Annotated in this window: 44 protein-coding genes and 1 pseudogene (1 of these 45 only partly in view); 24 read left to right on the top strand and 21 right to left on the bottom strand. The window is 58.3% G+C overall.

All coding sequences use genetic code 11. From position 1 onward, the window contains the following. Positions 1-269 precede the first annotated feature (269 nt). From KO536_RS05145 to KO536_RS05120, 6 genes are all read left to right on the top strand, one after another. On the top strand, positions 270-767 hold the full coding sequence (locus KO536_RS05145) for an adhesin (protein ID WP_219261318.1): 498 nt from the start codon (positions 270-272) through the stop codon (positions 765-767). A 112-nt stretch (positions 768-879) separates the two neighbouring features. Beyond that, a complete protein-coding gene (locus tag KO536_RS05140) occupies positions 880-3,405 on the top strand; it encodes a TcfC E-set like domain-containing protein (protein WP_219261317.1) in 2,526 nt (841 codons plus the stop codon). A gap of 262 nt (positions 3,406-3,667) precedes the next feature. Beyond that, on the top strand, positions 3,668-4,411 hold the full coding sequence (locus KO536_RS05135; RefSeq protein ID WP_219261464.1) for a molecular chaperone: 744 nt from the start codon (positions 3,668-3,670) through the stop codon (positions 4,409-4,411). Continuing rightward, complete coding sequence (locus KO536_RS05130; RefSeq protein WP_219261316.1) at positions 4,408-4,905, top strand: CS1 type fimbrial major subunit; 498 nt, start codon at positions 4,408-4,410, stop codon at positions 4,903-4,905. The genes KO536_RS05135 and KO536_RS05130 overlap by 4 nt, the downstream gene beginning before the upstream one ends. A gap of 494 nt (positions 4,906-5,399) precedes the next feature. Further along, entirely contained in the window at positions 5,400-6,572 is a 1,173-nt protein-coding gene (locus KO536_RS05125) for an acyl-CoA dehydrogenase family protein (RefSeq protein WP_219261315.1), read from the top strand. Further along, the gene (locus tag KO536_RS05120) at positions 6,569-7,753 is read left to right on the top strand and encodes an acyl-CoA dehydrogenase family protein (RefSeq protein ID WP_219261314.1); all 1,185 of its coding nucleotides are present in this window, start codon (positions 6,569-6,571) and stop codon (positions 7,751-7,753) included. Before KO536_RS05125 ends, KO536_RS05120 begins: the two co-directional genes overlap by 4 nt. Before the next feature lie 121 nt (positions 7,754-7,874). On the opposite strand, the gene KO536_RS05115 is transcribed toward KO536_RS05120, so the two are convergent. The 4 genes and pseudogenes from KO536_RS05115 to KO536_RS05100 form a co-directional block, all read right to left on the bottom strand. Beyond that, on the bottom strand, positions 7,875-9,488 hold the full coding sequence (locus KO536_RS05115) for a DUF1302 domain-containing protein (protein WP_219261313.1): 1,614 nt from the start codon (positions 9,486-9,488) through the stop codon (positions 7,875-7,877). Between the two features lie 97 nt (positions 9,489-9,585). Beyond that, the gene (locus KO536_RS05110; RefSeq protein WP_219261312.1) at positions 9,586-10,968 is read right to left on the bottom strand and encodes a DUF1329 domain-containing protein; all 1,383 of its coding nucleotides are present in this window, start codon (positions 10,966-10,968) and stop codon (positions 9,586-9,588) included. A gap of 113 nt (positions 10,969-11,081) precedes the next feature. After that, positions 11,082-11,303, bottom strand: a pseudogene (locus KO536_RS05105) (hypothetical protein); the annotation flags it as partial. Between the two features lie 306 nt (positions 11,304-11,609). Next, positions 11,610-12,080, bottom strand: coding sequence for a hypothetical protein (locus KO536_RS05100; RefSeq protein ID WP_133078259.1), 471 nt, complete (start codon positions 12,078-12,080; stop codon positions 11,610-11,612). A gap of 440 nt (positions 12,081-12,520) precedes the next feature. Between KO536_RS05100 and KO536_RS05095 the strand changes: the two genes are divergently transcribed. Beyond that, positions 12,521-12,751 carry a hypothetical protein gene (locus KO536_RS05095; RefSeq protein ID WP_133078258.1) on the top strand — a complete coding sequence of 77 codons (231 nt, stop codon included), beginning with the start codon at positions 12,521-12,523 and terminating at the stop codon, positions 12,749-12,751. A gap of 22 nt (positions 12,752-12,773) precedes the next feature. On the opposite strand, the gene KO536_RS05090 is transcribed toward KO536_RS05095, so the two are convergent. The 4 genes from KO536_RS05090 to KO536_RS05075 all read right to left on the bottom strand — a co-directional run bounded on the left by KO536_RS05090 (position 12,774) and on the right by KO536_RS05075 (position 15,918). Beyond that, entirely contained in the window at positions 12,774-12,992 is a 219-nt protein-coding gene (locus KO536_RS05090) for a hypothetical protein (protein ID WP_133078257.1), read from the bottom strand. Between the two features lie 131 nt (positions 12,993-13,123). Continuing rightward, the gene (locus KO536_RS05085) at positions 13,124-14,458 is read right to left on the bottom strand and encodes a phospholipase effector Tle1 domain-containing protein (RefSeq protein WP_219261311.1); all 1,335 of its coding nucleotides are present in this window, start codon (positions 14,456-14,458) and stop codon (positions 13,124-13,126) included. A gap of 195 nt (positions 14,459-14,653) precedes the next feature. Further along, on the bottom strand, positions 14,654-15,058 hold the full coding sequence (locus KO536_RS05080) for a TraR/DksA family transcriptional regulator (protein WP_016780464.1): 405 nt from the start codon (positions 15,056-15,058) through the stop codon (positions 14,654-14,656). A gap of 329 nt (positions 15,059-15,387) precedes the next feature. Beyond that, positions 15,388-15,918, bottom strand: a complete 531-nt coding sequence (locus KO536_RS05075; protein WP_219261310.1) for a nuclear transport factor 2 family protein — start codon at positions 15,916-15,918, stop codon at positions 15,388-15,390. A gap of 410 nt (positions 15,919-16,328) precedes the next feature. Between KO536_RS05075 and KO536_RS05070 the strand changes: the two genes are divergently transcribed. The 3 genes from KO536_RS05070 to KO536_RS05060 all read left to right on the top strand — a co-directional run bounded on the left by KO536_RS05070 (position 16,329) and on the right by KO536_RS05060 (position 18,688). After that, on the top strand, positions 16,329-16,580 hold the full coding sequence (locus KO536_RS05070) for a hypothetical protein (protein ID WP_133078254.1): 252 nt from the start codon (positions 16,329-16,331) through the stop codon (positions 16,578-16,580). A gap of 172 nt (positions 16,581-16,752) precedes the next feature. Next, complete coding sequence (locus KO536_RS05065) at positions 16,753-17,469, top strand: HPP family protein (protein ID WP_133078253.1); 717 nt, start codon at positions 16,753-16,755, stop codon at positions 17,467-17,469. Between the two features lie 142 nt (positions 17,470-17,611). Beyond that, positions 17,612-18,688: a GGDEF domain-containing protein gene (locus tag KO536_RS05060; protein WP_133078252.1), complete on the top strand. Its 1,077-nt coding sequence runs from the start codon at positions 17,612-17,614 to the stop codon at positions 18,686-18,688. A gap of 124 nt (positions 18,689-18,812) precedes the next feature. Here KO536_RS05060 and KO536_RS05055 read toward each other — a convergent pair whose 3' ends face one another. From KO536_RS05055 to tpx, 5 genes are all read right to left on the bottom strand, one after another. Continuing rightward, the gene (locus KO536_RS05055; protein ID WP_219261309.1) at positions 18,813-20,255 is read right to left on the bottom strand and encodes an efflux transporter outer membrane subunit; all 1,443 of its coding nucleotides are present in this window, start codon (positions 20,253-20,255) and stop codon (positions 18,813-18,815) included. Then, positions 20,252-23,359 carry an efflux RND transporter permease subunit gene (locus KO536_RS05050; RefSeq protein ID WP_219261308.1) on the bottom strand — a complete coding sequence of 1,036 codons (3,108 nt, stop codon included), beginning with the start codon at positions 23,357-23,359 and terminating at the stop codon, positions 20,252-20,254. The genes KO536_RS05055 and KO536_RS05050 overlap by 4 nt, the downstream gene beginning before the upstream one ends. Beyond that, entirely contained in the window at positions 23,356-26,457 is a 3,102-nt protein-coding gene (locus KO536_RS05045) for an MdtB/MuxB family multidrug efflux RND transporter permease subunit (protein WP_133078249.1), read from the bottom strand. The genes KO536_RS05050 and KO536_RS05045 overlap by 4 nt, the downstream gene beginning before the upstream one ends. Further along, complete coding sequence (locus KO536_RS05040) at positions 26,454-27,779, bottom strand: MdtA/MuxA family multidrug efflux RND transporter periplasmic adaptor subunit (protein ID WP_257622804.1); 1,326 nt, start codon at positions 27,777-27,779, stop codon at positions 26,454-26,456. Before KO536_RS05040 ends, KO536_RS05045 begins: the two co-directional genes overlap by 4 nt. Positions 27,780-27,962: 183 nt before the next feature. Then, positions 27,963-28,463, bottom strand: a complete 501-nt coding sequence (gene tpx / locus KO536_RS05035) for a thiol peroxidase (protein WP_095028281.1) — start codon at positions 28,461-28,463, stop codon at positions 27,963-27,965. Positions 28,464-28,716: 253 nt separating this feature from the next. Here tpx and KO536_RS05030 point away from each other — a divergent pair, with 253 nt between their 5' ends. Beyond that, positions 28,717-29,508, top strand: a complete 792-nt coding sequence (locus tag KO536_RS05030; protein WP_133078247.1) for a hypothetical protein — start codon at positions 28,717-28,719, stop codon at positions 29,506-29,508. Positions 29,509-29,677: 169 nt separating this feature from the next. On the opposite strand, the gene KO536_RS05025 is transcribed toward KO536_RS05030, so the two are convergent. Beyond that, positions 29,678-30,346, bottom strand: a complete 669-nt coding sequence (locus KO536_RS05025) for a DUF3313 domain-containing protein (RefSeq protein WP_219261306.1) — start codon at positions 30,344-30,346, stop codon at positions 29,678-29,680. A gap of 337 nt (positions 30,347-30,683) precedes the next feature. Here KO536_RS05025 and ccoN point away from each other — a divergent pair, with 337 nt between their 5' ends. The 3 genes from ccoN (at position 30,684) to tal (ending at position 33,479) form a co-directional block, all read left to right on the top strand. After that, positions 30,684-32,111, top strand: coding sequence for a cytochrome-c oxidase, cbb3-type subunit I (gene ccoN, locus KO536_RS05020; protein WP_219261305.1), 1,428 nt, complete (start codon positions 30,684-30,686; stop codon positions 32,109-32,111). Between the two features lie 58 nt (positions 32,112-32,169). After that, positions 32,170-32,400 carry a hypothetical protein gene (locus KO536_RS05015; protein WP_133078244.1) on the top strand — a complete coding sequence of 77 codons (231 nt, stop codon included), beginning with the start codon at positions 32,170-32,172 and terminating at the stop codon, positions 32,398-32,400. A gap of 155 nt (positions 32,401-32,555) precedes the next feature. Next, positions 32,556-33,479 carry a transaldolase gene (gene tal / locus KO536_RS05010; RefSeq protein ID WP_133078243.1) on the top strand — a complete coding sequence of 308 codons (924 nt, stop codon included), beginning with the start codon at positions 32,556-32,558 and terminating at the stop codon, positions 33,477-33,479. 106 nt (positions 33,480-33,585) lie between these two features. Here the strand turns inward: tal and rfaD are convergent, their stop codons facing one another. From rfaD to KO536_RS04985, 5 genes are all read right to left on the bottom strand, one after another. Beyond that, the gene (rfaD, locus tag KO536_RS05005) at positions 33,586-34,575 is read right to left on the bottom strand and encodes an ADP-glyceromanno-heptose 6-epimerase (protein ID WP_219261304.1); all 990 of its coding nucleotides are present in this window, start codon (positions 34,573-34,575) and stop codon (positions 33,586-33,588) included. 148 nt (positions 34,576-34,723) lie between these two features. Next, entirely contained in the window at positions 34,724-37,162 is a 2,439-nt protein-coding gene (locus tag KO536_RS05000; RefSeq protein WP_219261303.1) for a TonB-dependent receptor, read from the bottom strand. A gap of 116 nt (positions 37,163-37,278) precedes the next feature. Next, on the bottom strand, positions 37,279-38,262 hold the full coding sequence (locus KO536_RS04995; protein WP_219261302.1) for a FecR domain-containing protein: 984 nt from the start codon (positions 38,260-38,262) through the stop codon (positions 37,279-37,281). Beyond that, a complete protein-coding gene (locus tag KO536_RS04990) occupies positions 38,259-38,783 on the bottom strand; it encodes a sigma-70 family RNA polymerase sigma factor (RefSeq protein WP_326398195.1) in 525 nt (174 codons plus the stop codon). The genes KO536_RS04995 and KO536_RS04990 overlap by 4 nt, the downstream gene beginning before the upstream one ends. A gap of 149 nt (positions 38,784-38,932) precedes the next feature. After that, positions 38,933-40,210 (bottom strand): serine/threonine transporter, encoded by a 1,278-nt coding sequence (locus KO536_RS04985; RefSeq protein ID WP_133078239.1) that lies wholly within the window; start codon positions 40,208-40,210, stop codon positions 38,933-38,935. Between the two features lie 228 nt (positions 40,211-40,438). Here KO536_RS04985 and KO536_RS04980 point away from each other — a divergent pair, with 228 nt between their 5' ends. From KO536_RS04980 to KO536_RS04950, 7 genes are all read left to right on the top strand, one after another. Next, complete coding sequence (locus KO536_RS04980) at positions 40,439-40,969, top strand: DUF4946 domain-containing protein (RefSeq protein WP_133078238.1); 531 nt, start codon at positions 40,439-40,441, stop codon at positions 40,967-40,969. Between the two features lie 104 nt (positions 40,970-41,073). Next, positions 41,074-41,520 (top strand): DUF411 domain-containing protein, encoded by a 447-nt coding sequence (locus KO536_RS04975; protein WP_037032823.1) that lies wholly within the window; start codon positions 41,074-41,076, stop codon positions 41,518-41,520. A gap of 529 nt (positions 41,521-42,049) precedes the next feature. After that, positions 42,050-43,621, top strand: a complete 1,572-nt coding sequence (gene glgA / locus KO536_RS04970) for a glycogen synthase GlgA (RefSeq protein WP_133078237.1) — start codon at positions 42,050-42,052, stop codon at positions 43,619-43,621. Between the two features lie 59 nt (positions 43,622-43,680). After that, on the top strand, positions 43,681-45,762 hold the full coding sequence (gene malQ / locus KO536_RS04965; protein ID WP_219261301.1) for a 4-alpha-glucanotransferase: 2,082 nt from the start codon (positions 43,681-43,683) through the stop codon (positions 45,760-45,762). 27 nt (positions 45,763-45,789) lie between these two features. Next, a complete protein-coding gene (locus KO536_RS04960; RefSeq protein ID WP_133078235.1) occupies positions 45,790-46,017 on the top strand; it encodes a DUF2934 domain-containing protein in 228 nt (75 codons plus the stop codon). Positions 46,018-46,162: 145 nt separating this feature from the next. Continuing rightward, positions 46,163-48,316, top strand: a complete 2,154-nt coding sequence (gene glgX, locus KO536_RS04955) for a glycogen debranching protein GlgX (RefSeq protein ID WP_219261300.1) — start codon at positions 46,163-46,165, stop codon at positions 48,314-48,316. A gap of 94 nt (positions 48,317-48,410) precedes the next feature. Continuing rightward, positions 48,411-49,214 carry an endonuclease/exonuclease/phosphatase family protein gene (locus tag KO536_RS04950; RefSeq protein WP_133078233.1) on the top strand — a complete coding sequence of 268 codons (804 nt, stop codon included), beginning with the start codon at positions 48,411-48,413 and terminating at the stop codon, positions 49,212-49,214. A 121-nt stretch (positions 49,215-49,335) separates the two neighbouring features. On the opposite strand, the gene glgB is transcribed toward KO536_RS04950, so the two are convergent. After that, complete coding sequence (gene glgB / locus KO536_RS04945) at positions 49,336-51,561, bottom strand: 1,4-alpha-glucan branching protein GlgB (RefSeq protein ID WP_219261299.1); 2,226 nt, start codon at positions 51,559-51,561, stop codon at positions 49,336-49,338. A 526-nt stretch (positions 51,562-52,087) separates the two neighbouring features. Here glgB and ccoG point away from each other — a divergent pair. Together ccoG and mapR are read left to right on the top strand one after the other, a co-directional pair. Further along, positions 52,088-53,509 (top strand): cytochrome c oxidase accessory protein CcoG, encoded by a 1,422-nt coding sequence (gene ccoG, locus KO536_RS04940; protein WP_219261298.1) that lies wholly within the window; start codon positions 52,088-52,090, stop codon positions 53,507-53,509. Between the two features lie 148 nt (positions 53,510-53,657). Further along, the gene (gene mapR, locus KO536_RS04935; protein WP_133078230.1) at positions 53,658-55,067 is read left to right on the top strand and encodes a GntR family transcriptional regulator MpaR; all 1,410 of its coding nucleotides are present in this window, start codon (positions 53,658-53,660) and stop codon (positions 55,065-55,067) included. Positions 55,068-55,180: 113 nt separating this feature from the next. On the opposite strand, the gene KO536_RS04930 is transcribed toward mapR, so the two are convergent. Continuing rightward, positions 55,181-55,591 carry a hypothetical protein gene (locus tag KO536_RS04930; protein ID WP_133078229.1) on the bottom strand — a complete coding sequence of 137 codons (411 nt, stop codon included), beginning with the start codon at positions 55,589-55,591 and terminating at the stop codon, positions 55,181-55,183. Positions 55,592-55,779: 188 nt separating this feature from the next. Between KO536_RS04930 and KO536_RS04925 the strand changes: the two genes are divergently transcribed. Then, positions 55,780-57,671: the 5' portion of an efflux RND transporter permease subunit gene (locus tag KO536_RS04925; protein ID WP_219261297.1), read on the top strand. It continues 1,330 nt past the right edge of the window; 1,892 of the gene's 3,222 nt are visible here — the first part of the coding sequence; the start codon lies at positions 55,780-55,782; the stop codon falls past the right edge of the window.

Genomic DNA, 57,671 nt, shown 5'->3' with positions numbered 1-57,671 from the left:
AATATTTTTTTAAAAAGCCCCCGAAGGACTCCCCCTTCAGCCAGCGCAGGAAAAAGACTACAAAAGCATAAGGCTATGACTACTTAAACGCTTACCACCATTCGACTAGTCTACGCACCGTGATGGCTCTTCAGTTATGAACGTTCAATAACGCCCGATGTTCCCCTGATGCTCTGGCGCAAAACCCGTCACTCACTTACTGATGAGCACATTTAAAATCTCAGTTCATCCCTGAGACGCTTTGTCCCTTAAAACACAGGTATATATTCATGTTTAAAAGTAAATTGGCTTTGGTTGCCGGCGTTCTTGCAATTGGCGTATCCACTGTCGGCATGGCAGCAACCTTCACCGGCAGCACTGCCATTCAACTCACAGCGACAATTCCACCGGCTGAATTCCAGATTGGGCCTGACGACATCACTTTCGGCGGTTCTGCACCAGTAGCCATGAGTTACGACGTTGCCAACGGCAGCCTGAGCGATATTGTCCGCCGATATCAGTTCAAGACCAGTGCAAGCTCAATCAAGGCCTATATCGATGGTGGCCCTGCCTTCCTCTCCAACGGTAACCCCGCGCAAAAAATCCCGCTTTCGACCAAGTTCAACAATATCGAGTTGACCGGTGCTTCTCTGGAAGTCGTCCCTGTTGCTACCGCTGTTGCTGGGGGTTCCGCAAACCTGGTGATTTCCGCGGGCACCTTTCCTGCCGGAGCCACTGGTGATTACACCTCCTCATACACCGTGATGTTCGAAAACATCGCTCCATGATCATGACTCCCCCGTTGGGCTGACCAACAAGCAATATCTGCACTTGGTCAAGTTAGAAAGTTGACCAAGTGCAGTTATAAAGCTCCTGATTTGTTACCTGAGTATTGCGTACATGTTTCCAATGACGCGCATTGCGGCATCACTTGCCTTGTTATTATCTGCTGCTTCATTGGCAGCCGCTGAAGGCAATGGTGCTACACCTAGAAGTTTGCTGGTACAGGCCAAAGGTTTACCCGCCGATTTCGAAGAACACCTGTTCGACGTCCCGCTGGCTGTTCAAGTCGAACGCGACTCGCTGTTGGTGGGTGAAGCCATGGTCGTACTGACACGCGATGATCGTATGACCCTTCTAGAGTTTACCGACCTGAATGGCAGCAAAGTATCACCCAGTGAAAGTGACCTCTGGGCAGAGTACCTCAAACAAGGCGTGCAACTGGGTGCTTGTACCACTAAATGCCCCGAGCAATTAATAGCCGTTCATTACAACCTTGAAAACTCGCTGCTTTCATTGCTGACCGGTAAAGCCGAATCAGCTTATCTGCAAAGCCAGTACCACGAACTGCCCGTCGATGGCAGCACTGGATTAATCGTACGCAATCAACTGAACCTGACAACAGGCCAGCAAGAACAACTTGGCGGTCGCTATGGCCTTGAGGCCAGCAGCAGCCTCGGCAACTGGACCCAGACCCTGAACATGCAGTTCTCGACGGTTGCCGACCCGGATCAAACCCAGATCAAGCATGCCGTCCATGACGCCTATACCCAGCGTGAACTGGAAGGTCAATTCTTGCGTCTGGGCTATTTCACCCCCAGTTCACTTGGCCTGACCCGACAGATCCGCACTTTCGGCGCCAGCCCTGACACCACCTTTGGCGTGATGTATGGCAGCTCCGACAGCCTGACCATAAATCAGCCCAAACCCAGCGTATATCCCATCTATGTGACCGCTAACCGTGAAGCAACGGTAGAGATCTACCGCAATGGTTTGTTGATCAATACTCAAATGGTGCCTGCCGGCTTGCAAAGCCTGGATACCCGCCCCTTGCCCGGCGGCATCTATGAAGTTGAAGTACGCCTGGTCGAAGATGGTCAGGTCAGCAGCACAACCTCGGAGCTGGTCTATAAACCGGCCAACTGGCGCAACCTCGATGACCCATGGCGCTACAACCTGTTTGCCGGGCGCGAGAGCAAACTGTTGAGCAACTACGACACGCAAGACAACGGCGACATGACCGCCGGGGCTTCGCTCAATTACCTGCTGCACCCGCGGGTGGTGCTCGGGCTGTCCGGGCGGCAGATCAAAAACGATCTGCAATGGGGCACCTCCATTGACTGGACTCTGGCCGACAACGCCAGCCTGTATGCCAACGTGTTCCAGACCCAAAACTACGGCACCGGGGTTGATCTCAACGGCCAGTACAACTATGGCCAGGGCAACATTGCGCTCAACCATACCCGCAGCTGGCTCGACACTCGCGATACCTACGAAACCCTCCCGGACGGCACGCGCCTGCGTAAAAAGCCTTCGTATGTGGGTCAGACAAGCAGCTCGTCGGTATCCGTCAACCACCGTGTCGACGCAAAGAGCAACCTCAATGCACGTCTCACTCATAGCGATGGCTATACCAAGGGCTACGGGCTTGATCTGGGATGGTCACAATCAACGCACCTGTTTGGCAGCGACGGAAACTGGCGTTTGTCGGTATTCGACCGCCCCGGCAGCCTCGGTACCGGCAATCAGCGCAATCGCGGGATTGACCTGAGTGTCTCCCTGGCACTAGGTGGGCCGGGTGAGCAGTGGTCAGCCAGCCTGGGTTCACGCACAAGCCGCGATGGCGCACGTGACAACAATGCATCGCTCACATACCGAAAAGATCTCAAGGACCATACCCTGCAAAGTGTGAGCGCCACGGCAACTACGGATACCTATGGGGTCGGGCTCAGTGGTCGGGCCTCCTTCCAGACCAACGTCTTGACGGGCGATTCATTCCTGCAACGCTCCTCGTATAACGGCAAGCTGAGCGGCGGGCTGAACCTGGACAGCACCGTGGCCTTGAGCGGCTCGAAAATGGTGATGACCAACCAGCCCAATGGACAAGGCGCCGGGATGATTGTTGATGTGGAATCCGATATTGCCGATATCGCCCTGCGCGCTGATGACTTGAGCGGCGGCAGTACGATACTTCGCCCCGGGCGCAACTTTATCCCCATCACGGCTTATAAAAGCAGCTCCGTCAGTTTCGACTTTCAGGGAACCGACGTACCCGCTGCCTCCATTCAACCGCAACGCACCCGCTATCACCTTAATAAAGGCGGCGTGGACTACCGCACGATCAAAGTGGTGAACACCGTCACCGTACTCGGGCGCCTGATTGATCCGCAGGGCAACCCGCTCAAGGGCCATCACATCATCAATCACGCCAGCCGTGGCGTGACTGAAGTGGATGGATTCTTTTCGATGGAAATGAACGCCTCCACCCCGACGCTTGAAGTACGCAAGGGCGAAGCATTGCTCTGCCAGTTCCGCATCGACATGAACAAAACCAGCGTGCAAAACAATGTGATGGAAATCGGCGATTTGCGTTGCACGGCCGATACCCTGGCGGGGTCGGTGAATACCGACAAAGTGTCTGGTTGATACCTGCACCGTTAACGACAAATAGCCGTTGAAGCTATATTTAAACTTACAGAGCTGCATCACTGCTCACATGGTAAAGGGCATTGAGTGGGTCACACCGAAACTATATGAGCCGTCGAAATAAAGCGTCGGACCAGGACATCAAAAAAGCATATTAATAAATGCTAAACCAGGACGGTGTTTATAAACAAAGCGGAACCGTTAATGGGTATTCGACAATTTAATGCTGCCCGTCAGCAACTATAAAGCGCAGGAAATCAACATGAAATTTGCAGCTGTAATACTCGGCTTATGGGCCATTTCCTTTGGTGCCATTGCAGGCCCGAATATCAATGTCGGAACCGTATTCGACTACATGGACGGCGACAAAAGCACCTACTTGAAACGTGTCTATAACGGTGGCGACAGCACCGCCTTTGTACGTATTTCGATACTCGAAATACTTTACAAGCCTGATGGCAGCACCGCAGAAGTGCCCCTCACTACTCAAGGCAGCGACGCCATGCGCGACGGCCTGATCGCCAGCCCGGCCCGCCTGATCATTCCCGCCAAAGGAACCCAGGGCACCCGCCTGCTTTCCAAGGGCTCCCGGGACAAAGAGCGCTACTTCCGCTTACGTTTTGTGCCTGTTGTTCCTGAAAAGGAAGATGAGTTCGCCATCACTCAAGAGGACTCCGACGAGTACAAAAAAACCTTGTCAGCCGGGGTCAATGTGATGGCCGGTTACGGCACCATATTTATCGTTCGCCCGAAAAACCCGCGTTTTGATACCAAAATAGAAGACACCCCACAGCAATACTCACTGCGTAACAACGGCAACACGGTCGTGGTGGTAGAGGAGTTCAAAGACTGCTCCGTCAAGAACCCGCAGGACTGCAAACCCATCACCACGAATCATATCCTGGCAGGTCGCACCTTGAAGGTTACCAAAGAGGCAGGTCGCCATTATCGCTTTAAACTGGTTGAGGGCCGCGCAGTAAAGACTATTGAGGTCAAAGGGCAATGAGCCCCCTCGGTAAGCAATCCCTGCGCGGTGCACTGGCATTAATGCTGCTGGCTGCTCATTCAGTGGCATTCGCCGCCCGGGAAGAACATGTCTTTGAGGTCTCTGTCACTATCCCGACCGCGGAGTTTTACGTACTGCCCATCGACCCAGGTTTTCTTGAGCGTGAGCAGCGTATGGGGTGGAACAGGGTGAACAACGCACTTGATCCAATCAACGCGTTGTTCGATGTGCACAGTAGCAGCGGAGCCATAACCGCCCGGCTGGGTTACGAACCAAAGCTTTCCAATGACAGGTTCGACATTGCGCTTCAGGTCAAATTCAACAATCAGCTATTGAGCTTGAGCAGCACCGAAGTGGTTAATGAATTGCAGGCAAGGGACGGTTTACGGGTGCCATTGCGCATCGAAGCACCCGAGCCCGCAGACGGTTTCAAGCCGGGCGACTATTTTGGCAATGTGCTGATTATTTTTGATTCGCAGCTTCCATCAGGCTGATAACAACCCAGCAGGAATGCCACTGGACGTACCTGGCTACGCATTGGGCGCGTTTCGGAATTCAGCAGTGCGCGCCCGCCACTCTTAGGCTTTTTAGCGCATCGTCTGTTTACCGTGCTGAATTTAAGCTTTTGGCAGAATTCAAACCAGACCCGGAAAGTTCTGCACGCAACCTGTTCATAAATAAAACACCGCCAGTATCGCCAATAACAACGACTCTTCAGTCTCCCGCTAGCCACTGGGAGTCACGACAAAGCAACTGTTCAAGTCCACGTTTTATGTCGAACAAAAACCCTAGACCCTGCATTTTGAACTCCAGAAAAGGCACGTCGAAGAAATGATGACCGAACGCGGCAAGTACTCGGGCAACATCACCGTCATCCGGGATTCGGAAATCTGACGCAGGGCCCTGAACGGACTAGTCCGACTCGGGGATTGCACCCGCGCGGCGCGCTCGCAAGCTTGAGTCGTATTTCTACGATGAGAGCCTCCCCATGGAGCTTGCCCTGACTGACGAGCAGCGAATGATTCAAGCGTCTGCCGAGCGTTTTTTGACCCAGGTTGCCAGCTCCAGCGCCGTACGCACGGCAATGAGCAGTGAACGTGGGTATGACCCCCAAACATGGGCGCAAATAGCCAAGGAGCTGTACTGGCCTGCACTGGCGATCCCTGAAGCCTATGGCGGACTCGGACTGGGCTTCGCCGAGATTTGCCTGTTGCAGGAGCAATTGGGACGCTGCCTGCTGCCTACGCCTTTTTTCGCTACGTGCTGCCTGGCCACCCCTGCCCTGTTGCTCAGCCGCAATGAGTCACTCAAGGAACGCTGGTTGCCATTGATCGCCGCTGGAGACGTACGCGCCAGCCTCGCCTATACCAGCGCACCCCGCTGGGACGATAGTGGCGTGCAGGTGTATGCACAAAGCCATGCAGGCGGGTATCGCCTCAATGGCGAGTATCGCTATGTCATCGACGGCGCCGACTGTGACCTGTTGATCATTGCCGCTCGCACTCCGGGTAGCATCGGCGAAGCCGGTATCCGCTTGTTCGCTTTACCTGCTGACACACCCGGCATTCTTTGCCAGCCGCAGGCGACACTGGATCAAACCCGTCGCCTGGCCACCCTCACCCTGAACGACGTTGCCGTCTGTGACGAGCATTTGCTCAGCGAGCCGGGACAAGGCTGGCCAATGCTGCGCGATGTGCTGCATATCGCTTGCATTGGCCTGGCTGGCGAACAGACCGGCGGTGCCCAGCAGTCACTGGACATCACCTTGAAATACATAAACGAGCGCGAACAGTTTGGTCGTCGTATCGCCAGTTTCCAGGCCATCAAGCACCGTTGCGCCGATCTGATGCTGACCATCGAGTGCTCACGGTCCGCCAGTTATTACGCGGCCTGCATTGCCGATCAATGCCTGAACATTGATGGCGATCCCGGCACCCGACAACAACTGGGAGAGGCCGCCGCCACTGCCAAGATTTTCGCCAGCGAAGGTTTTTTCCAGTGCGCTGCCGAGTCCATCCAGCTGCATGGTGGTGTGGGATTCACCTGGGAATACGACCCGCACTTGTATTTCAAGCGAGCGCGGGCCAGTGAGCAAATGCTCGGCACTCCGGCATTTCATCGCGAGCAGTTGGCCAGACAGATTTTCGGAGAGTGCACATGAATATCGGCTTTAGCGCAGCAGATGAGCAGTTCCGGCAACGAGTGGCCCAGTGGATGCAAGCGCACCTCACTGGCGAATTTGCCGTTCTGCGCTTTCGTGGTGGCCCAGGGGATGAAGACTTTTCCCCCGCGTTGCGTAAACGCTGGGAGCAGGTACTGGCTCAGGGGCAATGGGTCGGTGCCGGTTGGGCCACCGAGTATGGGGGCCGTGGACTGAGTATCAACCAGCAGGTTATTTTTTTTGAAGAGTACGCCCGGGCGGGCGGTCCGGGGCGCATGGGTCATATCGGCGAGGGCCTGGTCGGACCGACCATTGCAGCCTTCGGCACCCCCGAGCAGCAACAGCGTTTTTTGCCGCCGATTCTGTCTGGGCAGGATTTTTGGTGCCAGGGCTACTCCGAGCCCGGCGCAGGTTCCGACCTGGCCAATATCAAGACCCGCGCCAGTTTCGATGAAAGCAGCGGCCAATGGGTGATCATCGGGCAAAAGGTCTGGACGTCCCTGGCCCATGAGTCGGATTGGTGCTTTGTGCTTGCACGCACCGAACCAGGCAGTGTCGGTCATCGCGGCCTGTCTTTTTTGCTGGTCGCCATGGATCAGCCAGGAATACGGGTTCAGCCGATCCAGCAATTGACCGGCACCTGCGAATTCAACGAAGTGTTTTTTGATCAGGCCAGGACGTCGGCGCACAACATGATCGGCCAGCCTGGCGATGGCTGGAAAATTGCCATGGCGCTGCTGGGATTTGAGCGAGGGGTTTCGACCCTGGGTCAGCAGATGCAGTTTCAGAATGAACTGGACGAAGTCGTGCGTATCGCCAGGGCCAATGGCGCGGCCCAGGACCCCGTCATACGTCAACGCATTGCCCAGGCCTGGGCCGGCTTGCGCGTGTTGCGCTACAACTCGCTGCGCATGTTGTCCGGAGCTCAGGATGGCAGCCTTCGACCTGAAGCAACAATCTACAAGCTGGCGTGGTCCACCTGGCATGTGGAACTTGGAAAACTGGCGATGGACGTGCTGGGGCCTGAAGCCGAGCTGCTGGCAGGGGCGCCTTACGAACTGACCCGCCTGCAGGCCCTGTTCCTGTTTACCAGGGCCGACACCCTCTACGGTGGCAGTAGTGAAATCCAGCGCAACATCATTGCCGAACGAGCGTTGGGCATGCCACGCGAAGCGCGTTAGAACCTGTGGGAGCGGGCTTGCTCGCGATGCTATCGACGCGGTTTCCCTGCTGAACCGCGGCGTCTGAATCGCGAGCAAGCCCGCTCCCACGGTGTTGCGCAGCTGTCCTTACCTCAACCTGTCAGAACGTGTACTTGCCGTTAAACGACAGGTAGTCCCTGTCAGCCATTGTCCGCCCCTGGGCAATATCGGCCGAACTCAAGTAAGCCACGTAGGTAAGCCCCAGCTGGAAGTTACCCAGGTATTTAAAGTCTCCCCCCACTGTCAGACGCTTCTCGGCACGCCCCAATCCGGAGTAGGCACTGCCGTCGATGTTCTGGGTCCAGGTGGCTTTGGTCGTCAAATCCCAGCCGTTAAACACGTTGGGGTGATCGAAATACGCGCCGATGCCAAGCAGGCTTGAACCACGGGTCTGACCGTCGTACACGAACGTGTTGAAGGTGCCATCAGTGCCCGCTCCACCACCGCTGATCGTCAGGTCATCCACACCCTGAATCCTCTGGTGTACCACCTCGGTCATCAACGTGGTCTGTTGCGCCATGAACGTCGGCCCAATCATGTACACCGCGTTCAGGTTGCCCTGCCACACCTGGCCACGGGCCGGAGCACCATTGCTCAAGTACACCGCGGCACCATCGCGGTAGCTCAGGTCACCGGCAAACTGCACCGAATCACCGACTTTTGTGGTGAAACTCATGCCCGTGAGCTTGATGTTGTCAAAGTAACCCAACTGGTAACTCGGACCATTGCCGTTGCCACCCACTTTGCCCAGCGAGGAGTAGTGAGTCTGCCCGGTGAAGTCGAAAAACAGCGCCGGAACCCGATCGTGATAACGGTAGTGGAACAAGCCGATTTCGGTGTTTTGCGTCAACCGGTAGCGGGTGCCCAGGCCCCACTCGCCACTGTTGCCCGGCTTGACTGAGCCGCCATAACCGACAGCAGCTGCATCCGGCAAATTATTGATGACTCCCGGGGCCAACCGAAAGAACTCGGCGCCCGGGCCAAAGGTGTCGCTGCCGAAATAGTCACCCACGGGATTGAGCTGGGTTTCTTCCCACTTGTATTGATAGAAACCGAGCAAGGCCAGATCTTCGTTCACCGACCACGAACCCGAGACTTGCCCTACCGGCAAGTAGGCATCCTTGGCTTCGGTGCCCGGTACGTTGAATTTGGTCGAATCCACTGGCGCCTGGCCCTGGCTGATGTTGGGCCAGAACAGGCTTTCACCCCAGGCCACCAGGTGCCGCCCGGCCTTGAGGGATAAATACTGGTCGTCATTGACCGTGAAGTCGCCGTACACGTAGGCGTCCAGCAGCCGCGCTTTGCTGCCACTGAGTTTGCGCGTGTCCTGGCTGAAGTCGTTGTAGCGTCCGGTCTTGTTGACCGTATCCGGTGAATCGTTGTCATTGCGTTGATGGTAGACCTCGTCATAAAAGTGACTGCCGCGTACCACGGCGCCGAGGTTGTCGTGTTTGAGCATCAGCTCGCCAAACACACTGACCCGATTATTGATCAGTGAACCGCGCTTGAAGTTGCGCGTGGCGTCGTCGTAGTTGATGTTATTGAGGTATTCGTGATCAGGCTTTTCGGTACGCATCGAAGCCGTGTAGTTCACGGTCAGCGATGAGTCGAGCGTGGTGTTTTCGCCCAGTTCGATGGTTGGCGCAGCCAGCGCCAGGCCGCTTAACCCCGACAACAAACCGGTCCCCACAAAACGCGTGTATTGCTTGAACATGCCTTGCTCCTTGTTATTGTTTTTTTGCCCCGCCCAGCCGCCTGCGCACAGGCAAGGCCCGTGGCAGACAGCTGGATGGAGTCAGGGCGTTACAGGTTTACTTGCCGGCCCGGCGTGCTGCTTCAGGGCCGAAATCCCCCGGCGCAAGTCCGCCTTTGTTCAGCACATAGCCGTTACGTTGTTCGTTGATCAGGTTGAACGCCAGGTAGCTGCGCGAGTTCAAGTCGTGATACAGGCCAACACCCGCCTGCCAGGTCTGTGTCTCCGGGGCGTAGAAGTAGTTGACCATCGAGGTGCGCCACAGCTCGCCACGGTTGTCGTAGTTGTCGCCCATGATCGGGAACCAGCTGTCTTCGTCGATGTACATCGTGCGCTTGCCATACAGATGGCGGTTGCCGGGCTTGAGCACGCCTTCGAGCACCCATACGCGGTGCAGCTCATAGCGCATGTTGTCGGGGTTGATATGGCCCGGAGTCAGCAGGTTGGCGTACTTGAGGTTGCTGTCATGCAAACGTGCCGTGTTGTACGGGATATACAGCTCTTTCTTGCCGACGATATTCCAGTTGTAGCGCTGGGCAGAGCCATTGAAGATTCGAACTTCGTCGACCGTGATGGAACCACCGGAGCCCGGGAATGCCATGTCGAAACCGTAACCCGGGGATTGACGAACGCGACGCGTGCCGGGGTCATAGCGCCAGCTCTGGCGCGGCTCGGTCTTGTCGTTCCAGTACTCGGTACCGGTGTTGATTTCACCCTTGTCGCGCTGTGGCAGCAGAGTCTCGTTGAGATAGAACGCTGAGTTGCCGGTGGTATCACCTATTTTTCCTGGCTCAAGGCCCGGCGCCATGTTGCGCGAATGCACACGGCCCCAGTTGATGTTGCCGTCCTTGAGCACATAGGCGTTGTCTGACGTGTATTCCTCGGTCCATGCCCGCACAGTAAACAACGAGGCGTTTTTCAGCAGCTCGATACCGTTTTGCGGGATGGGGAATGCCACACCGCCGGTGCGAGCAACCACGCCCTCACCGTCATCGACCAGCTTGGCGACCGAAGCATTTTCCAGGGTGGCCTTGCACACGGTGTCAGAGAAACGGAAGTCGCGGTGCGAAGGATAAACCGGCATGCGAAAGGTCTGCGGATAGAGCTTGAACAGGGCTTTCTGACCCTCGGACAGATGGGCGTCGTACTGACTCAGGTTTTGCGCGGTGATCACAAACAGCGGTTTTTCGTCAGGGTACGGATCGACGGGATGCTTGCCCGTGCCCTCGAACTTCATTCCGGGTACCGCACCCAGCCATTGACCGCCAAACGCCGGAATGGTGCCTTCGGCATTGCCCGCCCGCTGTGCGCCGACGCAGGTCAGATCCTTGCCCAGCCGGGCGATCTGATCCGCCGGTGCCTGGGCCAGTGCCAGCCCGCTATAACCGTGTAAAACCAGTGCGACTGACAGCCAGCCGCCCATCTGGGTGATGCGTCCCATGGAGTTCTCCTTTTTTATTAGTCATGCAAATGCTCGTGTGGGAGCGGTCTCCACCAACGGTTTTCCCGGGTTGAACCACGCGGCCAGCACCGGAAGCAGGAAGATCGCGCCCACACGTTGACCAGCAGGCGATTGGCGCCGGTGAAGATACGGCTGAAGTCCAGGAAGTTGAGCATGTAGGCATGACGCACCGGGATCTGCTTGTTGAATCCGGGGTCCAGACGTACGGGGGTGGCGCTGTAGCCCAAGGCCAGGGTTACAAGCAGAAAAAAGCCAAGCAGGACGTTGCGCCGGGCCATCAATTGCTCGGCGCAGTTGTTTACAAAGCGCTGCATGCCCATGCTCGCGGTCCCTCGCACACTCGTTTAGGTGATCGCGATAATCAAACGGCCCCGCCCCTTGAACATCGTCCATAGGGGTTAGGCTGTTTGAGGGACGGACTGCGCAAAAGCTTATAGCCAGCGCCTTGAATCTGTAGCCGCTGAGGAGCGCAGCGAGGCTGCGATCGGCTGCGCACAGCGGCCGTAAACCTGAGTATTCGTTATTGCGCGTAGCCTGAGCTCACGGTGGCAGCGTCGCAGTGGCGCACCATCCCCATCGCAGCCTCGCTACGTTCCTCAGCGACTACAGGGTATCTCTTGTCACTCTTTACTGGCCTTGAACGTCAACTCGCCCTTGGGCCATTTGGCGGCTTTGGCGGTGACGGCCTTCAGGGTTTTGCTCAGGCCTTCCTTGAGCTGCTCCTGGGCGGCGAAGATCAGCATCACGGTCTGACCTTCCTTGAATACGATACCTTCGCCCAGAGGTGAGCTGACATAAGCGTAATCACCGATACCGTAGATGGTCATCTTGATGTCGCGGAATTTGATTTCGAACTTGCCACCTTCACGGCTGGGCAGGACTGCAGCGCGAAAATGATCGCCAACCTTGAGCCCCAGGCCTGGCTTGTCATCGACTACCAACGCTGCTTCTGTATCGATTTCAGCGATGTAAATACCTTCTGCGTTCTGCTCGGTGATGTACACAAAGCGGGACTGGAACAGTTTGACCAACCGCGCCCGCAAATCGCCAAGAACAAATAACGCATGCATCTCCAGATTGCTGACTGCCAACGAAAAACCCTCGAAAACGTGAAGTGGAGCTACCAGAACAAATGACAGGCAGCAGAAAAAAGGCCTCAGCCCACTTATATAAAAACCGGATACAACAAAATCTCCGGACTGCTGGAGTCGGGAGTGGCATGTAACAAAGACCGACGATTACCGCAGGTTAATGGGCATCAACCCGGGCCTGCATCAGCAAAAACAGGCTAAAAAATACAACCGGAGTGCCATTCTACCGACTCATGCCCGAGATTGGGTATACACATCCACTTCTCAATCGGGCAAACCGTGATTTTTACTTCGTTTACTGGCCGTGAAATAGCGCTTTCGTCGCCCGGACACGTTAACTGCGCCGCTGGGTGTCAACTACTGCCATACTTGCGCAAAAATCGACCTGGCCCATGCCGCCGGGTTGTCTGGGCTCCATTACCTCGAAGGGAAAGTGACACGTGACGGAATTTGATATTGGCGAATTTTTTATCCGCGGCGAGTCCAAAGAAGTCGACGGTGAGTTTCAGGCAGTGATTGTCATGCGGGCCAAGCCACCGCTAAAAACGGTGACTTACCATCAGGTCGAGAAAGACCGCTGGTTCAAGACCGCCGAGCAGGCAGAAATTGCAGCCAAGAGCTCGGCACTTGAATTAAAACAGGCGGTGGACGCAGGCGCCCTCAACGCCTAGCCCCCAACCCGGAAGACCCGAATCAAGCGCGCTGAGCCCGACCGTGCGCTGCCCATTGGGTGGCGCTCAACTGCGCCATCCAGGCAGAGCGACACTCCTCCGCTTCCAGGCGGCTCGAGAACGCCGTACCCCGCTGCTCACCATTGACCAGCACAACCCAGCAAGCCTTCTGCCCCGTGGCCCGCAACCCTTCGGGTACACCGCTGCCAATCATCACGGCGACATCAACCCGGTTAGACATGATGGTTACTCCACCTATTTAGTTAGTCACCTAACGATGTCAGCCATCTTAAAGAGTAACCCTCGCTGGAAAAAGCCATGCCCTGCATAGCTCCATTGCACCAGCTGTAACAATATCCGTGTTCCTCACGCTCAGACCGGTGCCTTCTGGTCGAACACAGAGCGCCCACCCTCTTGCGGTATGTTGAAGAATCCCTTGTCCAGCACCCCGAGCCCCTCACCCACATTGGCATTCCAGTTGGCCGAATGATGCACGTAGCGCTGGCGCAGTAAACGCTCCTGGGCATTAGTCAGCTTGATCGCATTTTTCGGCACCTGACCCTCCAGCCTTGTAGCAATGGGGATCAGTTCGTCAGGCAAGGCGTCCTGTGCGTCGCTCAGGGCAGCAAAGGGCACCCCGTGCTCACACGCCAGCCTGTGCATCATGCGTAAGTACAGGCGTGAAAGCTGGCCGTACAGGCGGCGTTGCATAAAGACAGCGGCCTGGACCCTCTTCATCGGGTCCTGACGACTGCCGGCCTTGCGTTCTTCAGTGCGCACCTGCAAAAAATCGTCCGGCGCCAGCGGATCAATCAAGTCCTTCTCCTGCCAGTCCAGCCATTGCGCTTGAGTCAGCTTCCAGGCCCGGGTCAGCCTGACGGGTGTGGACGGGCTGACCAGATTGCTTTGCCAGCGCGTCAACTGCACCTGCTCTTGCATCTCGACCGGATAACCACCCCCCAGATCGGCATGGGCACCCGGCAGAAAAATATCCAGCGGCCATTGCGGCGCAATGCGGGTCAGGGAAAAATTGCGCCGGTATTCATCCCGGGCGCACAACTGCACCACTTGTTGCGCACAGTCAGGCCCCAGATACAGATTGAGCCCCGGGTTGATCTCATCCCCCACATCACCCAGGTCCTCCAACCCGCCCATCGCCGCGACGGTATCGAACAAACCAATAAACTCAATGGAGCATGTGAAGTCGGGCGCCAGGGCAAACTGTTTTTTAAAAGGGAGGGTGCGCACTTGGTTGGCGAAGTGCCGGGCTGCTGCCGCGCCCCGACTGAAGCCAAAGATATCCAGCTGCAAACGACCCAGGGTGTTGGGGGGAGCAAGCCGGACAAATCGCCCCAGACATTGGCTCAGCAGCGCCTGGGCCTCATCGGCCTTGCCCAGCACACCGGTGCGGCCACGGCCATAGCTCAGGCCCGGAAACGCGGTATCCGCCGCAGCGGTGGTGGTGCCAATTCCGCTGACGTAAAGCGATGTCTGCGCTCGCGCATCGCTGAACGTCGTTTGCACAGGGTAATGGCGGTGCAGACGGGCGATATTGGTCGGGGTGCCGGCATAACTGCTGGCGGGATCGACCTTCAGGCCCTGGGCCTGACGCTCCTGGCCCAGCAGAAGGTTGAACTGGTTATTGGCTGTGCCATCGAAAAAGATACCGACACGCAATACACGCTCCGTATTGCTTGAGCGACTCATGACTCTGACCCTCGATTAATTCAGCTTCGCGCAAAAACGCCGTGCCGAATATAAAGGGACATCACCAGGACACTCAGCCAAACGTCTATTTAAAATTTTAGCGGGAATTGCTGCGGGGGAGAGGCTTGCAATGGGAACGACTGCAGAGCCCAAGCTACCGAAACCGCATGGCGCGGTTCCGGCAAGGACAGGCGCTTAGGCCTGACGCTGATGCTTGTCGATTTGCTCGTGACGCTCTTGAGCTTCGATGCAGTACTTGGTGGTAGGGCTGATCAGCAGGCGCTTGAGGCCGATTGCATCGCCACTGTCATCACACCAGCCGAAGCTGTCGTCCTTGATACGCTCAAGTGCTTGCTCAAGCTGAGGCAGCATGCGCTGGTCACGGTCGATTGCGTTCACCAGCCAGGTGCGCTCTTCTTCAACCGAAGCGGCGTCTGCAGGGTCGGCCGGAGTGTCCAGGCTCTCGATCGCGATGCGGTTCTGCTCGATACGCTCGTGGGTTTCAACCTTCATGTTTTGCAACAGCTCGCTGAAAAAAGCATGTTGCTCGGCATTCATGTAGTCATCCGCCGGCATGGCCAGCAACTTATCCTTTGTCATTGATTTCTCTATAAAAAATACGTGCATTAAGGCTAATTAGGGAGCGTTCTGACCGATTTTGATCCCAACCCGTTAGGTGCCATCTATTTCAAGCGCCACCCGGCACTCAATTTACGAGGGGCGGCAGTCTAAGGCCGACTTATCGACTCAGCAACCGAAAAAGCACCTATTGTCCAGCAAAACCTGAAAATCGCTGAAAAACGTGTTCGCCGGGGGCTAATGGAGTGCGTTTATAGCAAGAAATTCAATGGCCAGGCTGAAAATGCACACATCACGTGCTAAGACGTGGTGTGCGCATGGATCTGTAATTACAGGCCGCGAGCCAAGGCTCAGGTTTGAAGATACTCAATGACAGGGGCAATGTTGCTGAGCTGTGGCGCCCTCTCAATCATCTCGCCAGGCAGGCACCACGGGTAATCCAGACTCTGCAGCCAATTCATTACAGGTTCAAGGAATTGCGACGGACAAACCTGCATGTGCTCGATCGTGATGCACAGATGCTCTGCCAGTCCCGACTGCGGCGCAAATCGCCAGTGATATTCGCCGCAACCTATGCGTAATTCGCGAGTCTCTTTGACAGACATTCCCACCAGCCATTTGCAGGCATGGGTATTGGCGCCTGCCTTGGGTGGCTCACCCAGACAAAATGTATAGACGTTTTCATAACTCTGGCCAAAGCGGCGCACCAGCACATCGGCGATACCTGCTCGACCGCTGACCTGAGGGGGAAATGAAATGACACCGGTGCGTACAACCATTTCAAGGGTTGCATCTGCAGTGAAGGCTTGGCGCAAAAGGTCAGGACGGTTTGAATCCTTGGCAAAAATGTACTTTTCAATCGAATCAGCGATGTTCGGCATTAGGGATGCGTCCTGGAAGTCGGGTTTGATGGGCACGCAAAGTCATCTTGAGCAGGGGCTGACAACGCTCGCATAAAGTATTTCTACTTTTAACTACTGATGCCAGCTTCAGCATGAAACCACATCAGTAAAAGCGCGACTGAGCTCATATTCATGAGTGATTTCACGATCCCTCATACCTCACCGACCACATCGAACAATCCTACAGTTTTCTCCGTAAACCTTATCTCTTAGCTACGCATTACCTTACAACACCCCGCAGTTTTGAAACTTTACAATCATTGCCGCTAATCCTAGATCGCCAGCTGAGTAAACAAGCGTTATGTCACTGCTTGTATCCTGATACATGGCATTGGCGACAATACCCTCTATGCGTCCATCCATACCCTGCCTATATGGAGCACAACGTGATGAATGAATCCTTGCTTGCCAATGCTGACCACTGCCCCGAGCAGGACCTGTGTTCCCAGGCGCAAGGATGCGCAGACGACACGTGCGTGCTGACACTGTGCAAGCTGCTGAAACTGCGGGATGCATTGATTGTTCTAAAAGGTCCGCTGGCCAAGAGCCCTGCCGCACGCACCTTTATAGAGCAGCGTCTATTGAACAACGAGGTGTATGAGCGCGTTCTGGGCAAGCTTGCCGCTGATAATCGCGGCTAACATCAAAAATAATGCACTTAACAAGCATTATTATGCATTTGCGGACTGCCCCATAACGGGGCAGACTGCACCCGTTCCTCCCCCAAATGAAGGGACATTTCAAGGGCTTGCCGGTAATCCCGTCAGGCCCTTTTTTTACCTCCCCGCTCCACAACACCGGATTGTCCTGACCATGCAAAACCGCTGGATCAGCCGCCTATTGCCTGCGGCTACGAACACCCGTCCCACTGAATGGAGCCGCGCAGCCGTAGGCGTATCCCTTGGCACGCTGTTCAGCGTCTGGGTGTGCAGCCTGTTCTTTGGTCTGCCCGTGGCCATGCATTTGATTGGCCCGCTGGGTGCTTCGGCCATTTTGCTGTTTGCCGTGTCTTCAGGTGCGCTGGCACAACCCTGGTCGATTGTCGGCGGCTACCTGTGTGCAACGGTGGTGTCTCTGGGAGTGGTGTACTTTTTTGGGCGCGGCCTGGACAGCGCCTGCCTCGCCGTCGGCATCGCCATGCTGTGCATGTGCCTGCTGCGCTGCCTGCACCCGCCTGCCGGTGCGCTGGCGTTACTGGTGGTGCTGGCTGACCCGGACAGTGCCAGCCTGGGGTGGGGCATGCTCGCCCCGGTGATGCTCAGCGCAGTGAGCATGCTGATTGCGGCGCTGGCCTACAACAATCTGACCCGTGTGCGTTACCCAAAAAAATCGGCCGAGGCGAACCCGCTGGTGATTGCTGATCAGGCCCCCGTTGACCCGGGCATTACCGCCCAGGACTTGCAACATGCATTGCAGCAAATGGACGCGTTCATCGACGTCACCCCAGAAGATCTTGAAGAGCTGATCAGGGCCAGCGAACAACATGCGCGCCGTCGCAGCATCGGCGAAGTCTTCGCCCACGAGGGCTGATGCGGATACCGGGCACTATTGGCTTGCCCGGTTTCGATAAGCCGCCAACTCCTGCTAGGGTTATCCGGGCAACTCCGGGGAGAAAATTGTGGAACACTTGATCCCCCCGGATACCGTCATCCGACAGTGATCAAGGCGCGCGATGCTCAAAACCATTGAATCAGCGATTTCGAAACAAGCTGCCCCCCCTGCCTTGCAAGCCGAATTTGCCCAACACGATTTCGAAAAACTGCGCAACTTTTGCCGCCTGACCTACATCACGAGCATTGCGATCTGGTTGCTGTTCAACCTTATTGTCAGCACCAAGGGCGGCCAGGGTTTTACCGGCCTTTCCCTGCTGTTTATCAGCGTCATGGTGGGGCTGACTGTCATTCTTGGCTTTATTCACAACTACCGGCACTTCGACGTACTCAACCTGATTTTCGTCCTGTTCATCACGCTCGGCCTGCGCCTGATCATCTTTGGCCTGCCTGCAGAGACACAGCCCATCTGGCTGGCACTTGCCAGTTCCAGCATTCTTTACAGCGCATCGGTTTTGCCCCTGAGCCGCTGGGCCTTTCTCAGCGTTGCGGCCATCAACTGCGTGATGCTCAACCCTTTCCTGATGACCCAGGCGTCGATCATGGATCTGCGCGGCCTCTTGATCCTGTGCTACTTCGCCTTTTTGTGCAGCCTGACGATCTACAGCTTTTTCAAACTACGCCGGGTCAAACTGCACAACTACACAATGTCCAAATTGCTGGTGGCCCAGGCTTATCTGGATGCCCTGACCGAGATTCCCAACCGGCGCTCCTTCATGCTCCAGGCAGGCCATGAGTTACAGGCCCTGCCCCGGGAACACGACCACTATCTCGCGATGATCGATATCGATAACTTCAAGAAGGTCAACGACCAGTTTGGCCATGATATTGGCGATGAAGTGCTCAAGCGTACTGCCGACATCATCAAGGGAGTGATGGCCGACCATGAATACGCGCGACTGGGCGGAGAAGAGTTTGCCGTGTACCTGGCCGGTGTACGTCGCAGCGACGCCGAGACGCTGATGGATACGTTGTGCCGACAGGTGCGTGAAGCCCCCCATTCGCACCCGGTGACTGTCAGCATCGGCCTGGCCCGGGTGGGCGATGACGACACCCTGAACCAGGCCCTGGCCAATGCAGACAAGGCGTTGTACGCATCCAAGCACAGCGGCAAGGACCGGTTCAGTGTTTATCAGTAGAGACCGACTCGCGATACAGGTGCCGAGGTGTATTCGAACGACCGCAGTGCTTCCATCGCGAGCAAGCCCGCTCCCACAAAGGCGCTGCAACCATCAGGTTTGGTGAGCGCCATCGAGGCAGATTTTATTGTTCCTGAGCACTCAGGTCAGTGCTTCCATCCCAACCGCCACCCAACGCCGCGATCAACTGCACGCTGGCAATCAGTCGGCTTTGCAGCAGGTTGAGCACGCTGCGCTCGGTGCTCAGGGCGGTGGTTTGTACCGAGACCACGTCCAGATAAGCAATCAGGCCCGCCTTGTACTGGTTGCTGGTCAAGCGCAGCGATTCGCGGGCCGATTCCAGTGCCTGTTCCTGCACCACAGACTCATCCCCCAGCACCTTCAACTGCACCATGTAGTTTTCCACTTCCCGTAAACCGTCGAGCACGGTCTGGCGGTACTTGGCCACGGTCTGGTCGTAGACGGCTTCGTTACGGTCCACTTCTGCCGATCGCTGGCCGCCATCAAACAGCGGCAGGGAAATTTTCGGCCCCACCGACCAGAAACGGTTCGGCACGCTGATCCAGTCCTGATACTGGCTGCTGCTGTAACCGCCCGACAGGCTCAGGCTGAAGTCCGGGTAGTAAGCCGCTTTGGCGACGCCGATATTGGCATTGGCAGCGATAACCGAACGCTCCGCCGAGGCGATATCAGGACGTCTTTCCAGCAGTTGTGAAGGCAGGCTGACCGGGATCTGCGGCAGCTTGGGCACGTCTGTCATTTCAGCCAGGTTGAACCCCGCTGGAGCCTGCCCGGTGAGTACCGCGATCGCGTTTTCAAACTGTGCGCGCTGCCAGATCAAGTCGATCAGACTGGCCTGTGTATTGCGCAACTGGGTTTGCGCCTGAGCCACCGCATCCTTGCCGGAAATCCCCGCACGGTACTGGTTTTCGCTCATTTTCAGCGAACGCTGATACGCCTCGACCGTGGCTTCCAGCAAGCGCTTTTGCTCATCGATAACCCGTAGCTGCAGGTAGTTCTGCACCAGTTCCGATTGCTGGCTCAGGCGCATGGCGGCCAGATCGGCCAGGCTGGCTTCGGCACTGGCCTCGTTGGCTTCCAGGCCGCGACGCAGTTTGCCCCACACATCAGCCTCCCAACTCACCCCGACCTGGGCATTCAAGGTGTCACGAATACCGCTGCTGGAACTGGTCAGGCTTGAGTTGGAGCTACCGGTGCCCTGGCTGGAGCGGGTTTTGCCCACGCTCAAGTCGGCGCTGGGCAAAAAGGCCCCGCGCGCGCTGCGCACCAATGCCTGGGCCTGACGGAACTGGGCTTCGGACTGCGCAATGGTCTGGTTGGAACTGTTGAGTTTTTCAACCAGCCCGTTGAGCTGCTGATCACCGTACAACTCCCACCAGGCACCACGGGCCAATGAATCGCTCGGGTTGGCCTGAGTCCAGCCGGCGGCCTCTTTGTACTCAAGGGGCGCTGAGGTTTGCGGGCGCTGGTAGTCCGGGCCGATTGCACAGGCACTGAGCAGCGCAACGGACAATGCCGGGGCAAGGAGAAACAAACGAGAGGTCATAGCGGAGTTTCCAGAGCAGCATCAGTGCGCACGCCACGCCACTTGTTGAAACGATGGCGCAGACGGTCGAGATAGAGGTAAACCACCGGGGTGGTGTAAAGGGTCAGGATCTGGCTGAAAATCAGCCCGCCGATAATGGTCAGGCCCAGGGGCTGGCGCATTTCTGCACCTTCAGCGGTGCTCAGCATCAACGGCAAGGCGCCGAGAATGGCCGCCAGGGTGGTCATCAAAATCGGCCTTAAACGTTGCAGGCACGCACTGCGGATCGACTCCTGCGGCGCAAGGCCCGAGTGCCGCTCCAGTTGCAGCGCAAGATCGATCATCAAGATCGCGTTTTTCTTCACCACACCGATCAGCAAGAACAAACCGAGCAGCGAGATCAGGCTGAATTCGCCGCCCGTGAGGTAGATACTCAGCAGCGCGCCGACACCGGCCGACGGCAAGGTCGACAGAATGGTCAGCGGGTGGATGTAACTCTCATAGAGAATCCCCAGCACCAGATACACCGCCACCAACGCACCCAGAATCATGAACGGCTGGCTTTTTTGTGTGGCGGCAAAGGCATCTCCCGTACCGGCCATTTTCACGATCACTTCCTCGGGCAAGCCGAGTTTTGCGATAGCCCGTTCAATGGCCGCAGTGCCCTGCTCCAGCGAGACCCCGGGTGCCATGTCAAACGCAATGGTCTCCGAAGCGAACTGGCCTTCGTGGGAGACCCGGTCGTTCTGCAGGCTGTTCTCGTAATGGGCAATGGTCGACAGCGGGATGCGCTGACCCTCGGCGGTAATTACCTGCACCTGATTCAGGGTTTCAGGGTCCTGGGCGTATTTGGGATTGACCTCCATCACCACCTGATACTGGTTCAGGCTGTCATAGATGGTGGAAATCTGCCGCTGGCTGTAGGCGTTGTTGAGCACGGCCGTGACCATGTCCATGTCCACCCCCAGGCGTTTGGCCTGGTCGCGGTCAACCACCAGCGTCACCTGTTGTGCGCCGCGACCTTCGCGGGCATCGATGGCCGTCAGTTCCGGCAGCGCCTTGAGCGCGGCCACCACTTTCGGATACCAGGTGCGCAATTGGCCGAGGTCGCCACTTTGCAGGATGTACGAGTATTGCGAGCTGGTCTGATCACGCCCGCCGCCAAACTGCAGGTCCTGGTCGGCCATCAGCATCAGGCGGCCACCGGGGACTTTGGGCATGTTTTCGCGCAAGCGCTCGATGACCTTTTGTGCAGACACCTTGCGCTCTGAAATCGGCTTGAGGCGCACGATCATGAACGCATTGTTGGTACCGCCGTTACCGCCAATAAAACCCGCGACGCTCTCGACCGCAGGGTCGGCCAGCACCGCCTTGCGGAAGATTTCCATCTTCGGCTGCATCACGCTGAACGACAGGCCGTCGTCACCGCGAACAAAACCGATCAGTTGCCCGGTGTCCTGTTGCGGCATGAAGGTTTTCGGTACCACCACATACAGTGCAACGTTGACGCCAATGGTCACCAGCAGGCTGAACAGCGTCAGGCGCTTGTGGCGCAACACCCAGTCCAGGCTGCGGGCATAGCCACTGACCATGCGCTCGTTGAGGCGGATGCTCCAGCGCTGCATGGCGTTTTCAGTGCCCGGCACATGGGGCTTGAGCCAACGTGCACACAGCATCGGCGTCAGGGTCAACGACACCACCAGCGACACTACAATGGACGCTGCCAGGGTGATGGAAAACTCGCGGAACAGGCTTTCGACAATCCCTCCCATGAACAAGATCGACAGGAACACCGCTACCAGCGACACGTTCATCGAGAGCAAGGTGAATCCGACTTCCTTGGCCCCCAGGTACGCGGCTTTCATGGGAGCAATACCGGCATCGATGTGGCGCGAGATGTTCTCCAGCACCACGATGGCGTCATCCACCACCAGCCCGGTGGCCAGAATCAGGGCCATCAGCGACAGGTTGTTCAGCGAGAACCCGTACAGGTACATGATCGCGAAGGTGCCCACCAATGAAACCGGTACCGCCAGCGTCGGAATCAGCGACGCACGGAAATTGCCGAGGAACAGGAACACCACCAGAATCACCAGTGCCACGGCAATCAGCAGGGTCATTTCGGCTTCATGCAAGGTGGCCTTGATCACGGGCGAACGGTCCATCGCCAGGTTCAGCTGGACACTGGCCGGCAGCACCGCCTGCAGGGCCGGCAACTGGGCCTTGATCGCGTTCACGGTCTCGATGATGTTGGCCCCGGCCTGACGGTTGACCACGAGCAGCACCGCTGCATCGTTATTGAAAAAGCCACTGTTGTAGCGGTCTTCGACACTGTCCTTGACCTTGGCCACGTGGCTCAGTCGCAGGGCTGCGCCATCCTGGTAACGGATGATCAGCGGCTCGTAGTCCTTGGCTTTTTCCAGCTGGTCGTTGGCCTGGATCTGCCAGTTGCGATCACCGTCGGACACCGCGCCCTTGGGGCGACGCACGTTGGCATTGGCAATGGTGCTGCGCACGTCATCCAGGGAAACACCGTACTGGTTGAGCAGTTGCGGCTCCAACTCGATACGCACCGCAGGCAACGAACTGCCGCCAATCTGCACTTCGCCCACACCCGGCACCTGGGACAGGCTTTGGGAGAGGATGGTGGAGGCCAGGTCGTACAGCTGGCCCTTGGAGAGCACCTCGGAAGTCAGCGACAACACCATGATCGGCGCTTGTGACGGGTTGATCTTTTTGTAGGTCGGCATGCTTTTCATGCCACTGGGCAGCAGGTTGCGCGAAGCGTTGATTGCCGCTTGCACTTCCCGTGCTGCGCCGTTGATGTCGCGGTCCTGATCGAACTGCAAAATCACCCGGGTCGAGCCCTGGCTGGAGTTGCTGCTCATGGTGTTGATCCCGGCGATCGCGCCGAAGGATCGCTCCAGCGGCGTGGCCACGGTAGACGCCATGACCTCGGGGCTGGCCCCCGGCAAGTTGGCCGAGACCACGATGACCGGGAAGTCCATTTGGGGCAGCGGCGACACCGGCAACAAACCAAAACTCACGCCGCCCAGCAACATGATTGCCAGGCTCAGGAGCATGGTGGCTACCGGGCGCTTGATGAACGGACCGGACAGGTTCATACCGACGCCTGCCCGGTCTGGACAGCATCACCGCGCCAGCGACGACCCAGTCGATCGAAGTACAGGTAGATCACGGGGGTGGTGAACAGGGTCAGCACCTGGCTCACCAGCAAACCGCCGACCATCACCAGGCCCAGGGGCTGGCGCAATTCAGCCCCGGAACCGGTGGCCAGCATCAGCGGTATGGCACCAAACAAGGCCGCCAGGGTGGTCATCAAAATCGGCCGGAAACGCAACAACGCGGCTTGATAAATCGCCTGCTCGGGGGCCATGCCCTGGTTACGTTCGGCATCGAGGGCGAAGTCGATCATCATGATCGCGTTCTTCTTCACGATACCGATCAGCAGGATGATGCCGATAATCGCAATCATCCCCAGGTCATTGCCGCTGAGAATCAGTGCCAGCAAGGCACCCACCGCCGCCGAAGGCAGGGTCGACAGGATGGTGATCGGGTGGATGTAGCTCTCGTAGAGCACGCCCAGCACGATGTACATCGTGACCACCGCCGCCAGAATCAGCAGCAAGGTGCTCGACAGCGATGCCTGGAACGCCTGTGCAGCGCCCTGGAACTCGGTCTTGACCCCCAACGGCATGCCGATGTCTTTTTGCACTTGATCGATCAGCTCGACGGCCTGGCCCAGAGCAACCCCGGGGGCCAGGTTGAAGGAGACCATGACCGAAGGGAACTGGCCAATATGGGAGATCGCCAGTTGCGCCTGACGCTCTTCGACCCTGGCCAGGCTCGACAGCCGTACCTGGCCGCCGTCGGTGGTTTTGACATGGATCTGGTCCAGTGCTTGCGGGCCTATTTTCTCGCCATCCTTGGCCTGCAGCACCACGCGGTACTGGCTGGCCTGGGTGTAGATGGTGGAGATCTGGCGCTGGCCAAAGGCGTCGTACAGCGCGTCCGTGATATTGGCTACCGACACCCCAAGGCGCGAGGCCGCATCGCGGTCAATCACCAGATACACCTGCAAACCCTTGTCCTGCAGATCGCTGGCCACATCGGCCAACTCGGGTTGATTGGACAGCGCCGTGACCAGCTTCTGGCTCCAGGTGCTGAGCAACTCGGCATCCGGTGAAGACAGGCTGAACTGGTACTGGGTGCGGCTCACACGGTCCTCGATGGTCAAGTCCTGCACCGGCTGCATAAACAGGCGAATGCCCGCCAGCTTGTCGAGTTGCGGTTGCAGGCGCGCGATCACCTGGGAAGCACTGTCGCTACGCTCGCTGTGTGGCTTGAGGTTGATCAGCATGCGCCCGCTGTTGAGCGTCGGGTTATCCCCGTCCACCCCGATGTACGACGACAGGCTTTCAACATCCGGGTCTTGCAGAATGATCTGGCCCAGCTCCTGCTGACGCTGGCTCATGGCGCTGAACGAAATCGACTGCGGCGCCTCTGAAATGCCCTGGATCACCCCGGTATCCTGCACCGGGAAGAAGCCCTTGGGCACCACCATGTACAAGAACACGGTCAACGCCAGGGTGCCGATAGCGACCAGCAGGGTCAGCGGCTGGTGCTTGAGCACCCACTGCAACATGCGCCCGTATTCGGCAATCATCCAGTCAATCACCGCGCCGCTGGCACGGTAGAAGCGCCCCTGCTCTTGCGGCTTGGGTTCTGCCTTGAGCAAGCGTGCGCACATCATGGGCGTCAGGGTCAGCGAGACCACCAGCGAGATCAGGATCGCCACCGCCAGGGTGATCGCAAACTCGCGGAACAAACGCCCCACCACGTCGGCCATGAACAGCAGCGGAATCAGTACCGCAATCAGCGACAGGGTCAGCGAGATCAGGGTAAAGCCGATTTGCTTGGCGCCCTTGAGCGAGGCCTGCATCGGGCTGTCGCCTTCTTCGATATAGCGCGAAATGTTTTCGAGCATGACGATGGCGTCATCCACCACAAAGCCGGTGGCGATGGTCAGGGCCATCAGCGTCAGGTTGTTGATCGAGAACCCCGCCAGGTACATCACGCCAAAAGTGCCGACCAGCGAGAGCGGTACGGCAATCGATGGAATGATGGTGGCGCTGGCGCGACGCAGAAACAGGAATGTCACCATCACCACCAGCGCGATGGCGATCAGCAATTCGTATTGCACATCGCGCACCGAGGCGCGGATGGTTTGGGTGCGGTCGGTCAGCACCGTAACGTCGATACCGGCTGGCAGGTTGTCGGTGATGCTCGGCAGCAGCGCCTTGATCCGGTCGACCACCTCAATCACGTTGGCACCGGGCTGGCGCTGGATGTTCAGCAGCACAGCCTGGTTTTCGTTGGCCCAGGCGGCAAGACGCTCGTTTTCGGCGCCATCGACAATTTCAGCCACGTCCTTGAGTCGCAGTGGCGCGCCGTTGTTGTACGCCAGGATCAGTTCGGCGTATTCCTCAGGGGTTTTCAACTGGTCATTGGCGTCCAGCATCGATACCCGGGTCGGGCCGTCAAAGTTACCCTTGGGCTGGTTGACGTTGGACGCCCCGATCAGGGTGCGCACATCCGACAGGTTCAGGCCATTGGCAGCCAGCGCTTCGGGGTTGACCTTGATCCGCACGGCCTGGCGTTGACCGCCGGCAATGCTGACCATGCCCACGCCGCTGATCTGGGCAATTTTTTGCGCCATGCGCGTATCGACCAGGTCATTGAGCTTGGGCAGCGGCATGGTTTTGGAACTGATCGCCAGGGTCAGCACCGGGGTATCCGCAGGGTTGACCTTGTTGTACACCGGCGGTGCCGGCAAATCCTTGGGCAGCAGGTTGCTGGCGGCGTTGATCGCGGCCTGCACCTGTTGCTCGGCGACATCCATATTGATGTCGAGGTTAAAGCGCAACGTCAGCACCGATGCGCCACCGGAACTGGTGGAGGCCATTTGCGTCAGGCCCGGCATTTGCCCGAACTGACGCTCAAGCGGCGCCGTCACGGCACTGGTCATGACATCCGGGCTGGCCCCGGGATACAGCGTCATCACGCGGATAGTCGGGTAGTCGACCTGAGGCAAGGCCGACACCGGCAACAATCGATAGGCGATGATCCCGGACAACACGATGGCCAGCATGCACAGCGTGGTTGCGACCGGGCGCAGGATAAACAGTCGCGACAGATTCATTCGCGGGCCTTGGTCTTGGCTTTGTCAGGGGCCGGGGCCGGGGCCGGGGCCGGAGCTGTATCGGTGTCAGGGCCGCCATCCAGCAGTTGCCCTGCAGCCGTTGTTGGCACTTCAGCACTGTCATTGACCACTTCGACTGCACCACCGTCGCGCAGACGGTCGGTGCCTTCGAGCACCACACGATCACCTGGGGCCAGGCCGTCTTCGATCACCGTCACGTCGCCGTCGGTGGCACCCACTTTAATGGTGCGGATCTTGACCTTGTTGTCGCCGTCCATTGCATACACGAACGAGCCGTTGGTGCCGAACTGAATGGCCGCTGTCGGCGCCAGCACCACGTTTTGAAGGGTGTCGGCCAGCAGGCGGACATTGACGAACTGGTTGGGGAACAGCACCTGATCGCGGTTCTCGAACAGCGCCTTGAATTTCAGGGTACCGGTGGTGATATCAATCTGGTTATCGATGCTGCTCAACACACCCACTGCCAGCTCTTTAGTGTCACCCCGGTTCCAGGCCTGCACCGGCATTTTTGCGCCACTGCGATAACGTTCAAGCACCAGCGCCAGATTGGTCTCGGGCAAAGTGAAGGCGACCACGATCGGCTCGGTCTGGGTGATCACAACCAGCGCCGTGGTGTCGTTGGCTGCGACCAGATTGCCGACATCCAGTTGACGCAAGCCCACACGGCCACTGATCGGTGCACGGATCTTGGTGAAGTCCAGATTCAGCTTGGCATCATTGACGGCTGCCTGATTGGTCTTGACCGTGCCCTGATATTGGCTGACCAGTGCTTCGGCTGTATCCAGGGTCTGCTTGGCGATGCTGTCTTCGGCATACAGGCCACGATAACGCTGCACATCAACCTGGGCGTTTTTCAGTTGAGCCTGGTTCTGCAGCAGCGTGCCTTCGGCTTGCAGCAGCGCATTCTGATAGCTGCGCGGGTCGATTTCGGCCAGCAGTTCACCCGCCTTGACCATCTGACCTTCCTTGAAATAGATCTTGACCAGCTCCCCCGCCACCCGGCTGCGCACGTTGATCGTGTTGAGTGCCGTCACAGTACCCAGGGCCTTGAAGTACACCGGGAAATTGCCCTGTACTACTTCCGACACCCGCACCGGAACGGGCTGAGTAGACCCGCCAAATCCGGGACGCATCATCCCCGAGCGGCTGGTGTGCCCGGCGGGCTGATCGGTCGCGGCCTTTTTCGGGGCAGATGGCCAAAGCCACCAGCACAGGCCAAGGACTATCAGCAAGACCAGCAGGCCAAACAGCCAGAAACGGGATTTGTGGGAAACAGAGGATTGCATGGAGTGATCAACCATTAGCGCGAGCGATAATTTACAGGAGCACGAACGATAAGCAGTGCGGGGCGTTATGAAAAGGCTCTTTACCGGCTATTTACGTTATAGAGGGGTCATGAGCAAAAGATGACAGCCATTGTGGGTGCAAAAAAAAACGGCCTGGCACCTCTCGGTGCCAGGCCGCTTTGAGTCTTGCAGTACGACTTACTTCAAAACAGCCAGGGCTGCTTCGTAGTTCGGCTCTTCAGCGATTTCTTTGACCAGTTCGCTGTGCAGCACGTTGTCGTTTTCATCCAGAACCACGACCGCGCGCGCAGTCAGGCCAGCCAACGGGCCGTCAGCAATGGCTACGCCGTAGTTCTCGATGAACTCGCGGCCGCGCAGGGTCGACAGGTTTTGCACGTTTTCCAGACCTTCGGCGCCGCAGAAACGGGCTTGCGCGAATGGCAGGTCAGCCGAAATGTTCAATACAACGGTGTTCGGCAGAGCATTGGCTTCTGCGTTGAACTTGCGCACCGAAGTGGCGCAAGTCGGGGTATCTACGCTTGGGAAGATGTTCAGCACTTTACGCTTACCAGCAAAGCTCGCCAGTGTTGCGTCGGACAAATTACCTGCAACCAGCGAAAACGCTGGCGCCTTGGAACCTACTGCAGGCAGTTCGCCGTTGACTTGAACAGGGTTGCCTTTAAGCGTCACTTGAGCCATGAACGATGTCCTTCTTAACAGTTTTTGAAGAGGCCGAAGTTAAACATGAATCAGGTGGACGACCTATGACCTGATCGTAAAAATCTCACGACTCTCGTTACAAAAAGACTATTCCCACAGCCCTTCACACCCTGCAGGCATGACCTGTTTCTGTGTGCTGGAGCGCAGAACCGCTAAAAGATACGCCGGCAAACGGGCCAATTCTCGACCGACTGCTAGCGTATAAAGCTTGCGCCCAAGGATCAGGATCGCCATGCCAATCACCCGCCTTGCCTCAGGTTTCTTGCTTACCCTTGCCCTGTACCCGGTCACGGATGCGCTGGCGGATAACGCCGAGACTGCCAACAAGAGCAACAACCCGTTGAACCTGGCCCCGGGAGCCAACCTTCAGGACTACTACACGCCACAGGTTTACGACAGCAATATCCACACCAACGACGCCCTGCTGCGCGGCACCCTGCCCGTGGCGCCGAACGATTTCATTGGCGTACCGCAACTGCTGCGCGCCACGCTGCCGATCAGCACCCGCCCTGACCCGCACACTGGCTACAGCACGGGGATTGGCGACCTCAACCTGTTTGATATTTTCCTGCTTAAAACCGAGGGTGTGCAGTTGGGCATCGGACCGCAGATCACCGCACCGACTGCCGAGCATGACGAACTGGGTACCGGCAAATGGCAGGCAGGCTTCGCCGCTGTCGCCATCGACGCATCCCCCCGGGGCCTGCTGGGCGCGCTGGTGCAGTATCAAAGTTCGTTCGCCGGTGACAGCGACCGCCAGCATGTGGAGAGCGCGACCTTTCAACCGTTCATCATCCACAACCTGCCCAAGGGCTGGTACCTGCGCTCCACGGGCACCTGGACCTACGACCTGAAAAACAACACCCACTACATCCCCATCGGGCTGGGTGCAGGCAAGGCCTGGAAAGCCGGAAGCAATATTTTGAACGCCTTCGTTGAGCCGCAATGGACCGTGGAGCGCAAGGGGGACAACCTGCCTCAGTTCACCCTGTTTGCCGGGATCAACGTCACTTTCGGCAAGTAGGGAGAAGATGCTGTAGTCGCTGCCGAAGGCTGCGATCGGGATCGGGATCGGGATCGGGATCGGGATCGGGATCGGGATCGCGCAGGCTTCGGGGAAACGGGTTGCTTCGCAACCCTTCGCAGCCTGCGGCAGCGACTACAATTTACACATGCATTCGCGCGCGTTTAGCTTATTTCTTGAGCTTCAAGTACGACTGATGCAAGTCCGAAGCCCAGGTATCTATCACGTTTTTAACGTCATCGGCCTTCATTGCCTGGCTGCTGTTCGCCAGTGGCTTGCCGGTGCCTTTGCGCACGACCTGGGCCACAACATCCTGGCTTTGCCCGTCGATAAAGACGGCTTCGGTGGCCAGTTGGGTTTCCTGATCCCGGATGCCCGAGGCCGTGCTCACCGCCGCAGCCACCAGGGCTACCGGAATGTACTCATAGGGTGCCAGGCTCTCGGTCTCGCTGCTGACTGCGGTGATGGCTGCCCGCACTACAATCACACCCGGTCCAGGGGCGCTGGCCAACGGCAAGGACTTGCTCAATTCACGCTTAAGGGCCTGATCGTAGTAGTTGGTGATTCCGTTCAACGTACTTTGTGGAATCTTCTCTGTCGGTTTGGGTGCCGGGTACAGCTGAGTCGGCTCGATATACACGCTGGTGTATTTATTCACCTTCAGTTTTGGGTCAACCCAACGCATCACCTCTGCACCAGAGGGCGACTTGGCCTCTTTAAGGCGGCTGTAATCCTTCAGGAAACCAGAGTATTCATCCGGTTGCTGGACCTTGCTCGCACAACCGACCATCCCGATTGAGGCGATGCACAACGTACCGATCATTAAACCAAGCTTCATTCTGTAACTCCTGTAGGGGGGCAACCGTAGGAACGCGCCCATATAGGTATAGCCAAGCCTTGGAGAATCACCGCACAAGCCTGTTCTATCCCACGATGAATGTGATCGAGCGCGCACTACACATGGGGCCTGGCCTTACAGCTCAGTTGGATTTTAATTTCGTGAATATCTTAAAAACCAGATCAGATTAAATAAAATTCCCATAAACGCCCGATAGAATCTGATCCGCATAAATTCTGATTTTCTGAATCTGTCTTGTTTAACTCAAGCTTCCTAAAGTTCAACCTGCGCCAGACCACGAGGCCTGGCAGGACTTTAAACCGTGGAAGACTTGAGCATGAGCACAGCACTGAACGGGCAGGCCTATAACTATAAGGTCGTCCGCCAATTCGCCATCATGACCGTGGTGTGGGGTGTTATCGGCATGGCCATGGGCGTGTGGATCGCCTCGCAGCTGGCCTGGCCGCAAATGAACCTGGACCTGCCCTGGACCACCTTCGGGCGACTGCGGCCGCTGCACACCAGCCTGGTGATTTTCGGGTTTGCCGGCAGCGCGCAATTTGCCGCCAGCTATTACGCCGTGCAGCGCACCTGCAACGTGCGGCTGTTCTCCGACAAGCTCGCTGCCTTCACTTTCTGGGGCTGGCAGTCAGTGATCGTGATCATGCTGATCACACTGCCCCTGGGCTACACCACGACCAAGGAATACGCCGAAATCGAGTTCACCGGTGCCGTCTGGATGACCGTGGTCTGGGTGGCCTACGCCATCGTCTTCTTCACCACAGTGGTACAACGAAAAACGAAACATATTTACGTCGGCAACTGGTTTTTCGGCGCCTTCATTCTGGTGATTGCCATGCTCCATGTGGTCAACCACCTGGCCATTCCAGTGGACTGGTTCAAGTCGTATCCGGTGTACTCCGGCGCCACCGATGCCATGGTGCAGTGGTGGTATGGGCACAACGCCGTAGGTTTCTTCCTGACCACCGGTTTTCTCGGAATGATGTACTACTTCGTACCCAAGCAAGTCGGCAAGCCGATTTACTCTTATCGCCTGTCCATCGTGCATTTCTGGGCACTGATCACGCTTTATATATGGGCAGGCCCTCATCACTTGCACTACACCGCCTTGCCGGACTGGGCGCAATCACTGGGCATGGCGATGTCGATCATCCTCCTGGCACCCAGCTGGGGCGGCATGATCAACGGCATGATGACCCTCTCGGGGGCCTGGCATAAGTTGCGTACCGACCCGATCCTGCGCTTTCTGGTACTGTCTCTGGCGTTCTACGGCATGTCGACCTTTGAAGGCCCGATGATGGCGATCAAGACCGTCAACGCCCTCTCCCACTACACCGACTGGACCATCGGCCACGTACACGCCGGGGCTTTGGGCTGGGTGGCGATGATTACCTTCGGGGCGCTGTATCACATGATCCCGAAAATCTTCGGCCGCGAGCGGATGCACAGTATCGCGCTGATCAACCTGCACTTCTGGCTGGCCACCATCGGCACGGTGCTCTACATCGCGTCGATGTGGGTCAACGGCATTACCCAGGGCCTGATGTGGCGGGCGATCAACGATGACGGCACCCTGACCTACTCGTTTGTCGAGTCATTACAGGCCAGCCACCCGGGCTTTGTCGTACGCCTGGTGGGCGGGCTGTTCTTCCTGTGCGGCATGTTGCTGATGGCCTGGAACGTATGGCGCACGGTGCGTGTGGCCAACCTCAAACAGGCCGAACTGACCGCCCGGATTGCCTGATCCCGTTGCAGCGCAGGCCACAAGGCTTGCGCTTGCCCTCCAGCAAGGAGCGTTGCACATGCTCGAAATAGCCCTCAACAGCTGCGCAGTGATCAGCATTTACTGCGCCGTCAGCTGGTGTTTGAAGCACAAAACCGAGAAAGACATCGACGAAGCCAGCCTGATCCCGTTTGCCGACGACCCGGAGGTGGCACGCAGGGTTGAACTCGCCACCGGCAAAACCGTCAATGCGGTGCAGATCTGCGAGCCAGAGCCGCGCAAGCCAGGGTGGGGCAAGATGGAGATTTGACGTTGGGGTAATGGCACTGCGACAGATTAAATCTGCACCATTGGTTGCACTGCGGGCGTGTTCAGCGGCATTCTGCCACTCTACGTTCAACGAACTAATGATCGAAGACGCAATCAATCTGTACTGCCATTACTACCTTTTCGACAGAGACGCTCATGACTTCCAAGCTGGAACAACTCAAGCAGTTCACCACCGTGGTCGCAGACACCGGCGACCTCGACGCAATTACCCGTCTCAAACCTGTGGATGCAACCACCAACCCGTCGCTGCTGCTCAAGGCTGCAGCGATGCCCGGCTATGCCGAGCTGCTGAAAAATGCCATCAGCCACGCCAAAGGCGATGTGGGCCTGGCCTGCGATCATTTCGCGGTATCGGTAGGTAGCGGTATCTTGAACGTGATTCCAGGCCGTATTTCGACTGAAGTCGACGCCCGCCTGTCGTTTGACGAACCCGCCCTGCTGAGAAAAGCCAACCAGTTGATCGAGCTTTACGACAAGGCCGGTGTTGGTCGCGACCGCGTGCTGATCAAGCTGGCCTCGACCTGGGAAGGCATCCGCGCTGCAGAGAAACTGGAAAAGGACGGCATTCAAACCAACCTGACCCTGTTGTTCTCGTTCGCCCAGGCGGCTGCCTGTGCCGATGCCGGGGTGTTTTTGATCTCGCCGTTTGTGGGTCGGATTTACGACTGGTACAAGAAGTCCACCGGCGTTGACTACACCGGCTCCGATGACCCGGGCGTGCAGTCCGTAACCCGCATCTACAACTACTACAAAGCCAATGCCTACAACACCGTGGTCATGGGCGCCAGCTTCCGCAACCTCAACCAGATCGAGCAACTGGCCGGCTGCGACCGTCTGACCATCAGCCCCGACCTGCTGGAAAAACTGGCTCTGGACGAAGGCAAGCTGGAACGCAAACTGGCCCCTGGCCACGCAGGCGAACCCCGCTTGGTGCTGGACGAGTCGCAATTCCGCTGGGCCTCCAACGAAGATGCAATGGCCACCGAGAAACTGGCCGAAGGCATTCGTCAGTTCGCCCGTGACCAGGAAAAACTGGAAGCACTGCTCAGCCACAAGTGATACCTGCAGGTGCGGGCTTGTTCACGACTCAGACAACCCGGTTTATCCGTTAAACCGGGGTGCGCCCATCGCGAGCAAGCCCGCTCCCGCAACCCGTACTCAGGCTTCAACGGGCCAGCAGCTGCGCGCAATACCGCTCCACCCCTTCCTCCAGTCCCATCATCGGCTCGCGATAGCCCGCCTCGCGCAACTGCCCCAAATCGGCGCAGGTATACACCTGATACTTGTGCTTGAGCCCCTGCGGAAATTCGCAGTAGCGCAAAACGCCGTCCAGAATGGCCGTTTCAAGGGTCAAAGGCGGTCGATCCTCGGCACAGCGCACGCTGTTGATCGTTGCCAGCGCCAGATCATTGAATGAACGGGCCCGCCCGGTGCCCAGGTTGAATATACCGCTGGTTTGCGGGTGATCCAGCCAGTGCAGGTTGACCTTGACCACATCCTCCACCGACACAAAATCCCGCTCATGCCCGCCCGCCGGGTAGCCGCCATACTCGCCAAACAACTCGACATGGCCACGATCGCGGTACTGGTTGAAACAGTGCCAGACCATCGAAGCCATGGGCCCCTTATGCTGCTCACGGGGGCCGTAGACATTGAAGTAACGCAAACCGACGATCTGGCTGCGCGACTTGGGCAATATCTGGCGCACGCGCTGGTCGAACAGGCATTTGGAGTAGGCATACACATTCAAGGGCCGCTCATGCTCACGGGCTTCGCGAAAATCCCTGCCGGCCCCGTAGACCGCCGCAGAAGAGGCATACAGCAGAGGCACCGATTGCTCCTGACAGGCCTGCAACACATCGCAGCTGTAACGATAATTGTTGTCCATCATCAACCGGCCATCACTTTCGACCGTGCTGGAGCAGGCCCCTTGATGCAGCAGGGCCCGCACTTCACCCAACTGATGGGTGACGAAGCGTTGCACGAACTCGCGCCTGTCGAAGTAATCGGCGATATCGCAGTCCGCCAGGTTGCGGCACTTGTCGCCATCGGTCAGATCGTCCACGGCGATGATGTCGCGCTCGCCGCGCCGATTAAGCGCCTTTACCAGATTGCTGCCGATAAACCCGGCAGCCCCGGTCACGATGATGCTCATCTATGGCAACCTCCTGGAACATGGATTGACCCCAGACTAAGCCTGTGCGGCGCACCCGCATTGATGCAGGTCAAACGTCATGCCGGCCCGGGTTTTCGTGGTTTTTAACCATAGTCGACGCAGGGCAGGCACAACATGAAACATGCCTTCAGAAGCGGTACTTCATCCCCAGCATCAGGTTGCGCGGGTCGCCGTAGTAATAGGTCGAATACAGGCCATATCCGCTGAGGTATTCGCGGTCGAACACGTTGTTGAGATTGACCGAGGCACTCAGGTTTTTATTGATGTCATAGCGGGCCATCAAGCCGACCACCGCGAAGCTGCCTTCCTTGGTCTCGGCTTTGATCGATGAATCGAGCTCGCTGTAGGTCGAGCCCTGCCACGTCAGGTTGCCGCCCACGTTCAGGTCTTTGAGATCCCCTGTCAGCTGGTAGTTGGTGGCCAGTTTGAACAACTGCTCGGGGTGGTTGCTGTTGATCCGCTTGCCGTCCTTGTCCCGTGGCTGGGCGTAGGTATAACCCGCAAGCAATTGCCAGCCGCTCATGACTTCGCCGGAAATTTCAGCCTCAAAGCCTTTGGTCTTGATGCCACTGACTGCCTTGTAGGCATCCTGGCCATCGGCGCGCATACCGTCGTATTCGGCGTAGTTGTCCTGCTTGATCAGAAACAGGGCAAAACTGGTGTTCAGGGCACCGCCGAAGTACTCCGACTTAAGGCCAGTTTCGTAGCTTTGCCCGGTTACGGGAGCGAGCACTTTGTTGTCGCGGTCGAAGTAGCTTTGGGGAGTGAAGATGTCGGTATAGCTGGCATAGACCGAGTGATTTTCCGTCACGTCATAGACGATCCCTGCATAAGGAATCATTTTCCCGGTTTTTTTACTGTTATCCGTATCCGGGGTGGTTTGCGCTGCGTTGTAGGTCATTGTTCCCTTGCGATCGTAATTCACCACTCGGGTGCCCAGGATCACGGACAGATCATCTATCGGCTTGAGACGCAACGCCGCGTAGGCCGCTGACTCTTTGGTCTTGTACTTCTGCTTCAAGCCCCGGCTCAAGTCCGTGGGACGAGGCGCGTCGTTGTTCCAGTTTTCATAGTTGACGGTCAAATCCTCGGCATTCATTGCCAGATAGTCCGTACGACCATCGCTGACATTCATCCCCACCACCAGCTCATGGGTCCGGCCCAAAAGCTCGAATGGCCCGGTCGCATAGGCGTCCAGGGTATCGGTATTGATCTTGAAGGTTTTGGTACCGCTCATGAATTGAGCTTCCCCCGTGGCTTTATCCGGGAAAGGTCCCCACCCCACCAGATTCCCCTGCAACTGCTCGGTATTGCCCTTCCAGTGGCTGGCCTCGACTTTGAGTAACCAGTCGTTGTCAAAACGCTGCTCAATGCCCGCGAAGTATTTGGTGCTTTCGCTGTCGGCATATGCCCACTTGGCTGCAGGGTTCATCGAGCGGCTGAAGTGGGTTCGGCTGCCATCGCTGTAATACAGCGGCAACTGACCAAAACTTGAGCCGTTGGAGTTAATCCGCTGATAGTCGATACCGGCATAAGCGGTGGTGTCGTCGCTCACATCTGCTTCACCGATGGCATAGAACACGTCCTTGCTGGAGGAATAGCGATCGATGAAAGAGCGGCCATCTTCGCGCGCTGCAACCACGCGGCCACGCAGCGCACCGTTTTCAGTGAGCGGTCCGGACAGATCCAGTTCGCTGCGATAGCGATCCCATGACCCGCCGCTGCCTGAGACATAACCCTGAAACTCCTTGGTAGGACGCTTGCGCACCAGGTTCACCGCGCCTGACGGGCTGCCCACCCCGCTCATCAGGCCGGTGGCGCCGCGTACCACCTCTACACGGTCGTAAATGGCCATGTCCCGCATGCCCAGGCCGTTGGTATTGGTGGTGAAGTCCGAGGTCGGCACGCCGTCGTACTGAAAGTTGTCCAGGGTGAACCCGCGGGAGTAGAAGTTGTACCGCTCGCTGTCGTCATGCATCACCGTGATGCCAGGGGTTTGCGCCAGTACCTGAGCGATACTGCCCAAGCCTTGATCGGTCATCTGCTGACGGGTCATTACCGTGACCGATTGCGGTGTTTCGCGCAGCGAAAGTGGCAATTTAGTCGCCGTACGGGTCTCACCCGTGGTGTAGGAATGGCTGTCCTCAGTGGTGCTGCCCAGCCCGAGCCCCGTGACGCTGGTGGCTTGCAGTTGCAATTGCGCTCCGTCGGAGGTCAACGGATAGAGTACCCAGACCCCATTGGCACCTTCGGTGGCCGTCAAACCACTGCCCTTGAGCAATTGCATCAGGCCCTGAGCCACCTCATAACGCCCCTTGAGTGCTGGCGCCTGCTTGCTTTTAACCAGGGTCGGGTCATAGGGCAGGGAAATATTGGCCTGCTGGGCGAAACGGTTTAACGCCAACTCCAGATCGCTGGCTGGCACGTCGAAACTGTGCTGAACGCTGATGGAGGCGGCGCTGACCAGCGATAACGGTTGTGCAACGGCGCCCAGTAAAACGATCTGCAAAGCGATGGCCAGGCGGCTGCGGGAAGGCAATGAAGAATTGCGATAAACACGGGACATTGGCGCGGGGCTCCTGCAATAAATAAGTCTTATGCCTATCTGTCGAAGGTCTCGTGTAAACCCGCAAAGAAATTTGATAATTATTCGTATTTGTAGATTCAAGCGTCTGCTGAACCTTAAACCGCCACAATCCGTGTCCAGAACCGTGTTCTGTGCTCGATTCGAACCGGCAGCGACTGGCTCAGGCCTTCCAGCGCATGGTCGATACCATCGAGCTGAAACACCCCCGATACCCGCAAGTCACTGACCGCCGGATCGCACTGCAACCAGCCATGGCGATAGCGTGCCAGCTCTTGCGTCAGGTCCTGCAAACGCATCTGCCTGGCTACCAGCACGCCACTGGCCCAGCCACTGGCAGAGAACGCTGAAGCGGTTTGGGGCTGCGCCGAATGAGCGTCAATCAGGTACTCATGGCCCGCCTGCACCCGAACTGGCAGGGAGTCCGGCAGATGAATCGCCACCACCCCCTCCTCGACCATCAACCGGGTACGCCCGGACTCCTGGCGTACATCGAAGGCTGTGCCGATGGCTTGCAACCGAGCCTCACGGGTGTGAACCCAAAACGGTCGGCGGCCGCTGACGGATGCTGGGTCCTGGCCCGTGCGGATAAAAATTTCGCCAGCGCGCAAAACAATCAGTCGCTGCTGCGCAGTGAACAGCACATCAGCAGAACTGTCGGTATTGAGCTGTAAACCCGTACCGTCGACCAGGTTGTACAACCGCCGCTCACCCACCCCGGTCCCGTAGTCGGCACCAAAATGACGCCACGGTTGCTGCTGGATCGCCAATGCGCCCGCCCCGGCGCCCAGCATGCCCAAGCCCAGTATCTTGAGTGCCTGGCGGCGCGAGCGAATACGGCCACTGCCGGCCAGGGTGTCCAGTGCAACGCGACCGGGCAGCAACGAGGCCTGACGCAAGGTCGTCTCGGTCAGTTGCAGGGCTTGCCAGGCCGCTTCATGACTGGCATCGGCGGCGCGCCACTGCTTGCACGCAGCAAACACATGGGGTTGAGCCGCACCGGACTGGGTTTTCACCAGCCAGTCAATGGCCTGGTCAAGCACATGGGGTGCAAATTCGACCGTCGAGGGCCCCCCGCTCACAGGGCGCTACGGGCGAGAAAACAATGACGGATGGCCGTAGCCATGTACTTTTCCACCGAACTGACGCTAACCCCAAGGCGCTCGGCAATCGCCTGATAGCCAAGCCCCTCGAGGCGCGAAAGCAAAAAGGCGGTTCGCACCGCGGGCTTCAGGCCGTCGAGCAACGCGTCGATTCGGGTCAGGGTTTCAAGGAGGATCAACCGTTCTTCAGGGGCAGGCATTTCCTGCTCGGGCAAATGGGCAATCGCAAGCAGATACGCCTGCTCGACCTTCTGGCGACGAAAGCGGTCTATCAACAAACCCTTGGCGATCGTGCTCAGCCAGGCACGCGGCTCACGCAACTGCGCAACCTGCTCCGGTTTGCCCAATACATAAAGGAAGGTGTCCTGCGCCATGTCGGCAGCATTGTCGGTATCACGCAAACGCCGCCGCAGCCAGTTCACCAGCCAGCCGTGGTGATCGCTATACAGGTTATGCACGTGTGCATGCAGCAACGGTGGGTTCGACGGGGATGGCGACACGGGAACCCTCGGGACGTGCTGTCAGCACACTGCGAATAGGAATGGGTCGCAATCATATTCGCAGTACTGGCCAGACTCAAGCCTTGGGCGGCTTGCGAGGGTCAATCACGCAGTGTCGCCGCACAGAACGGCGGCGACAGGGACAAGGCTCAAGGGATCAGGGAGTACACCAGCGACGAGATCGCGATCAGGCCCACAACCGTGACGAACACGTTGGAGATCTGGCCCGAATACTGGCGCATGGCCGGGACCCGACGAATCGCGTACATCGGCATCAGGAACAGGATGGCTGCAATGACCGGCCCGCCCATGGTTTCGATCATGCCCAGGATGCTCGGGTTAAGCGTGGCCACCGCCCAGCACACCACCAGCATGAACGCTGCAGTCATGCGGTCGAGGTTTTTCGCTGCAGGGCGCTTGCCGGTTTTCAGTACCAGGCCTTTAAGGCCTTCACTGGCGCCGATGTAGTGGCCCAGGAACGACTTGGCAATGGCCACAAACGCAATCAGCGGCGCAGCAAAAGCGATGGTCGGGTTGCTGAAGTGGTTGGCCAGGTAGGACAGGATCGACAGGTTCTGCGTCTTGGCCTCAAGCAGTTGCTCAGGCGAGAGCGTGAGCACACAGCTGAACACGAAGAACAGCACCATCACCACCATCAGCAGGTGGGCGCGGGACAGGATCTGCGAGCTGCGCTCATCGGCGTTGGCACCATAGCGGCGCTTCTGATCCACGGCGAAGGCCGAGATGATGGGCGAATGGTTAAAGGAGAACACCATCACCGGAATCGCCAGCCACAAGGTGTGCAGCAATGCAGTAGGTTCAGGCAGCGTGGTCGCGGTACTCAGAATGCCGCCATTCCAGTGCGGAATCAGAAACACCGCCAAAAACAGCAAGGCCACAATGAACGGGTAGACCATCATGCTCATGGCCTTGACGATCACTTGTTCGCCGCAGCGCACAACAATCAGCAAGCCCAGAATCAGTACCAACGCCAGGATTGCCCGTGGCGGTGGCGTGATGTGCATTTGATTGAGCATAAAGCTGCCAACCGTGTTGGTCAGCGCTACGCTGTAGATCAGCAGAATCGGGAAAATCGCCAGGAAGTACAGCAGCGTGATCAGGGAACCGGCGCTAAGGCCAAAATGCTCTTCCACCACATCCGTGATATCTGAGCCTTCGCGCCCGGAGAGCACGAAGCGGGTCAAGCCACGGTGTGCGTAAAAGGTCATCGGGAACGCCAACAGCGCCAGGATCAATAACGGCCAAAAGCCGCCAAGCCCTGCGTTGATGGGCAAGAACAAGGTACCTGCGCCAATCGCTGTGCCGAACAGGCCCAGCATCCAGGTGGTGTCATGACGGTTCCAGCGACTTAAGGTCGCCGGGGTCTCGTCGAAGCGTTCGTCGACGCTGTTAGCCTGGTCATTCATCCGGTCGAATCTCCGCTAGCCGGTCGTTACCACGCAGCCGGAGCGGACAAGAAACACCTTGCTGACATCGCCCCGGCCATAAGAGGGGCGCGATTGTCCGGGATTAGACATAAGAAGCAAAGGTTTAGCTGAGCAATGGTCGAAAATGATGTCAGGCTGCAAAGCAAGACTTCGACACCTATTGATACACTATTACTGCCAAAATCCTGCCCAAAAGGCCCGAGACCTATGCACGTTGCCCGCCGTTTCCCCGTTTTTATCGGTTTATGCCTGCTTGTCGGGCTCCCCCTGGCCCATGCCGACGGACTGACAATTACCTGGCCAGCAGGCTGGGAGATTCAGACCATCCCCCCTGAGCCCGACGACAGCAGCGTGCGCCAGCGGGCCGTGAAGAACGATGCCAATGGCGATCCGCAGATGGTCATGGAGCTGACCCAGTCGACCCTGGTGCCTGAACACAAGGTGAATATGGAGGCCGTTTTGCTGCAGATGCGCAAAACCCTGCAGCAAAACTTCGCCAAAGGCGGTTATCAGAGCGCTTGCAGCAAAATCAACAGCAGCACCCTGGGGGGCCTGGACGCCTTGCAAACCACCTGCAAAATCACCCAGAACGGCAACCACGTCATCACCCAGACCCTGGTGGCCGCCACTCAGGGCAACAGCGCCTACGCCCTTTCCTACGCAGGTCCGGCAGACGGCTACAAAGCCAACGAACCCGAGGTCCAGGGCATCCGTGCAAGCTTGCGACTGACGCCTTGAAAAGCAGCAAGGCAGCTCCAACCTGACAAAATTGTCATCTGGTCATCAGTTACCTGACAGTCGTTAATGATCAGGCTCACATTTTTTACGTATTGAGGAACTCGATGAAAACCCCATTGCGCCTTGTCGCACTCTCGGCCCTGCTGTTGTCCTCGCTGGCTCAGGCCGCCGAACAACTGACCATTGATGTGCACCGCGATGCCAACTGCGGCTGCTGCAAAGCCTGGATCTCCCACCTTGAAACCAATGGTTTCAAGGTCAATGACCATGTCGAAGCCGACATGAGCAGTGTCAAGCAGCGCCTCGGTGTCCAGCCGCGCCTGGCTTCGTGCCATACCGGCGTGATCAACGGCAAATTCGTTGAAGGCCATGTCCCGGCCGAGCAAGTGGTGGCATTGACCAAGCGCAATGACCTCAAGGGGATTGCGGTACCGGGCATGCCTATGGGTTCGCCGGGAATGGAAATGGGTGACCGCAAGGACGCGTATCAGGTTATCGGCCTGCGCAACGATGGCAGTGATCAGGTGGTGGCCGAGTATCCCGGCAACTGAGATTTCAGCACGCAGCGCACCGCAATGGTGCGCCCCGTATTGCTTTTGAAATCCTCTGGAGCATTAACTGACCTGTAGTCGCTGCCGAGGAACGAAGGCTGCGAGCTTTATTGTCCCGTTCGCACGATCAAGAGCTCGCAGCCTTCATTCCTCGGCAGCGACCACAAAGATGCGACGCATCACCCGGCACTGAAATAACAGTGACACACATCCCGTGATAGATATTTTTCCTACGCGATAATTATCTTTGTCCTACAAAAAAACACCTCATACACCTAACACCTTGAAGTATCTCTCCTACACTCAACGCTGTCGTGTCTACGGCGTCTAATTGCCGTAATCAGACAATCGAATTTTCTTCGCCCGTGGTAGGTCTACCTAAGGCTGGGGTTGCCATTATTGGTGCATTCCTTGCAGTGCCTTATTCATCTTTTGAGCATTTACGCCATGGATGACATGGCCAATCGCAAGTGGGGAAGTACCGGCCGGGTGGCCGTAAGTGGATCAATAAATATAACGGGAGAAATTCATGATCAGTGCGGCTGCGCCACATCAAGAAGAACGTCTGACCCCGCAAGTGGTGACTGAGCTGTTGTCCCTGCCAGACCTGGCCCCTGCGGGAAGGCCCGAACTGCCGCAGGCAAGTGCCAATCCCAACAAAAAGAAAGTGCTGTTTGTCACGTCCGAACTGGCCGACCTGGTTAAAACCGGCGGTCTGGGGGATGTGTCGGCCGCTCTTCCGCGGGCCATGCGTCACTTGCATGATGTGCGTGTCTTGATCCCGGGCTACCCGCAAGTACTCAACAGCGACAACCCCATTCATATCATCGGCGAACTCGGCGGCCATGCTGCCCTGCCCCCCTGCAAGATCGGCCGCATGGACTTGAAGGACGGGCTGGTCATCTACGTGCTGATTTGCCCCGAACTGTATGAGCGCGAAGGCAGCCCCTACGGCGCCAATAACGGCCGCGACTGGCCTGACAACCATATTCGCTTCGCCCGCCTGGGGCTGGCAGCGGCCGATATTGCGGCCAATCTGGCGCAGATTCACTGGCAACCCGATCTGGTACACGCCCACGACTGGCCCGCCGGCCTGGCGCCGGCCTATATGCATTGGCGTGGCCAGCGTACCCCGACACTGTTCACCATCCACAACCTGGCCTACCAGGGCGTATTCAGCCGCGCCTGCTGCCCGGAGCTGGGTATTCCGCACCATGCCCTGCAGCAGGACGGCATGGAATTTTATGGCAAGTTGTCGTTCCTGAAAGCGGGCATGGCCTACGCCAGCCATATCACCACCGTCAGCGCCACCTACGCCGCAGAAATCACGACCCCGGCCTTTGGGTGCGGGCTGGATGGCTTTCTGGCCAGCAAGACCCAGCAAGGACTGCTGAGCGGCATCCCCAATGGCATCGATGAAAGCTGGGAAGCCACGACCGACCCCCATCTGGTTGCCCCGTTCGGCATCGGTGACTGGGATGCAAGGGCCTTGAACACCGCCCATGTGCGCACCCTGTTCGGCCTGAAACCGTCCAAGGGCCCCCTGTTCGCCGTGGTTTCGCGTCTGGTGTACCAAAAAGGCCTGGACCTGACAGAAGCCGTGGCGGCTTTTATCGTGGCCAACGGTGGTCAGATTTGCATCATCGGGCGCGGCGAGCCCGAAGAAGAACAGACCATGCGCGAACTGGCCCTGCGTTTTCCGGGGCAGATCGGGGTGCGCATTGGCTTCAATGAAACCGATGCCCGGCGCATGTTCGCGGGCAGCGATTTCCTGTTGATGCCCTCGCGCTACGAACCCTGCGGGTTGAGCCAGATGTATGCACAACGCTTCGGCTCGCTGCCCGTGGCTCGCAATACGGGCGGCCTGGCCGACACCATCGAGAATGGCGTCACCGGCTTCCTGTTCGATGAGTCCACCGTAGCCAGTTACGAGCAAGCCCTGAAACGGGCATTCAAAGTCTTCAGTTACCCGGCACTCTTCAACGCCATGCGCTGCCGCGCAATGGCCGCACCGTTTAACTGGTGCAAGGCCGTTGAACCCTATGCAGAGCTTTATGAACAACTGGTTGCCAAGTCATTGCTTCGCTCCGTGAAGCCGTGAGTGATGCAACCTGCGGATCTGCCTGACGCCCGACCGTTTCTCGCCAAGGGAGCCCGCCAATGAGCGAAGCGCAACTCGAAGTACTCGCCGGCCGAGCCGGCCTGGCCGTTGACTGGATTGATGCCAACGGCCAACCGCAAAGGGTCACACCCAAGGTGCTGGAGGCCATTCTGGCGGGGTTGGGATTACCCGCCGACAGCGCCGAGGCCATTGAAACCAGCTTGCTGAACCTGCAACTGGAGCAACAGAACAAACGTCTGCCGCCCTTGTTGACCGCAGACGTCGGCAAGGCCCTGGACTTGTCACGCTATTTCCACCCCCACAGCCAGTGCATCGTGCACCTGGAAAGCGGTGATGCGCTGCCGATCCAGCTGGATGCAGACGCCGTGCTGCCGGGCATGATTCCCATCGGCTACCACCGGGTACAGCTGGACGACCAGCAGTTCACCCTGGCCGTGGCCCCGACAAAGTGCTTCAGCATTGCCGATGCCTTGCATCAGTCTGCTCCACGCGCGTGGGGGGTGAGCGTTCAGCTGTACTCGCTGCATCGCCACGGCGATGGCGGGTTTGGCGATACCCAGGCACTGGAAACCCTGCTGCAGGCACTCGGTGAACGCGGCGCCGACGCACTGGCGATCAGCCCGTTGCACGCCATGTTCAGCAGCGCCCCCAAGCACTACAGCCCTTATTCACCGTCCAGCCGTTTATTTCTCAACAGCCTGTACGCCGCTCCCGCCAGCATCCTGGGACAGGAAGCCCTGCACAGGGCCATTGACACCACCGGTCTTAAAGACGAACTCCACCGGCTTGAACAACTGCCCTTGATCGACTGGCCTGCCGTGACCCAGGCCAAGCAGACACTGCTGCGCCAGCTCTATAACGACTTTGTGCAGAACGAACACCCGCTCCATGACGACTTCAAGGGTTTTCGCCAGCGGGGCGGCGAAGCCCTGGAAAACCACTGCCGCTTCGAAGCCTTGCAAGAGTCGTGTGTGACCGAGCATCACAGCCTGGACTGGCGTGACTGGCCCGAGCAATGGCGCAACCCCGACAGCCCGGCGTTGCTGCAGTTCGCCGAAGAACATCAGCATGTCATCGCTTACTACGCGTTTTGTCAGTGGTTGATGGATAGCTGCCTGGGCCGTGCACAAACGGCCGCACGGGCCAGCGGCATGGCCATCGGCCTGATCGCCGACCTGGCCGTGGGCGCCGATGGTGCAGGCAGCCAGGCCTGGTGTCGCCAGGACGAAATGCTGGCCCAGTTGACCGTAGGCGCACCGCCGGACGCTCTCAACCGTGCAGGCCAGGGCTGGGGGATTTCCGCGTTTTCCCCCGAGGGCCTCAAGCGCAATGGCTTTCGCGCCTTCATCGAGATGCTGCGCGCCAACTTTGCCCATGCCGGTGGGCTGCGCATCGACCATGTGCTGGGCTTGCAGCGCCTGTGGGTGATCCCCCTGGGGGCCTCGGCCAACGAAGGGGCCTATCTGTATTACCCGATCGACGATCTGCTGCGCCTGGTCTGCCTTGAATCGGTGCGCCACCAGGCCATCGTACTCGGTGAAGACCTGGGCACCGTGCCTGACGGACTGCGGGAAAAGCTCAGCGAACGGGCCATCCTCGGTATTCGCGTGCTGCTGTTCGAGCAGGACTACGGCGCGCGCTTCAAACCGATCCTGGACTGGCCCGACGACGCCCTGGCCACCACCAGCACCCACGACCTGCCCACGCTCACCGGCTGGCTGCACGGGCGCGATATCGACTGGAACGAACGCCTGGGCCTGATCGACCCCGTCACCGCCCACCACTGGCGCGAAAACCGCCAGCGCGAATGCGAAGGCCTGGACCGGGCCTTGCGCCAGGACCCGCAGAACTTTCAGGAAGAAGCCCAGGGCAACGCCCCGACGCTGGACGCCAGCATCCGTTTTCTGGGGCACACCCGTGCTCCCCTGGTGCTGCTGCCGATCGAGGATGCCCTGGGACTTGAGGAGCAAGCCAACTTGCCCGGCACCGTCAGCGGCCATCCCAACTGGCGCCGCCGAATGCCGGGTGATTGCAACACGTTGCTGGACGCGATTGATGCAACGCAACGCTTCGAACTGCTGGCCTGCGCCCGCCAGCAAGCCCACGAAAGAGACCGATAATTCACCCATGAGTCAAGGAGCTTCGCCATGAGTAACGACGACAAACACATTCGTGAGTTTGCCTACCAGATCTGGGAGTCCGAAGGGCGCCCCGATGGCCAGGAGGCACGCCACTGGGACATGGCTCACAAACTGGCCCAGGCACAAGCCCTTGCTCCGTCCAAAGCCCAACCACGGGCTGCCAAGGCCAAGGCAGCGCCAAAGCCTGCTGCCGAGAAGAAGCCACGCGCACCGCGCAAACCTGCCTCATCTTGAGAACACTGCGCTGCAGGAGAGTTGAGGTGCCTATAAACCCGTAGCAGCTGGCGCAGGCTGCGGCAACTGCTACGCAACATGAGGCCCTTCAATCAGTGGTGATAGCGCGCACGCGCCTCAAGTCCTTAATACGCAGGAGCAGGTCATGAGTAAACACACGTCAGCCGCGCCCACTGGCGACCCCTTGCGCATCCGCGAAGGGCTGCCCTTCCCCCTGGGTGCCACCTGGGATGGGTTGGGCGTCAACTTCGCCCTGTTCTCAGCCAACGCCACCAAAGTCGAACTGTGCCTGTTCGACGCCGCCGGTGAAGTCGAGCTGGAACGTATCGAACTGCCCGAGTACACCGACGAGACATTTCACGGTTACTTGCCAGACGCACACCCCGGCCAGGTTTACGGCTATCGCGTGTACGGCCCGTACGACCCGGAAAACGGCCACCGCTTCAACCACCATAAATTGCTGATCGATCCCTACGCCAAGCAGCTTGTGGGGGAGCTCAAATGGTCCGAAGCCCTGTTTGGCTACACCATCGGCCACCCGGACGCCGACCTGAGTTTTGACGAGCGCGACAGCGCGCCGTTTGTACCCAAATGCAAGGTCATCGACCCGGCGCACACCTGGGGCCATGACCATCGGCTCAACGTGCCCTGGGACCGCACCATTTTCTACGAGGCCCACGTGCGCGGCATCAGCATGCGCCACCCCGCCGTACCGGATGCGGTGCGGGGCACCTTTGCCGGGTTGATGGTGGATGAAGTGATCGAGCACATCACCGGCCTGGGCGTCACCAGCATCGAACTGTTGCCGGTCCACGGGTTCGTCAACGACCAGCACCTGCTGCAAAAAGGCATGACCAATTATTGGGGTTACAACAGCATCGCCTTTTTCGCCCCGGACCCGCGCTACCTGGCCAGCGGCAAGATCGCCGAGTTCAAGGAAATGGTCGCACGCCTGCACAAGGCCGGGCTGGAAGTGATTCTGGACGTGGTCTACAACCACACCGCCGAAGGCAACGAGCAGGGCCCGACCCTGTCCATGCGCGGCATCGACAACGCTTCGTACTATCGGCTGATGCCCGAAGAAAAACGTTTCTACATCAACGATTCCGGCACCGGCAACACCCTGGACCTGAGCCACCCGTGCGTCTTGCAGATGGTCACCGACTCGCTGCGCTACTGGGCCCGGGAAATGCACGTCGATGGTTTCCGCTTCGATCTGGCGACCATTCTGGGGCGTTATCACGACGGTTTTAACGAACGGCACAGCTTTTTGGTGGCGTGCCGCCAGGACCCGCTGTTGCGCCGGGTCAAAATGATCGCCGAACCCTGGGATTGCGGGCCCGGAGGCTATCAGGTCGGTGGTTTCCCGCCCGGCTGGGCGGAGTGGAACGATCGCTTTCGCGACACCGTGCGCGCCTTCTGGAAAGGCGACGAAGGCCAGTTGGCCGACTTTGCCGGACGCATGACCGGCTCTGCCGATCTGTTCAATCACCGTGGCCGCAGGCCCTACAGTTCGGTCAACTTCATCACTGCCCATGACGGCTTCACCTTGCACGACCTGGTGTCCTACAACGACAAGCACAACGAAGCCAACGAGGAAAACAACCAGGACGGCAGCAACAACAACATTTCGTGGAACCACGGAGTCGAAGGCCCAACCGACGATCCCGACATCAATGCGCTGCGCCAGCGCCAGATGCGCAACTTCATGGCCACCCTGCTCCTGGCCCAAGGCACTCCGATGCTGGTGGCCGGCGACGAATTCGCCCGCACCCAGCACGGCAACAACAACGCCTACTGTCAGGACAGCGAAATCGGCTGGATCAACTGGGAACTGGACAAGCCCGGCAAATCGCTGCTGGCGTTTGTCAAACGCCTGATCAAGCTGCGCCTGCACTACCCCATCTTGCGTCGTGGCCTGTTTCTGGAGGGGCACTCCAGCGAAACCCCCGGGGTTAAAGACGTCACCTGGCTGGCACCCGACGGCAACGAGATGACCATCGAGCAGTGGCATGACGGTCAGGCCCGGTGCCTGGGCATGCTGCTGGATGGCCGGGCGCAAGTGTCCGGGGTTCAACGGGCCGGGGATGACGCGTCACTGCTGATCGTCGTCAACGCTAACCACGACTCGATCAACTTCAACTTGCCCAAAGTGCCCCACGGCATCAGTTGGTCGTGCAAGCTCGACACCACAGACCCGAACATCAAAGGCCCCCAGCATCTGCCATTCAACAAGCCCTACGAGGTCACGGGACGATCGCTGGTGATGTTTGAGCTGCAACACACCGAGGTGTCGTGAATGTATTGATAAACATCAAGTCCACCCCCATCAAAAGCGGCAGACTACAGCCTTGAGCTTGCCGCTCAGAACTGCCACTGACAGAGGAGTGACCATGCCCGCTGAAGATGTTGTCGGCAATACACTTTTATCTGCCACTACGGCAACAGCGCCTGCTGTCCATCAAATCAAGGTACTGACGGTCAATACGCACAAGGGATTCACCGTCTTCAACCGTCGCTTCATCCTCCCTGAACTGCGCGAAGCGGTGCGCAGTACCGACGCCGACCTCGTGTTTCTGCAGGAAGTGCTCGGCGAGCATGACAAACACGCATCGCGCTACGAAGACTGGCCAGCCACCTCGCAGTACGAGTTTCTCGCCGACAGTATGTGGAGCGACTTCGCCTACGGCCGTAACGCCGTGTATCCAGATGGTCATCACGGGAATGCCCTGCTGTCCAAGTACCCGATCAAGGCCTCGCGCAATCTCGATGTCTCCATCACCGGGCCTGAACGGCGCGGCCTGCTGCATTGCGTCCTGGACGTGCCGGGTCATAGCAATGTGCACGCCATTTGCGTGCATTTGAGCCTGTTGGAAAGCCATCGCCAGCTACAGATCGTACTGCTTAACCAACTGCTCAAATCCCTGCCGCCTGATGAGCCGGTCATCATTGCCGGGGACTTCAACGACTGGAAGCAACAAGGCAATGCTGCCCTGCGCCAACGGGACGACCTGCACGAAGTGTTCGAGCGCCATCATGGCCAGGTGGCCAAAACCTACCCGGCGCGCTGGCCGCTGCTGCGTCTGGACCGCATCTACTTGCGCAATGCCACCAGCCACGACCCAAAGATCCTCGGCAACAAGCCGTGGACGCATTTATCGGATCATTTGCCGCTGGCGGTTGAGGTGCATTTGTAGGCCTGAACCTCTCTGTTGCTGGCGGTGCTTCTGTGGGAGTGGGCTTGCTCACGATGCAGGCGGCGCGATTTCCCGGTTGAATCGCGTCGATCCCATCGCGAGCAAGCCAGCTCCCGCAGGCTTACACCGGCCGCAGTATCAACACCCCCAACGGCGGCAGATTCAATGCCAGGGACACGCTCTGCCCGTGGCTCGGCACGTCCTCGGTCACTACCCCGCCGCCATTGCCGTAATCAGAACCGGCATAGGTGGCCGAATCGCTGTTGATCACCTCTTGCCAGGTGCCGGCAAACGGCACGCCGATGCGGTAGCCAGCGCGAGGTACCGGGGTAAAGTTGGTCACCACCAGCAAGGGCGAACCGTCCTTGCTCCAGCGCAGCCAGGCGTAAACGCTGTTGGCCGCATCATCACCGATCAACCATTGGAACCCCTGCGCAACGTCGTCCTGCTCATACAGCGCAGGTTGCTCGCGGTACAAGCGGTTCAAGTCGCTCACCAGCTTCTGCACACCCCGGTGTTCGGGGTATTGCAGCAAATACCAGTCCAGTTGCTGATCGTGATTCCACTCGCGCCATTGCCCGAACTCGCAGCCCATGAACAGCAGCTTCTTGCCCGGATGGGCCCACATGAAGCTCAGGTACGCCCGTAGATTGGCGAATTTCTGCCAGCGATCACCGGGCATTTTGTCGATCAGCGAATGCTTGCCGTGCACCACTTCATCATGGGAAATCGGCAGGATGAAACGCTCGGTCCAGGCGTACACCAGGCCAAAGCTCAACTCATTGTGATGATGGGCGCGGTACACCGGATCCTGTTGAATGTAATGCAGCGAATCATGCATCCAGCCCATGTTCCATTTATACGAAAAGCCCAGCCCACCCTGGTCGGTGCTTTGACTGACCCCCGGCCACGCCGTGGACTCTTCGGCAATCACCAGGGCGCCCGGAACCTCGTGGGCAACCACATCGTTGAGGTGGCGCAAAAACTCGATGGCCTCGAGGTTTTCCCGGCCTCCGTGACGATTGGGCACCCACTCCCCTGATTTGCGCGAATAGTCGCGGTACAGCATGGACGCCACGGCATCGACCCGCAGGCCATCAATATGGAAGTGCTTGAGCCAGTGCAGGGCCGACGCCAGCATAAAACCGTGCACTTCGGTGCGTCCCAGGTTGTAGATCAGGGTGTTCCAGTCCTGATGAAACCCTTCAAGGGGGTTGGCGTATTCGTACAGCGCGGTGCCATCAAATTGCGCCAGGCCGTGGGTATCGTTGGGAAAGTGTGCGGGCACCCAGTCCAGAATCACCCCGATCCCGGCCACATGGCAGGCATTGACGAACGCCGCGAAATCATCGGGCGAGCCGTAACGGGCGGTGGGTGCAAACTGCGACAGGGGCTGGTAGCCCCAGGAGCCGCCAAACGGGTGCTCCATGATCGGCATCAGTTCGATGTGGGTGAAGCCCAGTTGCTGCACATAGGGAATCAGGCGCTCCGCCAGCTCAGGCCAGGTGTACTGACGCGCGACCTCGCCGATATCATCGACCTCACACTGCCATGAGCCCACGTGCAATTCGTAGATGGACAGCGGCGCATCATGACGCTGCAGTTGGGCACGCGCGTGCATCCAGTCATCGTCTTGCCAGTCGATGCTCAGGGGCGAGGCAACCTTTGAGGCGGTATCGGGCGGCAACTGGGTGGCCAGCGCCACGGGATCGGCCTTGAGCGGCAAGATCCCCTGCTCGCCCAGAATTTCATACTTATACGCCTCACCCGCTTGCAGGCGCGGAACAAACAGCTCCCACACTCCGCTCGGATGGCGCAGGCGCATGGGATGACGACGACCGTCCCAGCCATTGAAGTCGCCGACCACCGAAACCCGCCGCGCATTGGGGGCCCATACCGCAAAACGCACGCCGTGCACGCCTTCAACGTGGATCAGTTGCGCACCGAAACAACTGCTCAGATCACGATGATTGCCTTCGGCAAACAGGTACAGATCCATCTCACCCAGCAACGGGCCAAAACTGTAGGGATCTTCGCTGACTTGCACAGCGTCGCCCCAGTCAACCTGCAGCAGGTACGGCCGGCTTTGTGCGAAATGCCCGGTATACAGGCCAGGCACTTGTGAAGCTTCAAGACTGCCAAGCAGCTGTCCGTCATCGCGGGCAAGCACATTCACACTCACCGCGCCCGGCAGAAATGCCCGAATATACTGCCCGCCCTCGCCATCCCCATGGGGACCCAATACCGAAAACGGATCGGAGTGCTCTGCCCGTGCCAACTCCTCAACATCCGGGTCTGCGGGTGACAACGAGTCTTTACCTTTACCCGTTTGTTTGCTCGAAATCATGCTGTTCTCCATCCGGTAAAGGTTACGTCTGACCCAGCACGCGTTTTAGCCATCGACATGAGCTGTGTCCTCTAACTCATAGACAGAGCAAAGACTAGCTGTTGTCAGACAATCTGTATCCATTCATAAATAACCCGTGACGGGCTTACGCCCGATGCACTCTTTTCGCACATTAACAGTGCAATGTGTTGCTTTAAGGTCACTGCAAGAGCCAGCCCGGGGCTAAAAAGACTCAGGGACATCACCGCCGTTATCAATGCAAGACACATGCTCATTTCAACCGGGATAAGGCTGGCTGCCGTGATTCGGTGATTTGCCTGACCTTGATCACACTGTATTCAACAGACGTCGGTTACAGGCGCACAAAGCCAATGACAACGGGGTATTGGCCAGGGTGCGGCACATTGTCGCAGGCCGTCTCAAAACACCATCTGATCCGGTTTTTATTCAAATAACTGAGTCTGTTATGTAAACAGTTCGCTGGGCATAGTACTCATGCCTGATGGAGGCTGATGAGCGAAAGACCATGAGCGAACAAATTCCCGTCCAGATACTTGAGTCATTTGAGGCTTCTAGACCCAGAGCCACAAAAAATAAAAACAAGTCCAGCGACAACATGATCCACACCCGCAGCTTCACTGGCCTGTTCCGCACACTGCGAATAGTGGGGACAGGCTTTTTGTTTTTGCTGTTCTTTGGCACGGTCTGGCTGAACTGGGATGGCCGGCAGGCAGTCCTGTGGGATTTGTCTGAGAGCAAGTTTCATATTTTCGGCGCAACGTTCTGGCCGCAGGACTTCATCCTGCTGTCGGCATTGCTGATCATTGCCGCCTTCGGGCTGTTTGCGATCACGGTCTTTGCCGGGCGGGTGTGGTGTGGTTACACCTGTCCGCAAAGCAGCTGGACCTGGCTGTTTATGTGGTGCGAAAAGATCACTGAAGGTGACAGAAACCAGCGCATAAAACTGCAAGCAGCCCCCTGGCGCCTGAACAAGATCCTGCGCCGTACCGCCAAGCACACGCTGTGGCTGGCCATCAGCGTAATGACCGCGCTGACATTTGTCGGTTACTTCACGCCGGTCCGGCCGTTGGCCACTGAACTGCTGACCCTGGAAATCGCCGGCATCAGCCTGTTCTGGATGCTGTTTTTCACTGGTGCCACGTACATCAGCGCCGGCTGGCTGCGTGAAGCGGTGTGCATGCATATGTGCCCGTATGCCCGCTTCCAGAGCGTCATGTTCGATAAAGACACCCTGGCCATTTCCTATGACGTGGCCCGTGGCGAAAACCGTGGTCCGCGCAAACGCGGGGTTGCACCCAAACAAGAAGGCCTGGGCGATTGCATCGACTGCTATATGTGCGTGCAGGTGTGCCCGACCGGGATTGATATCCGCGATGGCTTGCAGATGGAATGCATCGGTTGCGCAGCCTGTATCGATGCCTGCGACTCGGTGATGGAGAAAATGGGCTATGCCCCGGGTCTGGTGCGCTATACCTCCGAGCACGAACTGCAAGGCGGCAAGACCCACCTGGCGCGCCCACGCCTGATCGGCTACGCCGTGGTGCTGGTGGTGATGATCGGGGCGCTGGTGGTGGCCCTGAACCAACGCACGATGGTGTCCCTGGATGTGATCAAGGACAGGGGCCTGTTCCGCGAGAACAGCCAGGGCCAGATCGAGAACATCTACAGCCTTAAAATCATCAACAAGACTCAGGAGCCGCAGCAGTACCGAGTGTCGTTGCAAAACAGCGAGGACTTCCAGTTGCAGGGTAAAACCGAACTGAGCCTGGCCCCGGGTGAGATCGTCGATGTGCCGGTGTCTGTTGCCTTGCTGGCCGATCGCCCGAAGAGCAGTTCACAGACCCTCGAGTTTGTGGTGACCGACACCGATCAGCCAGACGTGCGCAGCGTGGCCAAAAGCCGTTTTGTTGCACCGCTTAATCGTTAGTGTGTGAGCGGGCTTGCTCGCGATAAGATCGCTGCGCTGTCGCCGAGACCCCGCGCCGCCTGTCTCGCGAGCAAACCCGCTTCACACGCCACGCCTGCTCCCACAGATTCGTGATGTTTGAAACTCACGCCGGACCGAGCCTTATCCCATGAAACGCTACGAAAAATTCGCCGACGATATTGCCGAACTGATCCGCTCAGGGGTGCTCGGCCCCGGTCAGCGCGTGCCGTCGGTGCGCTATGCCAGCCAGACCTATGGCGTCAGTCCTTCGACCGTGTTTCAAGCCTATTACCTGCTGGAGCGCCGTGGCCTGATTCGGGCCAAGCCGCGCTCTGGCTACTTCGTCAACACCCATGCACCGAGTCCGTTTTGCGAGCCGGTGTTCAGCAGCCATATCACCGAGTCCACCCAGGTGGATGTCAGCGCCCTGGTGTTCTCGGTGCTGGACTCGATCAAAGACCCCCACACCGTGCCCTTCGGCTCGGCCTTCCCAAGCCCCATGCTGTTTCCGCTGCAGCGGCTTGCCCGTTCGATGGCCACCGCCAGCCGCGAGATGGACCCACGCATGGTGGTGACCGACATGTCACCCGGCAACCCGCAACTGCGCCGGCAAATCGCCCTGCGCTACATGGTCGGCGGGTTGATGCTGCCCATGGAAGAACTGCTGATCACCAATGGTGCGCTGGAGGCCCTGAACCTGTGCCTGCAAGCCGTCACCGAGCCCGGTGATCTGGTGGCCATTGAAGCCCCGGCGTTCTATGCCTGCCTGCAAGTCCTTGAGCGGCTCAAGCTCAAGGCGGTGGAGATTCCGGTGCATCCGCGTGATGGCATCGATCTCGGCGTGCTGGCACACACCCTTGAACGCCACCCGATCAAGGCCGTGTGGTGCATGACCAGTTTCCAGAACCCGATTGGCGCGACCATGCCCGAGGCCAAGAAGCAGGCCCTGGTCGAGTTGCTGCGCAGCCATCAGGTGCCGTTGATTGAGGACGATGTGTACGCCGAACTGTATTACGGCCAGCATGCTCCCAAACCGGCCAAAGCGTTTGATACTGAAGGCCTGGTGATGCATTGCGGCTCGTTTGCCAAAAGCCTGGCGCCGGGCTACCGCATCGGCTGGGTGGCTGCGGGTCGATACGCGCAGAAAATCGAACGGCTAAAGCTGATGACCTCGCTGTGCGCCTCGATGCCCGCCCAGGCTGCCATTGCGGATTACTTGCAGCACGGCGGCTACGACCGTCATCTGCGCAAACTGCGCTATGCCCTGGAAGAACAACAGAGCGCGATGCTGGCGGCGATTGCCCGTTACTTCCCGGCCCAGACCCGTGTCAGCCAGCCTTCGGGCGGCTACTTTCTGTGGCTCGAGCTGCCCGAGCAAATGGACTCGCTCAAGTTGTTCCAGATGGCCCTTGCCCAGGGCATCAGCATCGCGCCGGGGCCGATCTTCTCGGCCACCCAGCGTTTTCGCAACTGCATCCGCCTGAACTACGGCAGCCCCTGGGATGAAGCCAGCGAAAAGGCCATGGAAACCCTGGGCAAGATCGTGCGTTCGTTCTAGACAACAGCCCTTGTGGGAGCGGGCTTGCTCGCGACAGGTTCGCAAGGGCGTATCAGACAGACCTCATTGCCTGCATCGCGAGCAAGCCCGCTCCCACAAGGGTATAGAGGCACCTACCCCGGCATACAGGTGAAATCAGCCGTGTGCGCCACTTCCTTGCCATGCCCGTCCACCAGCCGTGCGCTGACTTCAGGCCCAAGGCTTGACTCGATCAGCTCGTAACGCTCACCGGCCCTGAACCCGGTGTAATTGACCTTGCCCTGGCAATCCACCTGATTCTCATCGCCCGTGGCGCCTTCGTACAACGTCACGTCCAGGCGGTGGGCGCCGGGGGTGACTTCAAAATAGCGTCCATCGTTGATGTTTTTACCGTCTACGCGCTCGGCCATCAGGTCACTGTTGCCCTCTTCTTTCAGGCCGATCCAGGCTTCGCCCGGGTCTTGTTTGGGCATGGGCCCCGCGCAGGCTGACAACAACAGCACCAGGCTCAGAGATGGAATCAACAACAGCGGTTTCAGGTTCATCGCAGGTACGCCTCGAAACAATGAGTAGGCCTCAAGCTTGAAGCGCACCGTGCACCGCGCCAAATGAATGAAAATGAAGGGATTTTCAGGCCATTCCTAAAGGATCCTTCACGTTGCTGAAAGCTGATCGTTAGGTGTGGGCGGTGAGACTGCCGAGGTTTGCAATTCCACTCCCCGGAGGTTCAGGCATGCTCGGGCTGGTAAAGACCGCACTGCACAAGCCCTACACGTTTATCGTGCTGGCGATTTTCATCTGCATCATCGGGCCGCTGGCGGCTGTACGCACCCCCACTGATGTGTTCCCTGACATTGGCATTCCGGTGGTCGCCGTGGTGTGGCAGTACACCGGCCTGGCACCGGCCGATATGGCAGGACGGGTGATTTACACCTACGAACGTTCGCTGAGTACCACCGTCAACGACATCGAACATATCGAGTCCCAGTCATTGCCCGGCATGGGCATCGTTAAAATCTTCTTTCAACCCGGTGTCGATATCCGTACGGCCAACGCGCAAGTGACCGCCGTGTCGCAAACCGTGCTCAAGCAAATGCCGCCGGGCATCACTCCCCCGCTGATCCTCAATTACAGCGCCTCCACGGTGCCGATCCTGCAACTGGCGTTCTCCAGCCCGACACTCTCGGAAGCCAGAATCCGCGACCTGGTGCAGAACAACATTCGCCTGCCACTCAGCGCCCTGCCCGGTCTGGCCATGCCGACACCCATGGGCGGCAAGCAGCGTCAGATCACCCTCGACCTTGACCCCCAAGCGCTGGCGGCCAAAGGCCTGTCGGCACAGGACGTGGGCACGGCACTGGCGGCGCAAAACCAGATTATTCCCGTGGGCACGGCAAAGCTCGGCACCTATGAATACACGGTGCTGCTCAACAACAGCCCCAAGGCCATCGACGAACTCAATGACTTGCCCATCAAGACCGTCAATGGCGCGCTGATCACCATCGGCCAGGTGGCCCATGTGCGTGACGGCTCGCCGCCGCAAACCAATATCGTGCGTGTCGACGGTCATCGCGCCGTGCTGATGCCAGCGTTGAAGAACGGCACTATCTCTACCCTGTCCATCGTCGACGGCATTCGCGGGATGCTGCCGCGCATCAATGAAACCTTGCCGCCCTCCCTCAAGACCTCACTGCTGGGCGACGCCTCGGTGTTCGTCAAACAATCGGTGGGCAGCGTGGCCCAGGAAGGGATCATTGCCGCCTTGCTGACCAGCGCCATGATTTTGCTGTTTCTGGGCAGTTGGCGCTCCACCCTGATCATTGCCGTGTCGATCCCGCTGGCCGTGCTGTCGGCCATTGCCCTGCTGGCCATCAGCGGCCAAACCCTGAACGTCATGACCCTGGGCGGGCTGGCGTTGGCGGTGGGGATTCTGGTGGACGATGCAACCGTGACCATCGAAAACATCAACTGGCACCTTGAGCAAGGCAAGTCGGTGCGTGATGCGATTCTCGACGGTGCCAAACAGATTGTCGGCCCGGCCTTCGTGTCGCTGCTGTGTATCTGCATCGTGTTTGTGCCGATGTTCATGTTGCAGGGCATTGCCGGATACCTGTTCCGCCCCATGGCCTTGTCGGTGATTTTCGCCATGGGCAGCTCGTTCATTCTGTCGCGAACCCTGGTACCCACCCTGGCAATGTTTCTGCTCAAGCCACATGTGCCGGAGCAAGGTGCCGGGCATCACCCGGAAGACGGCTACATCAACCATCACGAAGGCGATCAACACACCCGCCAACACTCGGCGCCCGTGCGCGCGCTGCTGAATTTCCAGCTCGGGTTCGAGCGCCGTTTTTCGGCCGTTCGTGACGCCTACTTCGGGGTGTTGGAGCTGGCACTGGCCCATCGCAAACGCTTTCTGGCAGGTTTCATGACCTGCGTGCTGGTCTCGTTTGCGCTGCTGCCGAGTCTGGGCCAGGACTTTTTCCCGGCCACCGATGCCGGAGCCCTGGCCCTGCACGTGCGCTTGCCGCTGGGGACCAGGATTGAAGAAAGCGCCGCCGACTTCGATCGCATCGAATCGCGCATACGGGAAATCATCCCCGCCGATCAACTGGACACCATCATCGA

This window comes from Pseudomonas sp. NKUCC02_KPG, assembly GCF_019345465.1.
GTDB lineage: Bacteria > Pseudomonadota > Gammaproteobacteria > Pseudomonadales > Pseudomonadaceae > Aquipseudomonas.
The sequence above is the reverse complement of the archived record's forward strand: the minus strand, read 5'-3'. Positions and strand labels throughout refer to the sequence as shown.

What these genes read in the sequence shown, in the direction of transcription:
- tpx (WP_095028281.1), bottom strand. Translation starts at nt 28,463, where the DNA reads ATGGCTCAAGTGACGCTTAAAGGCAACCCTGTTCAAGTCAACGGCGAA.
- KO536_RS05135 (WP_219261464.1), top strand. Translation starts at nt 3,668, where the DNA reads ATGAAATTTGCAGCTGTAATACTCGGCTTATGGGCCATTTCCTTTGGT.
- KO536_RS05050 (WP_219261308.1), bottom strand. Translation starts at nt 23,359, where the DNA reads ATGAACCTGTCCGGTCCGTTCATCAAGCGCCCGGTAGCCACCATGCTC.
- KO536_RS05125 (WP_219261315.1), top strand. Translation starts at nt 5,400, where the DNA reads ATGGAGCTTGCCCTGACTGACGAGCAGCGAATGATTCAAGCGTCTGCC.
- KO536_RS05130 (WP_219261316.1), top strand. Translation starts at nt 4,408, where the DNA reads ATGAGCCCCCTCGGTAAGCAATCCCTGCGCGGTGCACTGGCATTAATG.
- KO536_RS05060 (WP_133078252.1), top strand. Translation starts at nt 17,612, where the DNA reads ATGCTCAAAACCATTGAATCAGCGATTTCGAAACAAGCTGCCCCCCCT.
- KO536_RS05090 (WP_133078257.1), bottom strand. Translation starts at nt 12,992, where the DNA reads ATGTCTAACCGGGTTGATGTCGCCGTGATGATTGGCAGCGGTGTACCC.
- KO536_RS04975 (WP_037032823.1), top strand. Translation starts at nt 41,074, where the DNA reads ATGAAAACCCCATTGCGCCTTGTCGCACTCTCGGCCCTGCTGTTGTCC.
- mapR (WP_133078230.1), top strand. Translation starts at nt 53,658, where the DNA reads ATGAAACGCTACGAAAAATTCGCCGACGATATTGCCGAACTGATCCGC.
- KO536_RS05055 (WP_219261309.1), bottom strand. Translation starts at nt 20,255, where the DNA reads ATGACCTCTCGTTTGTTTCTCCTTGCCCCGGCATTGTCCGTTGCGCTG.
- KO536_RS04980 (WP_133078238.1), top strand. Translation starts at nt 40,439, where the DNA reads ATGCACGTTGCCCGCCGTTTCCCCGTTTTTATCGGTTTATGCCTGCTT.
- KO536_RS04985 (WP_133078239.1), bottom strand. Translation starts at nt 40,210, where the DNA reads ATGAATGACCAGGCTAACAGCGTCGACGAACGCTTCGACGAGACCCCG.
- malQ (WP_219261301.1), top strand. Translation starts at nt 43,681, where the DNA reads ATGAGCGAAGCGCAACTCGAAGTACTCGCCGGCCGAGCCGGCCTGGCC.
- KO536_RS05070 (WP_133078254.1), top strand. Translation starts at nt 16,329, where the DNA reads ATGAATGAATCCTTGCTTGCCAATGCTGACCACTGCCCCGAGCAGGAC.
- KO536_RS05120 (WP_219261314.1), top strand. Translation starts at nt 6,569, where the DNA reads ATGAATATCGGCTTTAGCGCAGCAGATGAGCAGTTCCGGCAACGAGTG.
- rfaD (WP_219261304.1), bottom strand. Translation starts at nt 34,575, where the DNA reads ATGAGCATCATCGTGACCGGGGCTGCCGGGTTTATCGGCAGCAATCTG.
- KO536_RS05040 (WP_257622804.1), bottom strand. Translation starts at nt 27,779, where the DNA reads ATGGTTGATCACTCCATGCAATCCTCTGTTTCCCACAAATCCCGTTTC.
- KO536_RS05085 (WP_219261311.1), bottom strand. Translation starts at nt 14,458, where the DNA reads ATGAGTCGCTCAAGCAATACGGAGCGTGTATTGCGTGTCGGTATCTTT.
- KO536_RS05140 (WP_219261317.1), top strand. Translation starts at nt 880, where the DNA reads ATGTTTCCAATGACGCGCATTGCGGCATCACTTGCCTTGTTATTATCT.
- KO536_RS05145 (WP_219261318.1), top strand. Translation starts at nt 270, where the DNA reads ATGTTTAAAAGTAAATTGGCTTTGGTTGCCGGCGTTCTTGCAATTGGC.
- KO536_RS05030 (WP_133078247.1), top strand. Translation starts at nt 28,717, where the DNA reads ATGCCAATCACCCGCCTTGCCTCAGGTTTCTTGCTTACCCTTGCCCTG.
- ccoG (WP_219261298.1), top strand. Translation starts at nt 52,088, where the DNA reads ATGAGCGAACAAATTCCCGTCCAGATACTTGAGTCATTTGAGGCTTCT.
- KO536_RS05115 (WP_219261313.1), bottom strand. Translation starts at nt 9,488, where the DNA reads ATGTTCAAGCAATACACGCGTTTTGTGGGGACCGGTTTGTTGTCGGGG.
- tal (WP_133078243.1), top strand. Translation starts at nt 32,556, where the DNA reads ATGACTTCCAAGCTGGAACAACTCAAGCAGTTCACCACCGTGGTCGCA.
- KO536_RS05015 (WP_133078244.1), top strand. Translation starts at nt 32,170, where the DNA reads ATGCTCGAAATAGCCCTCAACAGCTGCGCAGTGATCAGCATTTACTGC.
- ccoN (WP_219261305.1), top strand. Translation starts at nt 30,684, where the DNA reads ATGAGCACAGCACTGAACGGGCAGGCCTATAACTATAAGGTCGTCCGC.
- KO536_RS05000 (WP_219261303.1), bottom strand. Translation starts at nt 37,162, where the DNA reads ATGTCCCGTGTTTATCGCAATTCTTCATTGCCTTCCCGCAGCCGCCTG.
- KO536_RS05025 (WP_219261306.1), bottom strand. Translation starts at nt 30,346, where the DNA reads ATGAAGCTTGGTTTAATGATCGGTACGTTGTGCATCGCCTCAATCGGG.
- KO536_RS05080 (WP_016780464.1), bottom strand. Translation starts at nt 15,058, where the DNA reads ATGACAAAGGATAAGTTGCTGGCCATGCCGGCGGATGACTACATGAAT.
- KO536_RS05110 (WP_219261312.1), bottom strand. Translation starts at nt 10,968, where the DNA reads ATGGGACGCATCACCCAGATGGGCGGCTGGCTGTCAGTCGCACTGGTT.
- KO536_RS04930 (WP_133078229.1), bottom strand. Translation starts at nt 55,591, where the DNA reads ATGAACCTGAAACCGCTGTTGTTGATTCCATCTCTGAGCCTGGTGCTG.
- KO536_RS05075 (WP_219261310.1), bottom strand. Translation starts at nt 15,918, where the DNA reads ATGCCGAACATCGCTGATTCGATTGAAAAGTACATTTTTGCCAAGGAT.
- KO536_RS05045 (WP_133078249.1), bottom strand. Translation starts at nt 26,457, where the DNA reads ATGAATCTGTCGCGACTGTTTATCCTGCGCCCGGTCGCAACCACGCTG.
- glgX (WP_219261300.1), top strand. Translation starts at nt 46,163, where the DNA reads ATGAGTAAACACACGTCAGCCGCGCCCACTGGCGACCCCTTGCGCATC.
- KO536_RS05065 (WP_133078253.1), top strand. Translation starts at nt 16,753, where the DNA reads ATGCAAAACCGCTGGATCAGCCGCCTATTGCCTGCGGCTACGAACACC.
- glgA (WP_133078237.1), top strand. Translation starts at nt 42,050, where the DNA reads ATGATCAGTGCGGCTGCGCCACATCAAGAAGAACGTCTGACCCCGCAA.
- KO536_RS04960 (WP_133078235.1), top strand. Translation starts at nt 45,790, where the DNA reads ATGAGTAACGACGACAAACACATTCGTGAGTTTGCCTACCAGATCTGG.
- glgB (WP_219261299.1), bottom strand. Translation starts at nt 51,561, where the DNA reads ATGATTTCGAGCAAACAAACGGGTAAAGGTAAAGACTCGTTGTCACCC.
- KO536_RS04950 (WP_133078233.1), top strand. Translation starts at nt 48,411, where the DNA reads ATGCCCGCTGAAGATGTTGTCGGCAATACACTTTTATCTGCCACTACG.